Origin of the sequence: Acidaminococcus fermentans, assembly GCF_009696675.1 — a bacterium.
Classification (GTDB): Bacteria; Bacillota; Negativicutes; order Acidaminococcales; family Acidaminococcaceae; genus Acidaminococcus.
In genome coordinates this window covers 57,672-114,542 of sequence record NZ_VULN01000005.1, presented here as the reverse complement: position 1 = coordinate 114,542, position 56,871 = coordinate 57,672, and the positions used below count along the sequence as shown (strand labels likewise).

57 protein-coding genes and 10 tRNA genes (2 of these 67 running past the window's edge) are annotated in these 56,871 nt (G+C 55.1%); 65 read left to right on the top strand and 2 right to left on the bottom strand.

All coding sequences use genetic code 11. From position 1 onward, the window contains the following. From FX155_RS04905 to FX155_RS04815, 19 genes are all read left to right on the top strand, one after another. Positions 1-116, top strand: the end of a protein-coding gene (locus FX155_RS04905) for a polysaccharide deacetylase family protein (protein ID WP_154487925.1). 715 nt of this gene lie to the left of the window's left edge; 116 of the gene's 831 nt are visible here — the last part of the coding sequence; its start codon lies beyond the left edge, outside the window; the stop codon is at positions 114-116. A gap of 29 nt (positions 117-145) precedes the next feature. Next, positions 146-985 (top strand): substrate-binding periplasmic protein, encoded by an 840-nt coding sequence (locus FX155_RS04900; RefSeq protein ID WP_154487924.1) that lies wholly within the window; start codon positions 146-148, stop codon positions 983-985. Between the two features lie 48 nt (positions 986-1,033). After that, on the top strand, positions 1,034-1,690 hold the full coding sequence (locus FX155_RS04895; RefSeq protein WP_154487923.1) for an amino acid ABC transporter permease: 657 nt from the start codon (positions 1,034-1,036) through the stop codon (positions 1,688-1,690). A gap of 4 nt (positions 1,691-1,694) precedes the next feature. After that, positions 1,695-2,420, top strand: coding sequence for an amino acid ABC transporter ATP-binding protein (locus FX155_RS04890; protein WP_326831111.1), 726 nt, complete (start codon positions 1,695-1,697; stop codon positions 2,418-2,420). Between the two features lie 7 nt (positions 2,421-2,427). Further along, positions 2,428-3,093 (top strand): aspartate/glutamate racemase family protein, encoded by a 666-nt coding sequence (locus tag FX155_RS04885; protein ID WP_022488387.1) that lies wholly within the window; start codon positions 2,428-2,430, stop codon positions 3,091-3,093. A gap of 252 nt (positions 3,094-3,345) precedes the next feature. Then, positions 3,346-3,597: a type II toxin-antitoxin system HicA family toxin gene (locus tag FX155_RS04880; protein ID WP_154487922.1), complete on the top strand. Its 252-nt coding sequence runs from the start codon at positions 3,346-3,348 to the stop codon at positions 3,595-3,597. Then, the gene (locus FX155_RS04875; protein WP_154487921.1) at positions 3,584-3,931 is read left to right on the top strand and encodes a toxin-antitoxin system HicB family antitoxin; all 348 of its coding nucleotides are present in this window, start codon (positions 3,584-3,586) and stop codon (positions 3,929-3,931) included. The genes FX155_RS04880 and FX155_RS04875 overlap by 14 nt, the downstream gene beginning before the upstream one ends. 1,141 nt (positions 3,932-5,072) lie before the next feature. After that, positions 5,073-5,339, top strand: a complete 267-nt coding sequence (rpsO, locus tag FX155_RS04870) for a 30S ribosomal protein S15 (RefSeq protein ID WP_012938052.1) — start codon at positions 5,073-5,075, stop codon at positions 5,337-5,339. Positions 5,340-5,642: 303 nt separating this feature from the next. After that, positions 5,643-5,719, top strand: a tRNA-Asp gene (locus tag FX155_RS04865). A 4-nt stretch (positions 5,720-5,723) separates the two neighbouring features. Further along, positions 5,724-5,799: transfer RNA gene (locus FX155_RS04860), tRNA-Phe, on the top strand. A gap of 8 nt (positions 5,800-5,807) precedes the next feature. Further along, positions 5,808-5,882, top strand: a tRNA-Gly gene (locus FX155_RS04855). A gap of 9 nt (positions 5,883-5,891) precedes the next feature. Next, positions 5,892-5,965 (top strand) — tRNA-Cys (locus FX155_RS04850). 13 nt (positions 5,966-5,978) lie between these two features. Beyond that, a tRNA-Leu gene (locus tag FX155_RS04845) sits at positions 5,979-6,067 on the top strand. A 187-nt stretch (positions 6,068-6,254) separates the two neighbouring features. Continuing rightward, on the top strand, positions 6,255-7,523 hold the full coding sequence (uraA, locus tag FX155_RS04840; RefSeq protein ID WP_154487920.1) for a uracil permease: 1,269 nt from the start codon (positions 6,255-6,257) through the stop codon (positions 7,521-7,523). A 78-nt stretch (positions 7,524-7,601) separates the two neighbouring features. After that, on the top strand, positions 7,602-9,146 hold the full coding sequence (guaA, locus tag FX155_RS04835; RefSeq protein WP_154487919.1) for a glutamine-hydrolyzing GMP synthase: 1,545 nt from the start codon (positions 7,602-7,604) through the stop codon (positions 9,144-9,146). 447 nt (positions 9,147-9,593) lie between these two features. Next, complete coding sequence (locus FX155_RS04830) at positions 9,594-10,628, top strand: threonine aldolase family protein (RefSeq protein ID WP_154487918.1); 1,035 nt, start codon at positions 9,594-9,596, stop codon at positions 10,626-10,628. Between the two features lie 355 nt (positions 10,629-10,983). Continuing rightward, a complete protein-coding gene (locus FX155_RS04825; RefSeq protein WP_022487074.1) occupies positions 10,984-11,307 on the top strand; it encodes an ArsR/SmtB family transcription factor in 324 nt (107 codons plus the stop codon). After that, entirely contained in the window at positions 11,304-11,888 is a 585-nt protein-coding gene (locus FX155_RS04820; protein ID WP_154487917.1) for a chromate transporter, read from the top strand. The genes FX155_RS04825 and FX155_RS04820 overlap by 4 nt, the downstream gene beginning before the upstream one ends. Then, a complete protein-coding gene (locus FX155_RS04815) occupies positions 11,885-12,448 on the top strand; it encodes a chromate transporter (protein ID WP_022487076.1) in 564 nt (187 codons plus the stop codon). The genes FX155_RS04820 and FX155_RS04815 overlap by 4 nt, the downstream gene beginning before the upstream one ends. A 47-nt stretch (positions 12,449-12,495) precedes the next feature. Here the strand turns inward: FX155_RS04815 and FX155_RS04810 are convergent, their stop codons facing one another. Next, the gene (locus FX155_RS04810; RefSeq protein WP_195839611.1) at positions 12,496-12,693 is read right to left on the bottom strand and encodes a hypothetical protein; all 198 of its coding nucleotides are present in this window, start codon (positions 12,691-12,693) and stop codon (positions 12,496-12,498) included. Between the two features lie 173 nt (positions 12,694-12,866). Here FX155_RS04810 and FX155_RS04805 point away from each other — a divergent pair, with 173 nt between their 5' ends. The 15 genes from FX155_RS04805 (at position 12,867) to FX155_RS04735 (ending at position 28,785) form a co-directional block, all read left to right on the top strand. Then, on the top strand, positions 12,867-13,817 hold the full coding sequence (locus FX155_RS04805) for a DUF542 domain-containing protein (RefSeq protein WP_154487916.1): 951 nt from the start codon (positions 12,867-12,869) through the stop codon (positions 13,815-13,817). 336 nt (positions 13,818-14,153) lie between these two features. Beyond that, complete coding sequence (locus FX155_RS04800) at positions 14,154-16,667, top strand: excinuclease ABC subunit UvrA (protein WP_154487915.1); 2,514 nt, start codon at positions 14,154-14,156, stop codon at positions 16,665-16,667. 196 nt (positions 16,668-16,863) lie between these two features. Continuing rightward, positions 16,864-17,256 (top strand): PAS domain S-box protein, encoded by a 393-nt coding sequence (locus FX155_RS04795; RefSeq protein WP_154487914.1) that lies wholly within the window; start codon positions 16,864-16,866, stop codon positions 17,254-17,256. 5 nt (positions 17,257-17,261) lie between these two features. After that, the gene (locus FX155_RS04790) at positions 17,262-19,706 is read left to right on the top strand and encodes an EAL domain-containing protein (RefSeq protein ID WP_154487913.1); all 2,445 of its coding nucleotides are present in this window, start codon (positions 17,262-17,264) and stop codon (positions 19,704-19,706) included. 225 nt (positions 19,707-19,931) lie between these two features. Then, positions 19,932-22,376, top strand: coding sequence for an EAL domain-containing protein (locus tag FX155_RS04785; protein WP_195839610.1), 2,445 nt, complete (start codon positions 19,932-19,934; stop codon positions 22,374-22,376). A 141-nt stretch (positions 22,377-22,517) separates the two neighbouring features. Next, positions 22,518-22,955 (top strand): Rrf2 family transcriptional regulator, encoded by a 438-nt coding sequence (locus FX155_RS04780; protein WP_154487911.1) that lies wholly within the window; start codon positions 22,518-22,520, stop codon positions 22,953-22,955. Between the two features lie 63 nt (positions 22,956-23,018). Next, positions 23,019-23,093: transfer RNA gene (locus FX155_RS04775), tRNA-Arg, on the top strand. Between the two features lie 159 nt (positions 23,094-23,252). Next, positions 23,253-23,675 (top strand): acyl-CoA thioesterase, encoded by a 423-nt coding sequence (locus FX155_RS04770; protein ID WP_022487082.1) that lies wholly within the window; start codon positions 23,253-23,255, stop codon positions 23,673-23,675. Next, entirely contained in the window at positions 23,672-24,211 is a 540-nt protein-coding gene (locus tag FX155_RS04765; protein ID WP_022487083.1) for a hypothetical protein, read from the top strand. Before FX155_RS04770 ends, FX155_RS04765 begins: the two co-directional genes overlap by 4 nt. Beyond that, entirely contained in the window at positions 24,204-24,848 is a 645-nt protein-coding gene (locus FX155_RS04760) for a coenzyme F420-0:L-glutamate ligase (RefSeq protein WP_022487084.1), read from the top strand. Before FX155_RS04765 ends, FX155_RS04760 begins: the two co-directional genes overlap by 8 nt. A gap of 369 nt (positions 24,849-25,217) precedes the next feature. Continuing rightward, entirely contained in the window at positions 25,218-25,811 is a 594-nt protein-coding gene (gene rdgB, locus FX155_RS04755) for an RdgB/HAM1 family non-canonical purine NTP pyrophosphatase (RefSeq protein ID WP_154487910.1), read from the top strand. Beyond that, on the top strand, positions 25,790-26,290 hold the full coding sequence (locus FX155_RS04750; protein ID WP_229778433.1) for a metallophosphoesterase: 501 nt from the start codon (positions 25,790-25,792) through the stop codon (positions 26,288-26,290). The genes rdgB and FX155_RS04750 overlap by 22 nt, the downstream gene beginning before the upstream one ends. A gap of 17 nt (positions 26,291-26,307) precedes the next feature. Continuing rightward, positions 26,308-27,558 carry an NAD(P)-dependent malic enzyme gene (locus FX155_RS04745; RefSeq protein ID WP_154487909.1) on the top strand — a complete coding sequence of 417 codons (1,251 nt, stop codon included), beginning with the start codon at positions 26,308-26,310 and terminating at the stop codon, positions 27,556-27,558. A gap of 61 nt (positions 27,559-27,619) precedes the next feature. Beyond that, complete coding sequence (locus tag FX155_RS04740) at positions 27,620-28,441, top strand: MetQ/NlpA family ABC transporter substrate-binding protein (RefSeq protein WP_154487950.1); 822 nt, start codon at positions 27,620-27,622, stop codon at positions 28,439-28,441. Positions 28,442-28,515: 74 nt separating this feature from the next. Next, positions 28,516-28,785: a helix-turn-helix transcriptional regulator gene (locus FX155_RS04735; protein WP_022487089.1), complete on the top strand. Its 270-nt coding sequence runs from the start codon at positions 28,516-28,518 to the stop codon at positions 28,783-28,785. A gap of 262 nt (positions 28,786-29,047) precedes the next feature. Here FX155_RS04735 and FX155_RS04730 read toward each other — a convergent pair whose 3' ends face one another. Then, positions 29,048-29,908, bottom strand: a complete 861-nt coding sequence (locus tag FX155_RS04730) for a LysR family transcriptional regulator (protein WP_154487908.1) — start codon at positions 29,906-29,908, stop codon at positions 29,048-29,050. Positions 29,909-30,073: 165 nt separating this feature from the next. Here FX155_RS04730 and FX155_RS04725 point away from each other — a divergent pair, with 165 nt between their 5' ends. The 31 genes from FX155_RS04725 to rimP all read left to right on the top strand — a co-directional run. Next, positions 30,074-30,232, top strand: a complete 159-nt coding sequence (locus FX155_RS04725) for a hypothetical protein (protein ID WP_154487907.1) — start codon at positions 30,074-30,076, stop codon at positions 30,230-30,232. Between the two features lie 124 nt (positions 30,233-30,356). Further along, positions 30,357-31,769 (top strand): anion permease, encoded by a 1,413-nt coding sequence (locus FX155_RS04720; RefSeq protein WP_326831110.1) that lies wholly within the window; start codon positions 30,357-30,359, stop codon positions 31,767-31,769. A 75-nt stretch (positions 31,770-31,844) separates the two neighbouring features. Further along, on the top strand, positions 31,845-33,305 hold the full coding sequence (locus tag FX155_RS04715; RefSeq protein WP_154487906.1) for a nicotinate phosphoribosyltransferase: 1,461 nt from the start codon (positions 31,845-31,847) through the stop codon (positions 33,303-33,305). A 20-nt stretch (positions 33,306-33,325) separates the two neighbouring features. Continuing rightward, positions 33,326-34,459 carry a radical SAM family heme chaperone HemW gene (hemW, locus tag FX155_RS04710; protein WP_154487905.1) on the top strand — a complete coding sequence of 378 codons (1,134 nt, stop codon included), beginning with the start codon at positions 33,326-33,328 and terminating at the stop codon, positions 34,457-34,459. Between the two features lie 109 nt (positions 34,460-34,568). Beyond that, complete coding sequence (gene hrcA / locus FX155_RS04705; protein WP_012938084.1) at positions 34,569-35,609, top strand: heat-inducible transcriptional repressor HrcA; 1,041 nt, start codon at positions 34,569-34,571, stop codon at positions 35,607-35,609. A 10-nt stretch (positions 35,610-35,619) separates the two neighbouring features. Next, on the top strand, positions 35,620-36,237 hold the full coding sequence (gene grpE, locus FX155_RS04700; protein ID WP_154487904.1) for a nucleotide exchange factor GrpE: 618 nt from the start codon (positions 35,620-35,622) through the stop codon (positions 36,235-36,237). Positions 36,238-36,289: 52 nt separating this feature from the next. Next, a complete protein-coding gene (gene dnaK / locus FX155_RS04695) occupies positions 36,290-38,155 on the top strand; it encodes a molecular chaperone DnaK (RefSeq protein ID WP_154487903.1) in 1,866 nt (621 codons plus the stop codon). A 22-nt stretch (positions 38,156-38,177) separates the two neighbouring features. After that, on the top strand, positions 38,178-39,350 hold the full coding sequence (dnaJ, locus tag FX155_RS04690) for a molecular chaperone DnaJ (protein ID WP_154487902.1): 1,173 nt from the start codon (positions 38,178-38,180) through the stop codon (positions 39,348-39,350). Between the two features lie 106 nt (positions 39,351-39,456). Further along, on the top strand, positions 39,457-39,966 hold the full coding sequence (locus tag FX155_RS04685; protein WP_154487901.1) for a hypothetical protein: 510 nt from the start codon (positions 39,457-39,459) through the stop codon (positions 39,964-39,966). Positions 39,967-40,454: 488 nt separating this feature from the next. Next, positions 40,455-41,396, top strand: a complete 942-nt coding sequence (prmA, locus tag FX155_RS04680) for a 50S ribosomal protein L11 methyltransferase (RefSeq protein ID WP_154487900.1) — start codon at positions 40,455-40,457, stop codon at positions 41,394-41,396. A gap of 1 nt (position 41,397) precedes the next feature. Continuing rightward, positions 41,398-42,132: a 16S rRNA (uracil(1498)-N(3))-methyltransferase gene (locus FX155_RS04675; protein ID WP_326831109.1), complete on the top strand. Its 735-nt coding sequence runs from the start codon at positions 41,398-41,400 to the stop codon at positions 42,130-42,132. A gap of 12 nt (positions 42,133-42,144) precedes the next feature. Further along, the gene (gene mtaB, locus FX155_RS04670; RefSeq protein WP_154487899.1) at positions 42,145-43,458 is read left to right on the top strand and encodes a tRNA (N(6)-L-threonylcarbamoyladenosine(37)-C(2))-methylthiotransferase MtaB; all 1,314 of its coding nucleotides are present in this window, start codon (positions 42,145-42,147) and stop codon (positions 43,456-43,458) included. A gap of 28 nt (positions 43,459-43,486) precedes the next feature. Continuing rightward, positions 43,487-43,822: a histidine triad nucleotide-binding protein gene (locus FX155_RS04665; protein ID WP_022487445.1), complete on the top strand. Its 336-nt coding sequence runs from the start codon at positions 43,487-43,489 to the stop codon at positions 43,820-43,822. A gap of 107 nt (positions 43,823-43,929) precedes the next feature. Beyond that, a complete protein-coding gene (gene rpsU, locus FX155_RS04660; RefSeq protein WP_012938095.1) occupies positions 43,930-44,106 on the top strand; it encodes a 30S ribosomal protein S21 in 177 nt (58 codons plus the stop codon). Between the two features lie 36 nt (positions 44,107-44,142). Further along, on the top strand, positions 44,143-44,592 hold the full coding sequence (locus FX155_RS04655; RefSeq protein WP_022487444.1) for a GatB/YqeY domain-containing protein: 450 nt from the start codon (positions 44,143-44,145) through the stop codon (positions 44,590-44,592). Positions 44,593-44,679: 87 nt separating this feature from the next. After that, on the top strand, positions 44,680-45,864 hold the full coding sequence (locus FX155_RS04650; protein WP_154487898.1) for a pyridoxal phosphate-dependent aminotransferase: 1,185 nt from the start codon (positions 44,680-44,682) through the stop codon (positions 45,862-45,864). 156 nt (positions 45,865-46,020) lie between these two features. Next, on the top strand, positions 46,021-46,890 hold the full coding sequence (locus FX155_RS04645) for a M48 family metalloprotease (RefSeq protein ID WP_022487442.1): 870 nt from the start codon (positions 46,021-46,023) through the stop codon (positions 46,888-46,890). 475 nt (positions 46,891-47,365) lie between these two features. Beyond that, positions 47,366-47,845, top strand: a complete 480-nt coding sequence (locus FX155_RS04640; protein WP_154487897.1) for a CarD family transcriptional regulator — start codon at positions 47,366-47,368, stop codon at positions 47,843-47,845. 198 nt (positions 47,846-48,043) lie between these two features. After that, positions 48,044-49,153 (top strand): PIN/TRAM domain-containing protein, encoded by a 1,110-nt coding sequence (locus FX155_RS04635; RefSeq protein WP_154487896.1) that lies wholly within the window; start codon positions 48,044-48,046, stop codon positions 49,151-49,153. A 16-nt stretch (positions 49,154-49,169) separates the two neighbouring features. After that, positions 49,170-50,357 carry a 2-C-methyl-D-erythritol 4-phosphate cytidylyltransferase gene (gene ispD, locus FX155_RS11685; protein WP_022487006.1) on the top strand — a complete coding sequence of 396 codons (1,188 nt, stop codon included), beginning with the start codon at positions 49,170-49,172 and terminating at the stop codon, positions 50,355-50,357. A gap of 23 nt (positions 50,358-50,380) precedes the next feature. Then, complete coding sequence (gltX, locus tag FX155_RS04625) at positions 50,381-51,853, top strand: glutamate--tRNA ligase (protein ID WP_022487007.1); 1,473 nt, start codon at positions 50,381-50,383, stop codon at positions 51,851-51,853. 15 nt (positions 51,854-51,868) lie between these two features. Then, a complete protein-coding gene (gene cysS / locus FX155_RS04620; protein WP_022487008.1) occupies positions 51,869-53,314 on the top strand; it encodes a cysteine--tRNA ligase in 1,446 nt (481 codons plus the stop codon). Further along, complete coding sequence (locus FX155_RS04615; protein ID WP_288174371.1) at positions 53,311-53,790, top strand: Mini-ribonuclease 3; 480 nt, start codon at positions 53,311-53,313, stop codon at positions 53,788-53,790. Before cysS ends, FX155_RS04615 begins: the two co-directional genes overlap by 4 nt. Next, entirely contained in the window at positions 53,790-54,497 is a 708-nt protein-coding gene (gene thyX, locus FX155_RS04610) for an FAD-dependent thymidylate synthase (protein ID WP_195839612.1), read from the top strand. Before FX155_RS04615 ends, thyX begins: the two co-directional genes overlap by 1 nt. A 6-nt stretch (positions 54,498-54,503) precedes the next feature. Further along, entirely contained in the window at positions 54,504-55,187 is a 684-nt protein-coding gene (locus FX155_RS04605) for a hypothetical protein (RefSeq protein WP_022487011.1), read from the top strand. Between the two features lie 84 nt (positions 55,188-55,271). Next, positions 55,272-55,348 (top strand) — tRNA-Asp (locus FX155_RS04600). Positions 55,349-55,350: 2 nt separating this feature from the next. Next, a tRNA-Phe gene (locus FX155_RS04595) sits at positions 55,351-55,426 on the top strand. A 9-nt stretch (positions 55,427-55,435) separates the two neighbouring features. After that, a tRNA-Gly gene (locus tag FX155_RS04590) sits at positions 55,436-55,510 on the top strand. Positions 55,511-55,519: 9 nt separating this feature from the next. Then, positions 55,520-55,593: transfer RNA gene (locus FX155_RS04585), tRNA-Cys, on the top strand. 60 nt (positions 55,594-55,653) lie between these two features. Further along, on the top strand, positions 55,654-56,166 hold the full coding sequence (locus FX155_RS04580) for a phosphatase PAP2 family protein (protein WP_154487894.1): 513 nt from the start codon (positions 55,654-55,656) through the stop codon (positions 56,164-56,166). A 366-nt stretch (positions 56,167-56,532) separates the two neighbouring features. Continuing rightward, positions 56,533-56,871 carry the 5' portion of a ribosome maturation factor RimP gene (rimP, locus tag FX155_RS04575; protein WP_022487820.1) on the top strand. Its footprint extends 123 nt past the window's final position, so 339 of the gene's 462 nt are visible here — the first part of the coding sequence; it begins with the start codon at positions 56,533-56,535; the stop codon falls past the right edge of the window.

The window sequence follows — 56,871 nt, the reverse complement described above, 5'->3', positions numbered from 1 at the left end:
GTAATCTGCGTGAATTTGTCCGGTATGCCAAAGATCATGGTGCGTGGATTGCCACGGATGAACAGGTGGCCCGCTATCTGTTGGTACAAAATGGCTTTCCAGAATATAAAAGATAAAGGGACAAGTTGTCCAGAGAGGGGATACAATGATGAAAAGTAAAATGATGAAAATGATTGCAATGGGGCTGATGGTGCTGTCTGCTTCTGTTCTTCTGGCCGGATGCGGGGGAGAGCAGAAAAAGGCAGCTGATACGGCCAAAGACAGTGCTCCCAATGGTGTGCTGAAAGTAGCCACCAACTGTACATTCCCGCCTTTTCAATCTATTGATGAAAAAACAGGAAAATTTGTAGGAATCGATATTGATCTTGCTGAATACATTGGTAAGAAAATGGGCAAGAAAGTGGAGTTTCAGGATATGAAATTTGCTTCCTTGGTTCCGACTCTGCAAAGCGGGCGTGCTGATATGGTTGTGGCAGGCCTTTCTCCTACTGATGAACGGAGCAAAGTGGTCAGCTTCTCCAAGGCCTATTATTATCCACCCAAAGCTATTATCGCCAAGAAAGGAACAAATTTTTCTTCGCTGGAAATGCTGAAAGGGAAAAAGGCCGGTACGACTATGGGTACTACCTATGCAAGAGATTTGAAGGCTGTCCCTGGGATTGATGTAGTGGAACTTGATTCTTCTCTGTTGGTAGTACAGGATGTATTGAATGGACGTCTGGATGCTGGACTGGTGGATGGTACTCATGCCATTATTTTCTGCAAAGAACATCCGGAACTGGAAATGCATATGCTGGCATTGTCCACTGATAAGGATGAAATCTTCTGCATTGCTTTGCCAAAGGATTCCAAAAATGTGGACAAAGTCAATGAAATCCTGGATGAAATGATGAAAAATGGTGAATTCCACAAGATTCTGGTAAAGAATCTGGGTGAAGAACAAACGAAAAACTATGAAAAAATGGTGAAGGATGCCGGCCTCTAAGAGCCGGCTTTCTTCTCTAAACCTGGACTAAGAAAGAGACGGTTCATCATGTTTAAATTTTATGTGCTGGAGCCCTATTTTCCCTTATTGACGTCGGCTGTTTGGATTACGCTGAAATTCACATTCTTTTCCACGTTCCTGGGATTCATTGGCGGTTTCATCTTGGCCTTATTCACGATTTCAAAAAACAGGATACTGTCGCCCTTCGCTAAATTCTATATTTCTGTATTTCGCGGTACGCCGTTGCTGGTCCAGCTCATGCTGATTTATTTTGCTACTCCTCAATTGACCGGCTACACGATTTCTGCTTTGGAGGCTGGTGTGCTGTCCTTTGGAATGAATTCCGCCGCTTATATTTCAGAAGCTCTTCGTGGGGGAATCCTTTCTGTTGACAAGGGCCAGTGGGAAGCTGCGTTTTCTTTAGGTGTACCCAAACATCGTTTTATTCTAGATGTCATTCTGCCACAGGCTATTAAAAACACCTTTCCTGCACTGGTTAATGAAAGCATTGCCTTACTGAAAGACTCCAGTCTTGTGTCTGTTATTGGTGTAGCGGATACCCTGCGTTGGGCTGATCTTGTGCAGGCAAAGACTTTTCGTGCCTTTGAAGCGTTTATCATTGCTGCGGTTGTTTATTACGTACTGGTAATGGGAATAACCTTCATTGGAGGATATGTAGAAAAGAAGGTGCGTATCAGTGACTGACAACATTATCCAAGTAGAACATGTGGCCAAACATTTTGGCAGTCTGGAAGTCCTGAAGGACATCAGCCTGGAGGTGGAGCGGGGACAGGTGGTGACCATCATCGGTCCTTCCGGCAGTGGGAAATCCACCCTGCTCCGGTGTCTGAACCTGCTGGAAAAACCTGATGGGGGAAAGATCATCTTCGAAGGTCAGGACATTCTGGCACCGGGGATAAAGATTGCGGACATCCGGAAAAAAGAAGTGATGGTGTTCCAGCATTTCAACCTGTTCAAAAACATGACCGTACTCCGGAACGTGACCTATGCCCCCATGGTGGTCAATGGGAAAAGCCGGGAAGAAGCAGAAAAAGATGGCCGGGAACTCTTGGCCAAAGTTGGGCTGGCTGACAAGGCAGGAGAATATCCCAGCCGGCTTTCCGGGGGCCAGCAGCAGCGGGTGGCCATTGCCCGGGCTATGGCCATGCATCCTGATGTGCTGCTTCTGGATGAACCCACGTCCGCCCTGGATCCGGAAATGGTAAAGGAAGTGCTGGATGTAATCCGGGAACTGGCCCAAAGCGGCATTACCATGGTGCTGGTGACCCACGAAATGGGCTTTGCCCGGGATGTATCCGACATGATCTATTTCATGGATGGGGGCTATCTGGTGGAAAGCGCCCCGCCGGCGGAATTCTTCGCTCATCCCAAATCGGAACGGGCCCAGAAATTCCTGTCCAAGATCCTGTCCTGAGGTGCCTATGAAAATCCGTATCATCAATCCGGATTATGGGGTGGGGGAAGAGGCCATGGCCCAGCGCTGCAGCATCCTCCAGCAGTTTGTGGGGCCCGATGTGGAACTGTCCATGGTCTGTCTCACCCAAACAAAAGTGGAAATCAACAGTGCGGCGGATGTGGTCCTGGCCGGTCCGGAAATCCTGGAACTGGCCAAACAGGCGGAACAGGATGGGTGTGACGCTGTGGTGCTGTACTGCTTTTCTGATCCGGCGGCTGAAGCCTGCCGGGAACGGCTCCGAATCCCAGTGGTGGGCGGAGCCCAGGCTTCGGTGCTCCAGGCGCCCCTGGTGGCCAGGCAGTCGGGAGTCATCCTCAGTGATCCCGCCCGGATCGGGGAAAAAGAACTGTTCCTGCCTACCTTGGGCATCGGTCCTGGACGGATCAAAGCCATCGGAGCCATCCATTTCCAGGGAAAATCCATCTGGGACAATCGGGAAGAAGCCTTTGCCCAGTTGGTGGAAGAGGGAAAAAGGCTGATCAGGGAACAAGGAGTTCAGTGTCTGATCCTGGGCTGCCTGTCCTTTTTGGGATTGGCCAGGCCCCTTAGTGAAAAACTGGGGGTCCCGGTGATCGACCCGGCCATTGCCGCCGTATGCACCGCAGAAAGCCTGGTGCGGCAGGGAATATAAGAAAAAGTCAAATGTGGCCTGAGGGCCTTGAGACGGCAGACGTCAGATTTGTTCGGTATGGAAAGCAGGGATCCTCTGCTGACTGCCAATAGGCTGACGTCTTTTTTAGCTTCACCATGAAAAGTTGAAATATTCTACAAATATAGTAAAATACATACTATGTAATATCAGGGAAGACGTTGAACAGTACACAACAGGAAACAAGATATTGACACCATATATGGTACCAATTATACTAAAGGCAGGAACGATATGTCTAAATGGGAAAAATTGCTGAAAAAAATATTCACTTTATCAAAAGACATGAGGTTTGATGAACTAAGAAAAATATTGGAGAGTTATGGGTACGTAATGAGTGCGCCCAGAGGCGGAAGCAGCCATTATACTTTCAGGAAACCTGGAAAAAACCCCATTACTGTCCCCAAACATGAACCCATCAAAAAAGTATATGTCGAGATGGTCCGCCAGGTGGTGGAGGAGGAAGCTGGAAATGAAAACGATTGAATATTATATGGCACTTCCTTATCGGCTGGAAATCGTTCCGGATCCGGATGAGGGGGGATATGTGGCCCGTTATCCGGATTTGCCGGGATGCATAACGGTCGGTGATTCCATGGAAGAGGCTGCCAAAAATGCTAAAGATGCGAAGAAGGAGTGGCTGGCCGCAGCCTTGGAAAGCGGAGTGGAGATTGCTGAACCGGTATCTGCCAATGGATATTCCGGACAGTTTAAGCTGCGGATCCCCAAAAGCCTGCACCGCCGTCTGGCCGAACACGCCAAAGAAGAAGGAGTCAGCATGAATCAGTACTGCGTGTATCTGCTGTCGCAAGGGTCCTGATGGCCCTTCCTTTTCCCTTAGTGTAAAATAGTTCTCGGTGAAATGAATAATCCCTTATAAACTTGCAAAAAGGAAGACCTTCATCCTATAGTATTAGTTACCACACCACTACAGATTACAGATAGGAGAGAAGGTCTTCCATGGATTTCATTGTATCAGAAATTCACCAACTTAATAAAGGGGTTTTCTAACGGGCAGCAGAGTTGGCCGCAGCACTGAACTGGTAATAAGGACGGTCCCAAAGTCTGCCCTGTGAGGGGCGTTCAGCGGCGTTGGCGGTCGCTTATGCCGTAGCTGGGGACCGTGCGGAGCACGGTGGTGGGGTCATCGGCGATAGCCGATATTTTGCAGGACCGGCCGAAAACAAGGGAGTGTCTGGCAGAAGTAGAAATATGATGACCGCAGTATCCGTTGCTGTCTCTCAGGTAGATAGTTTCCATACCACCGTCAAGGTATTCGGTCCTTTCAGAACCTCATGCCCCCACCACCGGGCAAGCCCGGTCCCCCGCCCCTGCAGGGCGGACTTGGCCTCCGGCTATGCTGGTACTCTTTGCGGGTATACGTCGATACCCCGGGAGCCGGGAGAGCAGGCCCAGGAGGAGTCGGCGGGACAACATCGGGTTTTGTCGCTCCTGGGGTGGAGCACGCGGGCGATGGGGTCCGGCTTCCTGGTCCGTAGCCGCAGCCTTTGACCGTCAGGGCAAGGCGATAGGCTGTGAGCCTCCCGCCAGGGACGAACGGGTCTGCCCTCCCGGCGAAGAGCCCTCGCGGGTGTATGGGTATAGAAGTTTTTGCCCTCTGGGCGGCCGGGACGGGTTTGCCTTCGGCAACCCCCTACATCGTTGGGGTCAGAGATTCGTACATCTGGCGAGTCGCCGGTTGTGCGGCCTCTACGGGCCCATGCTCTTCACTCTTCACTCTGCACTTTCGGACATGGATGAATAACTATACTGTGATGAAGATTTTACCGAGAACTTCTTGACACACACGGCCCTTCCTTTTCCCTTGCACCAAACTGTAAAGTATGTTATAATGCCAACGTGCTGAAAGAGCACAATTCTTTGAACCTTGGCGCTGCTGCGCGACACTCCGACGCCAGCTGCAGCCACGGGCTTTTCTATGACTAAGGAGGAAAAGAACAATGTTAACGCCTGCAAGAAAGAAAGAACTCATCGAAACCTACCGCATCAACGAACAGGACACCGGGTCTCCTGAAGTACAGATCGCCATCCTGACCGAACGGATCAGCTATCTGACCGAACACCTGAAAGCCAACAAGAAGGACCATCATTCCCGTCGCGGCCTGCTGAAAATGGTTGGTCAGCGCCGTGGCCTGCTGAACTACCTGATGAAGAAAAACATCGAACGGTACAGAAGCATTGTAGAAAGACTGGGCCTGCGGAAATAATTCCAAAAGCGATGAAAAGACTGCTCCAGAAATGGGGCAGTCTTTTTTTGCATGCAATTGGTATCCCTAGTCTCAGCAAACAGCCTGATACCGTCGCTGTTTGTCCATGGGAGGATGCGTTCTCTATGGTTTTATCTGAATCGAAGGAATCCGCTGCCCGGGTTCCTTCCGACCGCCGTTGACTGATGACCGGCGACGGCAATGCGAAGTTTATTTCCCATTGCCTTAAATTATCCTTGACATTTTCCTTACTATACAGTATACTAATCAAGTCGGCAGCACCTGAGGGTGTTTCCTGACAACGGCCCAGTAGTTCAGTTGGTTAGAATGCCGCCCTGTCACGGCGGAGATCGTCGGTTCGAGTCCGTCCTGGGTCGCCAATTTGCCTCGGTAGCTCAGTTGGTAGAGCAAAGGACTGAAAATCCTTGTGTCCGCAGTTCGATTCTGCGCTGAGGCACCATTCTTTATGCGGAAGTAGCTCAGTGGTAGAGCATCACCTTGCCAAGGTGGGGGTCGCGAGTTCGAATCTCGTTTTCCGCTCCATTTTCATATGGCGACGTAGCCAAGCGGTAAGGCAGAGGTCTGCAAAACCTTTATCCCCAGTTCGATTCTGGGCGTCGCCTCCAATTTAACTTTTTCGCCGAGGTGGCGGAACTGGCAGACGCAAGGGACTTAAAATCCCTCGGAGAGTGATCTCCGTACCGGTTCGATTCCGGTCCCCGGCACCATTGAAATTTGAAGGACTGTTGCATAAGCAACAGTCCTTTTTTCAGCTTCCGGAGATTCCGGGAAAACCGTATGAACCCTGGAGGGCCGCAGGCCGGGCGGCCCCCGGAATGTACCAACATTCCTTCCTTCTTCCCTGCCGGATATGGTAAAATAAAAGAAATGAAAAGAAAAAAGGAGTCATGATCCATGGAAGAACGACGAATCATCCACGTGGAAGAAAAGCTTCCGGTCCTGGAAACCATCCCTCTGAGCCTGCAGCATCTGTTTGCCATGTTCGGTTCCACCGTACTGGTGCCTTTTCTCCTGCACGTGGACCCTGCCACCGCCCTGTTTATGAACGGGGTGGGCACCCTGCTGTATCTGACTATCTGCAAATGGAAGCTCCCGGCCTATCTGGGCTCCAGCTTCGCCTTCATTTCCCCTGTGCTGGCGGTGTGCGCTACCCCGGGGATGACCTATGGAGACGCCCAGGGAGGCTTCATTGCCTTCGGCCTCTGCTTCATCCTGATCGGCCTTATGGTAAAGAAAATCGGCACGGATTGGATCGATGTGCTGTTTCCGCCCGCGGCCATGGGGTCCATTGTGGCCATCATCGGTCTGGAACTGGCGCCCCTGGCTCTCAACATGAGCGGCTTCGTGGATCCGGTCCAGGGGATGACCAACGGTCAGGCCATGACCATTTCCATGTTCACCCTGATTGTGACCATCCTGGCCACCGTCCTGGGCCGGGGATTCATCGCCATCATCCCCATCCTTATCGGGGTGGTGTCCGGCTACGTCCTCAGCTGGTTCATGGGTGTGGTGAACTTCTCTGCGGTGGAAACCGCCGCCTGGTTCTCTTTCCCCACCTTCTACCAGCCCCGGTTCAATGTGTCCGCCATCATGATGATCCTGCCCGCCCTGTTTGTGGTGCTGGCGGAACATCTGGGGCATCTGTTCGTCACCAGCGACATTGTAGGACGTGACCTGATCAAGGATCCCGGGCTCCACCGGTCCCTTATGGCGGATGGTCTTTCCAACGTGCTCTCCGGGCTCCTGGGGTCCACTCCCAATACTACCTACGGGGAAAACATGGGGGTCATGGCCATTACCGGGGTGTACAGCACCTGGGTCATCGGCGGCGCAGCCATTTTCGCCATCCTGTTTTCCTTCATCGGGAAGATCGCTGCGGTGATCCACGGAATCCCCACCCCGGTGATGGGGGGCGTCTGCATCTTATTGTTCGGTTTTATTGCAGCGTCCGGCCTCCGGATGATGGTGGAACGGAAAGTGGACTTTACCCAGCCCAAGAACCTGATCCTCACAGCCGTGACCATGATCAGCGGTCTTTCCGGGGCAGCGGTCCACATCGGGCCCGTCCAGCTGAAAGGCATGGGCCTGGCAACGGTGGTAGCCATCCTGACCAGCCTGGCCTTTCTGATTTTCGAAAAATTGGGCCTGTCCAACGAAAAATAATCGGATTTGGAATTGAAAGAAACGGCGATTTATAGTATACTGTTTTAAATATTACAAACTACCAAAGGGAGGCAGAGTATGGATAATTTACAGCATGAGGTTGTCCTGGTTGTTGACTTCGGCGCACAGTACAGCCAGCTGATTGCCAGACGAGTTCGTGAATGCGGTGTGTACTGCGAAATCATTCCTTACAATTATACCCTGGACAAGATCAAAGCCAAGAATCCCAAGGCCATCATCCTGTCCGGCGGTCCCAACAGTGTCTATGCGGAAAATACCCCCAGCGTGGATGAGGGCATCTTCGAAATGGGCATCCCTGTCCTGGGTATCTGCTACGGGGATCAGTTTATGACCAAGGCTCTGGGCGGCAAAGTGGCCCATGCCGGCAGCGGGGAATACGGCAAGACCGCTGTATCCCTGGACAACGAAACCCGTCTCTTCTCCGGTCTGGAAAAGAACAATGTATGCTGGATGAGCCATCAGGACTATGCGGAAAAAGCACCAGAAGGCTTTACGGTCATTGCTCAGACGGAAGAATGTCCCATCGCTGCCATGCAGAATGAGGAAAAGAAACTGTACGGCGTCCAGTTCCATCCGGAAGTGATGCACACTCCCTTTGGCAAGCAGATGTTCTCCAATTTCCTGTTCAATATCTGCAATCTGTCCGGGGATTGGACCATGTCTTCCTTTGCACAGAACAAGATCCGGGAAATCCGGGAAAAGGTAGGGGACAAGAACGTACTCTGCGCCATGAGCGGCGGGGTGGATTCCTCCGTGGCCGCCGTCCTGGTCCACAAGGCTGTGGGCAAACAGCTCACCTGCGTGTTCGTGGATCACGGTCTCCTGCGGAAGGATGAAGGAGACCAGGTGGAACAGGTCTTTAAACGGGATTTTGATATGAACCTGATCCGGGTCAACGCCCAGGACCGTTTCCTCAGCAAACTGAAAGGTGTCAGCGACCCTGAAAAGAAACGGAAGATCATCGGGGAAGAATTCATCCGGGTCTTCGAAGAAGAATCCAAAAAGATCGGTCACGTGGACTTCCTGGTCCAGGGGACCATTTATCCTGACGTGGTGGAATCCGGAGGTACCGGCACCTCTGCCACCATCAAGAGCCACCACAATGTAGGCGGCCTGCCCAAAGACATGAAACTGGGCCTCATCGAACCCCTCCGGGAACTGTTCAAGGATGAAGTCCGTGCCGTAGGCGAAGAACTGGGCATTCCCTCTGAACTGGTATGGCGCCAGCCCTTCCCGGGTCCTGGCCTGGCCATCCGTGTCCTGGGCGAAGTCACCGAAGAAAAGCTCCACATCGTCCGGGAAGCCGATGCTATTTTCCGGGAAGAAATCGCCAAAGCCGGTCTGGACCGGTCCATCTGGCAGTATTTCGCCTGTCTCCCCAACATTCGCAGTGTCGGTGTCATGGGTGACTTCCGGACCTACAGCAACACCATCGCTCTTCGTGCCGTCAACAGCACCGATGGCATGACCTCTGACTGGTCCCACATTCCCTACCACGTGCTGGACATCGTTTCCAGAAGAATCGTAAACGAAGTCCCCGGGGTAAACCGTGTGGTCTACGATATTACCAGCAAGCCGCCGGCGACCATCGAATGGGAGTAAGCGGCTAACGCATAACATCGGGGCACAATAAGGGCCCATCTGCTTTGTCAGCGGGAGATTTGGATTGCGGCATGTACGCCTATGTACTATGCCACAATCCAAATCTCTCGCTTTCGCGCATCTGGACCCTTCTTGTGTCCCGGCCGAGATTCGCGGGATATGCACCCATCTGCTTTGTCGTATTCGCGCATCTGACCTACTCTGGTCTCAGGGAAAAAATCGAGGGAGAAAAAAGACGTCAGACACGGCCGGAGGCCTACAGATTTCGGATGTCAGCTTGTTGGCTATGGACAGGCTGGAAACTTGCATCTGCATCGGACAAAGCTGACGTCTGCCTTCTGAGAGGCCCGTGAGGGCCGGTTCTGACGTCTTTTAAGGGATTTAGGACAAAGGGCTGGATTTATGATAGAATCAAGGGGTAAATCATCTTTTCAGGGAGGACTTATCATGATCCGATTCAACAATGACTACAACCACGGGGCCCATCTCAACATCCTGGAAGCCCTGGTCCGTACCAACGATACCCAGTTCAGCGGTTATGGTACCGATGAATGGTGTGACAAGGCAGAAAAAATGATCCTGGACTTGTGCCAGTGTCCCCAGGGCAAAGTGTATTTCTTCCCAGGAGCCACCCAGGTGAACCTGGTGACCATCGCGGCCTTTCTGAGCTCATGTGACAGTGTGGTCTGCGCTTCCACCGGTCACATCAATGGCCATGAATGTGCTTCTATCGAAAATACCGGCCACAAGATCCTGGCTTTGCCCCAGAAAGACGGGAAAATCACCGCCGCCCAGATTGAACAGGAAGTCCGGTCCTATTATGATGCCGGTGAACCGGAATGGCTCACTCGGCCTTCAATGGTCTATATTTCTTTCACCACTGAATACGGCACCCTGTATTCCAAAGCGGAACTTACCGCCATTTCAGAAGTCTGCCGGAAATATGGGATGGCTCTCTTTGTAGACGGAGCCCGGCTGGCCTATGGATTGGCTGCTCCGGACAATGACCTGACCCTGCCGGATTTGGCCCAGCTTACGGACGCTTTTTACTTGGGCGGCACCAAATGCGGCGCCTTCTTTGGGGAAGCGCTGGTCCTTACTCATCCGGAAGCTGTCCGCCGGTTCAAGGCCCATATGAAACAGAGCGGAGCCGTCCTGGCCAAAGGCTGGCTTCTGGGCCTTCAGTTCTATACTCTGCTCCGGGATGGCCTGTATTTCAAACTGGCTGCCCGGGCGGATGCCTTTGCCCTTCGGATCAGGGAAGCCTTCCGGCAGAAGGGGATTCCTGAATACGTGGTCAGTCCCACCAACCAGCAGTTTGTGGTCCTCACTCCGGAACAGGCGGAAAAATTGGCCCAAAAATATGTCTTTGAAAAAGAAGGGAACCTGGAAGACGGCCGGTTGGTAGTCCGCTTCTGCACCTCCTGGAGTACGGAGGAGGGGGAGGTGGAGGCGCTTGTCGCCGACATCGCCGACGCATAACCCAGGCGCACGAGATGAGCCCATCTGCTTTGTCAGGGGAGATTTTGGAGCCGGGCATATACTTCCATGTATTATGCCCAACTCCAAAATCTCCCCTTTCGCGCATCTGGACCCATCTCGTGCGCCTGGCCGGAATCCATGGGACATGCACCCATCTACTTTGTCAGCAACGGATTTTGACTGTGGCATGTACGTCTTTGTACTATGCCCCAGCCAAAATCCGCTGCTTTCGCGTATCTGGGCACATCTCCTGTACCTTACGGCCTTTCAGAGGGATTAAAAACTAATTCAGTATTTACTAAATTAAAATAATCTGTTATATTTAAGTAAATACTAAATCAAAGAAGGCGGAATTATGGAACTTGACCGTATATTGAAGGCACTGGGAGAACCCATGCGGCTGAAGATCTATCAGGCACTTTTGGAAAGGAAGCACTGCGTCCGGTCTCTTTCCAAAAAGTTCGGGATCTCGGAATCGGCCATTTCACAGCATTTGAAGATCATGAGGGAAGCAGGTTTGGTCTATGGAGAAAAGTACGGCTATCATATGCACTATCTGCCGGACCAAGAAGCCATTGACTTCCTGGCGGAGCAGGTGGAACAGATGCGGAGGGATTCTCTGCAGGTGGACCGTGAGCAAAAAGCCTGCCAATGTGAATATCGGGGGAAAAAAGCATGAACCAGAATCAGCTCAGGGATTTGTTTTTGACTTTTGCCCAAATCGGACTGTTTACCTTTGGGGGCGGGTATGCCATGATTTCCATGATCGAGCACAGCTGTGTGGAAGAAAAGAACTGGATCACCCATGAGGAACTGATGGATATTACCGTAATTGCAGAATCTACGCCCGGTCCCATCGCCATCAACTGTGCCACCTTTATCGGATATAAGCAGGCCGGATTGGCGGGAGCTTTTGCAGCTACTTTTGGCATCGTCGTCCCTCCTTTTCTGGTCATTTTGGCCGCTTCGCTGTTCCTGTATGATTTCTTTACGTGGAAACTGCTGGCTGCCGCATTCCAGGGAATCAAAATCGCTGTGGGGCTTTTGATTTTGGAGGCAGCCATGATGATGCTGAGAAAAGGCGCCAGGACGTGGCTGTCACGGGGCATCCTCCTGGGTTCCTGTTTGGCCATGCTCTGCAGCGATATCTTTAGTCTACCGATTTCTTCCATCCGGCTGATGCTCCTGGCAGCAGGAATCAGTCTGGCAGTTTCCAGGCTGCAGGCGCCATCCCATCAAGAAGGTGGTGGCGGAAAATGATCTATCTGGATTTATTTGCAGGATTTTTGAAAGTCGGATGTTTTGCCTTCGGAGGTGCATATGGTGCGATCCCTCTGATCCGGGACGTCGTCCTGTCCTACGGCTGGCTGAATGACGACATGCTGACCTATATGATTGCCGTCAGTGAAAGTACCCCGGGACCGATTATGGTCAATCTGGCGACTTATGTAGGAAGCAGCCAGGGAGGCTTTCTGGGAGCCATCACCGCGACAGCCGCCGTTGTCCTGCCTTCGTTCCTGATCATCATTCTGGTTACGGCAATACTCCATCACCTGCTGGACAACCGATATATCCAGAGTCTTTTGCGAGGGATGAAACCCTGCGTGACGGGTATCGTGCTGGCGACTGGCCTCTATATGACCTTCCAGCATTGCCTCGGCCAAGGGAAGCAGCCCCAACAGGCGTTCCAGGCACTTTTTGTGATTCTTGGCCTGATTTTGGGAAAAAGGGGTTACCAGCGGGCTATGAAAAAGAAGCTTTCACCCGTTGGGCTGATCTTGGCTTCCGCTGTTCTGGGCGTAATAGTCTATGGAGGGTAGAAAGGAAGCAAGACGCTGTCGGAACCGGACAGATCCCTTCCAGCTATTCATCTGATCGACGGATCCATTTTCTTTCCCTTCCACTTTCCTCGCCGATATTCCCAGCCAGAAAGCAGGAAATTGGCCAGCCAGCCCAGGGAGACGACGTACCAGACGAAGGGGAGGCCGAAGCGGGGGGCCAGGGCCATGGCTAGGCTGACCCGGAGTCCTAAGTTGACCAAGTTGGCGATGGTGAACATCTGCATATCGCCGGCCCCTCGGAGGACCCCATCCACAGACATCTTCATGCTGATGAAGCAGAAGAAAAAGCACATGAATAAGTTACTCTATGCAGTTGTCATGGCAACGGAATTATTTCTACTAATCTACTATACTTAGACCATCAAACAAACACCAAACAAATTGGGAGGAATGTTCCATGATTACTGTGAAGAATACTTTGGCTGACGTTGTACGGGATTATCCCCAGACCATTCCCTTTTTCAATGAACTCCACCTGGATTACTGCTGCGGCGGGGGGATCCCTCTGGAAGAAGCTGTGAAGAATACGGATCTGGATGCGGAAAAGGTGGTGGCAGACCTGAATGAATTCATTGCCGCCCACAGCGCTAAAACCGGCAGCCAGCAGGAATCCCTGGAACGGTTCAAGAACCTTTCCATCCCTGACATGCTCCAGGACCTGGAAGCCACTCACCATGTGGATGAACGGAAATACATGGCAGAAATCGAAACGGATCTGAACAAGATCCTTCTTGTCCATTTCGTCCACCACGGGGAACTGCTTACCCGGCTCCATCATCTCTACGGCACCCTGAAAACCGAACTGGAAGAACATTTTGCCCGGGAAGAACGGCTGGTGTTCCCGCTGATGCGGTCCTATCCCCAGCCCAACCTGGAAGTCCTTACCCTGATCCAGAACCTGGAAAAGGACCATTCTGCCGCCGGGGACATCATCAAGGAAATCGAATCTCTCACCGATCATTTCACTGCTCCTGCTGATGCCTGTGCCACCTTCAAACGGACTTACCAGTTGCTGGAAGAATTCATCAATGACGTGTTTGTCCACATCTTCAAGGAAAACTCCATTGTCTTCCCGGAATATGCGGAAAAAGCGCCCAGCCAGGAAGAACTGGACCGTCAGGTGGAAGTGACCCTGGAACAGGAAGCCGGCAGCAACAGCAACACCTGCGGGTACTGTGAAAGCGAAAATGGGGAAGAAAAGAGCCCGGTGCTCTTTGAATGCGGCAACTGCGGTGCCCTGTACTGCAATGACTGCGGAGAAACCGGCTGCCCCAGCTGCGGTGCTTCCTTCAGCCACGCCCATCCTTTGGAATACTCGGGGAGCAGTTGGAATCCGAACCAGGACTAGGCAATAAAAGGGCTAACGCATAACCCCGGGGCACAATGAGGGCCCATCTGCTTTGTCAGCGGGAGATTTGGATCGCGGCATGTACGCCTATGTACTATGCCACAATCCACATCTCCCGCTTTCGTGCATCTGGGCCCTTCTTGTGCCCCGGCCAAAATTCGTAGGATATGCACCCATCTGCTTTCGCGTATCTGGGTACATCTCCTGCGCCTGGAGAGAGCTGCAGGAACGGGCGGCTCTGGCGGCATTGTGCCAGAGGCCCTGTCTCAACGTTTTTTTTTAATAATCTGTATTATGATAGATGCAAAGGCTTTCAAGCAAAGGAGATAATGCTGCATGAGCACAAAACATATCCCTTCCATCCCTGACCATATAGAGGTCCGGGGGGCCAGGGTCCATAATCTGAAAAATATCGACGTGGACATCCCTCTCCACAAAATCGTGGGAATTGCCGGGGTGTCCGGGTCCGGGAAATCCTCCCTGGCCCTGGGGGTCCTGTATGCGGAAGGATCCCGGCGGTATTTGGAATCCCTTTCCACCTACACCCGGCGCCGGATGACCCAGGCGGAACGGGCGGACGTAGAGGAGATACGGTATGTACCAGCTGCCCTCGCCCTCCATCAGCGCCCGGGTGTCCCCGGCATCCGCAGTACTTTTGGGACCCTTTCTGAACTGTTGAACAGCCTGCGTCTCATGTTTTCCCGGCTGGGGAGCCACCGCTGTCCCAATGGCCATTACTGCCCGCCCTCTTTCGCTGTGGCGGCCATGCAGGAAATCACCTGTCCGGTATGCGGTGAGAAATTCTATGGTCCCGGAGCGGAGGAACTGGCCTTTAACAGTACAGGCGCCTGTCCTGCCTGCGGCGGAACAGGGATTGTCCAAAATGTAAACGAGGCGGCCCTGGTACCGGATGATTCCAAAACCATCGATGAAGGCGCAGTGGTGGTTTGGGGAACCCTTATGTGGTCACTGATGAAAGACATTGTTCGGACCATGGGGGTCCGGACAAATGTCCCTTTTCGTGATCTGACCCCGGAGGAGAAAGAAATCGTCTATCACGGCGAACTGAAGAAACATCATATCCATTATGTCAATCCCAATACTCTGGAGCCGGCAGAGATGGATTTCACCTACTACAGTGCAGTCAATTCTGTGAAAAATTCCCTGGCCAAGGTCAAAGACGAAAAGGGGATGAAACGGCTGGAAAAATATCTGGAAGAAGATATCTGTCCGGACTGCCATGGCACCAGACTGTCAGAAGCCGCCCGTGCGCCGCGGCTCAGAGGAATCGGGCTGGATCAGGCAGCTGCCATGACCCTTTCGGAACTGATTCCCTGGGTCCAGGGGGTTCCGGCATCTTTGCCCGAAAAAATGCGCCCCATGGCTGAAAGCATCTGTGAGTCCTTCCTGGATGTTTCCAAGCGGCTGATGGACCTGGGTCTGGGATACCTTTCCCTTGACAGGGCGGGGTCCACGCTGTCCACAGGAGAACGGCAGCGGGTGCAGCTGGCCAGGGCAGTACGGAACCGTACCACAGGTGTACTCTATGTCCTTGATGAACCGTCTATCGGTCTCCATCCTTTTAACCTCAAGGGCCTTACAGGGGTCATGGACGACCTGCTGGCAGACGGAAACTCCATCGTAATTGTTGACCATGACACCCAGGTCCTGAAACACGCTGACTGGCTGATCGAGATGGGAAAAGGTGCGGGAGCAGAGGGCGGTACGGTGATTTCCCAGGGAAAGGTCGCCGATGTGGCAAAAAATCCGGAATCGGTCATAGGTCCTTTTCTTTCCGATCAATATACATCAAGAATCCGTCCAGTGACAGAAAAGGATTCTTTGTTCGCCAAAGGGACCATCCATCTGGAAACAGGAAAAATCCACACAGTACATCCTTTGCAGGTGAAGATCCCTATGGGACGGCTCACTGTTGTAACCGGTGTCTCAGGCTCCGGCAAAACCACTCTGATCCTGGAGAGCCTGATACCGGCGCTCCAGGCAAAAATCAACGGACAGAAACTGCCAGGACATATTGAAAGTATTGAGGCAGAAGGAATCACGCAGGTCAAGCTGATCGATGCGGCACCGATCGGGATCAACGTGCGTTCTACGGTGGCAACTTATGCCAATGTCCACGACGGGCTGAGAAAACTATATGCCAGGACAGCAGAGGCGAAGGAACAGTCCTGCAAAGCCGGTGATTTCTCCTATAATACAGGAAAACTCCGCTGCCCCACCTGTGATGGCACAGGGGAAATCTCGCTGGACGTCCAATTCCTGCCGGATGTAAAGATTCCCTGTCCGGACTGCAGAGGATCCCGCTACAGCCAGCAAGCTTTTCACATCCGCCGCAAAGCCCGGGACGGAAACCTCTACAGCCTGCCAGAACTCATGAATATGAGCGTGGATCAGGTGCTGCAGGCACTGGGGGGATTGAAGCTCCTCCAGCAGAGGCTTCAGGTCCTCCACGACCTGGGTCTGGGGTATCTGACACTGGGAGAAGAAACACCGGGACTTTCCGGTGGGGAAGCCCAGCGGCTGAAGCTTGCCAGTGAAATGGGAAAAGGACAGAGTGATTCCGTGTTCATTTTCGATGAACCGACCATCGGCCTTCATCCCCAGGATGTAAGGACGCTTTTACATGTTTTCCAGACCCTGATCGACCATGGGGCCACGGTAGTGGTCATCGAACATGACCTTGATGTGATCAGGAATGCTGATTACATTATCGACATGGGGCCGGGCGGCGGCTGCCAGGGCGGCAGGATCGTGGCTGCCGGGACTCCGGAAGAGGTGGAGCGGTGTAAGGAGAGCCGAACCGGATTCTTTTTGCGGTCTGACGCCTGAATTCTGAAAAGGGGTGTGAAAAAATTCGCACGCCCAACCGCGGGGTGCGAGTCTCGGTGCTGATTTCTTTTCTCTGTTCGATTGTGGACTTTTATGTAAAATTCCCTTATAATATGGATAAAAGTCATCTGTTTTGTCAAATTACGGAAACAGTATGAACAATCAGGAGACAGCGGGTGATTCCATGGATATTCAAATGACAGAATTGCTTCAGAAGATGGTGGATGAAGCTCCTTTTGGCATGTATGTGCTGGATACGGAACGGAAAATCCTTTTCTGGAGTGGGGGTGCCGAGCGCATTACCGGATACAGCCGGGAGGAAATGGTGGGCCGTCACTGTTATGAAGGAGAACTGGACCACATCGACCAGGAGGGGACTCATCTGTGCCATGATTTCTGCCCCATGCTGGCCACCATCTATGATGGGCAGTCACGGCAGCAGCCCGTGTTCCTGAAAGACCGGACCGGCCGGCGGATTCCGGTGATGGTTCATACAGAGCCCCTGTTCAAAGGAGACGAAACCCTGGGCGCCATTGAATACTTCTGGGTTCTCCCGGAAGGCGAATATCCTGTGCCGGAAGAACGGTGATATCCATGACAACAGAACAGACTCTGGATCTTCTCCTCCAGCAGATGCCGGACCATCTGCCGGGAGGAGTTCTGATTTACCGGGACAACAAGCGGGAAGAAATCCTCTATGCCAATCCCTGGCTTCTGTCCATGTTTGGCTGTTCTTCTTTTGATGACTTCCTGGAACTGACAGGGGGGTCTTTTGTTACCCTGGTCCATCCGGAAGACAGGGAACAGGTGGAACGGGACATCCGGCAGCAGATTGCCGGCAGCCGGAGCAAGCTGGATTTCGTCAATTACCGGGTGATCCGGAAGGATGGATCCGTCCGTCGGGTGGAGGAGTTTGGCCATCGGGTGTTCATTCCCGGAGTGGGGGCGGTTTTTTACGTCTTTTTCCTGGACAACGATACCAAATACAAAATCTACGATACGGACTCTCTTACCGGGCTTCCCGGAAAGACCCGGTTCATAAGGCATGCCTCCATGGTACTGGCTTTGGCCGCCCATGATCCCAAGGCCCCGAAAATGGCCCTGGTCTACGTGAATATCCACAACTTCAACCAGTACAACCTGCGCAACGGCAGCGAAAAGGGCAATCAGTTCCTGGTCAGGATGACCGAAGTGCTCCGGGAGAACTTTCCCAACAAGTTGATTTCCCGGTTCATGGACGACCATTTCGTGGTGCTTACCACCCTGCCTTCCCTGGAAAAACAGATTTCTGTGATTTCCAGCCAGATCCACGGTTTGTACGATTCCAGCTGGCTGGATGTGAAATTCGGCATCTATCCTGTGGAAGACGATACCATCCCGGTGGAAAGCGCCTGCGGCATGGCCCAGATGGCCTGTGACAGCATCAAGGACATCCCGGACCGCCATGTATGCTTCTATACCAAAACCATGGGAGAAGCCCGGGATCTGCGGAATTATGTAATCGACCATTTCCGGGAAGCTTTGGAAAAACATTGGATCCAGGTGTATTTCCAGCCGGTGGTCCGGACCATTTCCGGGACCCTTGCCAGTGTGGAAGCCCTGTCCCGGTGGATGGATCCGGAAAAAGGGATGATATCTCCCGGGATTTTCATCCCCATCCTGGAAGAAAGCCGGCAGATCCGGAAACTGGACCTGTACGTACTGGAAGAAATCTGCCGTTTGTACCGGTTTCAGCAGGAACAGGGAAAAGTCGTGATCCCGGCTTCCTTCAATCTTTCCCGGATGGATTTCTTCCAGGGATCCATTTTCGAAGATGTGGAAGAGATCCGGAAACGGTATCAGGTGCCCCGGAACATGCTCTACGTGGAAATCACTGAGAGCGTCTTCGTCCATGAAGGAGACGTGCTCCATCAGGAAATCCAGCGGTTCCGGCAGGCTGGATACGAAGTGTGGATGGATGATTTCGGCAGCGGCTATTCTTCTTTGAATACCCTGAAAAACTACAGCTTCGATGAAATCAAGATCGACATGGCCTTTTTGTCCCAGTTTACGGAAAAATCCCAGAACATCATCAAGGCCATTATCCGGATGGCGAAAAAAATCGGCATCCACACCCTGATGGAAGGGGTGGAGACCCGGGAACAGGCGGAATTTGCCCGGTCCATTGGCTGCGAACTGATCCAGGGATATTATTACGGACGGCCCATGTCCTTTGAAGAACTGAAGCAGATGTACCGGGAGAAACGCTGGCAGGTGGAAACTCCTGAACTGCGTCAGTACTACGGGAAACTGGGGTCCATCGACTTTCTTACAGACAGGCCCATGGCGGTGGCGGAGGTGGCCGGGAATCGGTTCCGGTATCTTTTTGCCAATGAAGAATACCGGAATACCATCCAGGCTGCGGGCATGGAAAGCCTCCGGCAAACGGAAGTGTTCGTCAATGCCCTGGCAGGCCCCATCAGCAAAAACATCCACAGTTTCCTGCACGATGTGATCCATACCAGCAGCGAAAAGACGCTGACCTATACGGTGAACGGCCGGTATATGCGGCTGGAGGCCAGTTATCTGGCTTCTCATGACAAGCATCACCTGCTACTTCTGTACCTGACCAATTTCACCATCCAGGAAGATCAGAATGCCAGCGACAGCCTGGACTGGGTCAACCGGAACCTGCTGTACCTGTACCAGAATGTATCCCTGGTGGATATGGAAAACGATACGGCCGTTCCTCTGGTCATGAATTCTCCCTACCGGAAATATTTTTACCAGAAACGGACAGGTATCCAGGATATAGTCCAGCAGTATACACGGACCATGATCCATCCGGAAGATCAGGAGCGGTTCCTGACTTTCAATGAATTGGATTCCATGATGGGACGAATCCGGAAAAGCCCGGAAGGGATGATTTCCGGCGGTTTCCGGACCCTTGGCAACGATGGGGAGTACCACTGGGACATCCATTCCATTTTTCCGGCCATCCGGAAGGGGAAGGTGTATCTGTTGTATACGGCGAGACATTTTCCCAAGGCCAACGCATAACCCGTTATCTTGCCGTCCAACTGAGAGAAATCCATAGGGGGTGTTGCACAGAATGTGCAGCGCCCTTTTTTATCGTTCATCAATGGACAATCATATAAAAAACAATTATAATAAAAAAGTATGACTGTTATTTTTGTCAATTTTACATAATAAATTGAAAAATCCGGAAGACAAAAAGTGAAACTTGGACGGGAAGTTGACAGGACCGGAAGAAGGGTGATGCCTATGATACAGGAAGAGAATTTGGATTTGATCCTCCAGCAGATTCCTGACCATCTGCCTGGAGGTGTTTTGATTTACCGGGACAATAAGCGGGAAGAAATTCTCTATGCCAATCCCGAAATGATTTCCATGCTGGGATGTTCCTCTTTTGACGAATTCCTGGAACTGACAGAAGGATCCTTTGCCACCCTGGTCCATCCTGAGGACAGGGAACGTGTGGAACGGGACATCCGGCAGCAGATTGCCGGCAGCCGGAGCAAGTTGGATTTCGTCAATTATCGGGTGTACCGGAAAGACGGTTCCATCCAAAGAGTGGAGGAATTCGGCCATCGGGTATTCATTCCCGGGGTGGGAGCGGTCTTTTATGTGTTTTTCCTGGACAATGACACCAGATACAAAATCTATGATATGGATTCTCTCACCGGACTGCCGGGAAAGAACCGGTTCATGAAGCGGGCTTCCCGGCTCATGGAGCTGGCCAGGCTGGATCCCCGGGCCCAGAAACTGGCTCTGGTGTATGTGAATGTCCACAATTTCAACCGGTACAATATGCGCAACGGAAGCGAAAAAGGCAACCGGTTCCTGGTCCAGATGGCGGATGTGCTTCGGGAAAGCTTCCCCAACAAACTGATTTCCCGGTTCATGGATGATCATTTTGTGGTGCTCACCAGTCTTCCTTCTCTGAAAAAACAGATTCCTGTGATTTCCAGCCGGGTCCGCCGATTCCATGATTCCCACCGGATGGACGTGAAATTCGGCGTTTATCCGGTGGAAGACCGCAGTGTTTCAGTGGAAAGCGCCTGTGGCATGGCCCAGCTGGCCTGCGACAGCATCAAGGAGATCCCGGACCGGCATGTGTGTTTTTACACCAAAGCCATGGGAGAAGAACGAAATCTGCGGAATTATGTGATTGACCATTTCCAGGAGGCTCTGGAAAAACGCTGGATCCAGGTATATTTCCAGCCGGTGGCCCGGACCATTTCCGGGACCATTGCCAGCGTGGAAGCCCTGTCCCGGTGGATGGATCCGGAAAAAGGGATGATATCTCCCGGGGTGTTCATTCCTCTCCTGGAAGAAAGCCGGCAGATCCGGAAACTGGACCTGTACGTACTGGAAGAAATCTGCCGCCTGTACCGGCTCCAGCTGGAAGCGGGGAGAACCGTGATCCCGGCTTCCTTCAACCTGTCCCGGATGGATTTCTTTCAGGGATCCATTTTTGAAGATGTGGAAGAAATCCGGAAGCGGTATCAGGTACCCCGGAATATGCTCTATGTGGAAATCACTGAGAGCGTCTTCGTCCATGAAGGAGACGTGCTCCATCAGGAAATCCAGCGGTTCCGGCAGGCCGGATACGAAGTATGGATGGATGATTTCGGCAGCGGGTATTCTTCTCTGAATACCTTGAAAAATTATCGCTTTGATGAAATCAAAATCGACATGGCCTTTTTGTCCCAGTTTACGGAAAAATCCCAGAACATCATCAAGGCCATTATCCGGATGGCCAAAGAAATCGGCATCCACACCCTGATGGAAGGGGTGGAGACCCGGGAGCACGCGGAATTTGCCCGGTCCATCGGCTGCGAACTGCTCCAGGGATATTATTATGGAAGACCCATGTCTTTTGGAGAATTGAGCCAGGCCTATCAGGAAAACCACTGGCAGGTGGAAACTCCTGAACTCCGCCGGTATTATGGAGCCCTGGGGCCTGTGGATTTCCAGACGGACAAGCCCATGGCCGTGGCGGAAGTGGGCCGGAACCGTTTCCGCTATCTGTTTGCCAATGAGGAATATGGGACCACCATCCAATCCGCCGGTATGGACAGCCTGCGGCAGAGTGCCGTGCTCGTCAATGCCCAGGCGGGGCCCATCAGCAAGAACATCCAGAACTTCCTGACGGATGTGGTCAGCAGCCGTACCGGAAAAGATCTGACCTATACGGTGAACGGGCAGTACATGCAGCTGAAGGCCAACCACCTGGCTTCCCATGATCAGCATCACCTGGTCCTGCTCCATCTTACCAATTTCACCATCCAAAAAGAAAAAGGCCTTGCCGGCGACCTGGACTGGGTCATCCGGAATATGATGTATTTGTATCGGCATGTTTTCCTGGTGGATACGAAAGATGATATGGTCATCCCTCTGGTGATGAATTCACCGTTCCGGAAGTATTTGTTCCAAAAACGGTCCGGTGTCCGGGAACTGGTCCAGGAGTACGTGGAGACCATGATCCATCCTTCAGACCGGGACCGATTCCTGGCCTTCAACGATTCTTACTCTTTGATGGAACGGATCCGGAAAAGCCCGGAAGGGATGATTTCCGGCGGTTTCCGGACCCTTGGCAACGACGGGGAGTACCACTGGGACATCCATTCCATTTTTCCGGCCATCCGGAAGGGGAAGGTGTATCTGTTGTATACGGCGAGACATTTTCCCAAGGCTGACGCATAGTCCCTGGGCACAGGAGGCTAACGCATAACCCAGGCGGGGGATATGCACCTTTTGCTTTGTCTGCAGCGGATTTTGCCTGTGGCATGTACGTCCCCGGCTTGCTATAATAGGGACAGACCCATAGGAAAGGAACGGACCCATATGCAGGTATCGACCAAATTTACCATTGCCATCCATATCCTGGCAGCGGCGTCCTATTTTGGAAAGGATTACAAAATCACCAGCGAGTTCCTGGCCGGCAGCATCGGCTGCAACCCGGTGATCGTCCGGAACCTTATGAAGCAGCTGAAGGAAGCCGGGCTGATCTCTGTCCGCCGGGGGCCCGGGGGTGTGGAGGTGACCCGTCCTCTGGACCAGATCACCTTCTGGGATGTGTATGACGCAGTGGAAACCAGCAAAGACCAGCTGTTCAATTTCCACGACAGTCCCAACCCCCGGTGCCCGGTGGGCCGGAACATCCACAAAGCCCTGGATGGGAAACTCCAGGACATCCAGAAACAGTTCGAACAGGACCTCCGCCGGCACAATCTGGCGGAAGTGGTAGGGGACCTGGCCAGTGCCATTCAAAAAGAATCATAAAAAAATAAAAAAAGCCTTGCATCTTTCCGGACTCTCTGCTATAATAACATTCGTTCGGTAAACACGCCCGTAGCTCAGTGGATAGAGCAACGGCCTCCGGAGCCGTGTGCGGTGGTTCGATTCCACTCGGGCGTACCATTAAAATCTACCTCATAGTTCGCGTCAGCGGGGTATGAGGTTTTTTGTTGCCCGGTTGTTTTTTCAGAAAGCTGGAAAAGACAAAACGTGGTATAATGAGAAAGCTGTCAATCCATGGCTGGTTTGTGAACAGCCGTGAGGGAGAAAAGAGGTTATGCCGTGGTTAGTATTACAGATCGAGTGCGTTTTTCAGAAACGGATCTGATGGCGGTGGTCCATCACACCAATTATCTCCGCTGGTTCGAAATGGGCCGTGTGGCCTGGTTCCGACAGGCGGGCATCGACCTGAACGGACTCCATGAGGCCGGTTTTATGGTCCCCATTGTGGAAGTCCAGTGTAAATACCGGCAGTCAGCCCGGTTTGACGATGTGTATGAGATCCAGACTACTCTCAAAGCCTGCAGCCGGGTAATGATCCAGTTCAGCTACCGGATCCTCCGGAAAGCGGACGGGGTCCTGCTGGCGGAAGGCACCTCCAAGAATGCCTTTGTGAACCTGGAGGGGAAGGTAACAAGGCTGACACCTGATTACTATGAAAAACTGCAGCAGCTGGCTGCACAAGAAAGGGAGATCCAACCATGATCAATGTGATTTTGCTGATTCTGGGGCTGTGCGTACTGGGCCTTCTGGTAATGATCGTATACGCTGCCCTGAAACCCACGGATGACACCCGTGTGGTAATGGAGGAAAAGACGCCGCTGAAGCTGGAAAGCCTGGACCACGACAAGGCCGTCCTGTCCTTTGAAGTGCCTCTGCGGAACAAGAGCGCTGAAAGCGCCGCCATCACTGACTGCTTCGTACGGCCGTACCTGCCCCAGGAACAGTTCCCTGATGCCTGGTGCGAAGGCAATGTGGAAAAAAGCGACCGGCGCCGCAGCGACCATTATTTTGAAGCCCTGGTGCTGAAGGAATGGTCTGAATGGAAACTGATCGTCACCCTGACTCTCCGGGCCCGGAACGGCAAGGACATGCGGGAAATCATCACCCGGATGGTGGATATGGATGGAGCCATTTTCGTGTGCGGCGTGGGCCGGAAAGCCCATTACGTACGGAAATTCTTCTTCACCGTATTTGCCGATGAACTGAAAAAACTGGCAGGGGGTGCCTACAATGGCTGAGAAATACGAAATCATTCCAATTCCTACCCGGATCCTCACTGTCCATGACAACATTGTGGATGCTGTCCGGGAATTCGGCGGGGACAAGATCGGTCCCCGGGACGTGGTCTGTGTGGCCGAAAGTGTGGTGGCCATTACCCAGAACCGGGCCATCCGTCCGGAAACCCTGAAGATTTCCTTTGCGGCCAAGGTGCTGAGCCAGCTGTTCCCGGGCGTCGGGAGCATCGGCAACTGGTCCGCCATGCAGAGCCTGCTCAATGAATCCGGCACCCTGAAGGTGCTGTTCGCTGTGGTGGTGGGCTTCTTCGCCAAATGCCTGGGCAAGAACGGGGTGTTCTACCAGCTGGGCGGGGAACAGGCCCGGCTCATCGACGACATCACCGGCACCATGCCTCCCTATGACAAGCACATTGTCCTGGGGCCCAAGAACCCGGTGCGGGTGTCTGAAAGCATCAAGGAAGGTCTGGGGTGCTTCGGCGCCGCCGTGGCTGATGTCAACGACCTGAAACGGTCCTGCTGCCTGGGCTGCACCAAAGGGGTGGATCCCCGTCTGGTGGAAAAAATCCTGATCAACAATCCCTTCGGCAATGACAGCCAGAAGACGCCGATTTGTGTGATCAAGAACTACATCGATTAAGCAGCATTGCTGCTTAATCGATGTAGTCAGGAGTCGGGAGTCGGAAGTCTGGAGCCCAATGATAAATTTGCGGGCAAATTTTTAAATGTGTAAACCGGAACCGTAGGGGCTGCACGCCGGGCAGCCCGCTGAATCATCGATAGTCCGTGCATAGAGCGGGCCGCCGGGCCTGCGGCCCCTACGGTTTTATACAATCAAAAGAAACTGGCCTTCAAGCCAGGTTCTGTCCTGAGGCTTCCGACTTCAGACTCCCGACTTAAAAAGCTGTTGCGCAGGCAACAGCTTTTTTTATCAAATAGAACTTTTTTCCTCTGGATTTATCCTCCCGCAACAGGTACAATAACAGTTATAGAAAAGGTAGGTGAAACGATGTTGGAAGTTGTAATCGCAACCCATAATCTGGGCAAAGTAGAGGAATTCAAGTCGTTGATGGACGAACTCGGCATCACCTTTACCTGCCTCAGCGATTATGCCCCTGTGCCCGAACCGGAAGAAACCGGACGGACTTTTGCGGCCAATGCCCGGCTGAAAGCCCGGTACTATGCCAAGGCCCTGGGCAAGGTCTGCCTGGCCGATGATTCCGGCCTGGAAGTCCTAAGCCTGAAGGGGGCTCCCGGTGTCCGTTCCGCCCGTTATGCCGGCGAAGACGCCACCGATGAAGAAAACAATGAACTGCTCCTGGCCAATATGAAAATGCAGGTCCGGCGGAACTGCCGGTTCTTCTGCGCCCTGGCCATGGCCAACCCGGAAGGGAAGATCATGGTGGAAAGCGCCGGGATCTGTGACGGGATCCTGCTCCACGAACCTCACGGGACCAACGGCTTCGGCTATGATCCCCTGTTCTGGTCCACGGAGCTCCACAAGCCTCTGGGAGAGGCCACCATGGAAGAAAAGAATGGCATCAGCCATCGGGCCAAGGCCATTCGGAAGCTGGTAAACCAATGGAAAAAAATGAACCGATGAGGATCGGCGTAGTCAGCGATACCCACGGAGACTTCCAGGCCCTGGAACAGGTACTGGACCAGGCCGGGGAAGTGGACCTGTGGCTCCATGCCGGTGACTACAGCCAGGATGCTCCCTATATCGAGAAAATCACCGGCATTCCGGTGTATGCGGTGTGCGGCAACTGCGACAGTTATGAAGACCGGGCCCCGGCGGAACTGGTGACCCGGCAGCTGGGGTTCACCCTGGCCATGACCCATGGCCACCGGTATGTCCGGTACAATGACTGGAGCCGTCTGCTGTACTGGGGAGAAGAAAAGAAGGCGGATGTGGTGATCTTCGGCCATATCCATGTACCGGTGAACCGGGAAGAAGACGGGATCCTGCTGATCAACCCCGGCAGCCCCAGCCGTCCCCGGAACGGAGTGCCCAGTTTCGGCATTCTGACCCTGGAAAAGGGGAAAAAACCGGTATTTGAAGTGCAGGAAGTAAAAGAATAGGGAAAGGAGCCAACCAAATGGCAAATACGGAAGAATTGAACAAAGAGGCATTGGAACTCCATGCAAAAAATCATGGGAAACTGGAGGTTCGCTGCAAGGTGCCTCTGGAAAACGGCCACGATCTGTCCCTGGCCTATACCCCCGGGGTGGCTGAACCCTGCCGGAAAATCAAGGAAAACCCGGATCTGTCCTTTGAATACACATGCCGGGGCAATATGGTGGCCGTAATCAGCGACGGTACCCGGGTCCTGGGCCTGGGGGATATCGGTCCCGAAGCGGCCATGCCCGTTATGGAAGGGAAGGCCGTCCTTTACAAGAAATTCGGGGATGTGGATTCCGTGCCCATTTGCATCGACACCAAAGATCCGGAAGAATTCGTGAACATCGTGGAAAAACTCCAGCCGTCTTTTGGGGGCATCAACCTGGAAGACATCTCTTCCCCCAAATGCTATGCCATCGAAGCGGAACTGATCAAACGGTGCAAGATCCCTGTGTTCCACGATGACCAGCACGGTACCGCCATTATCGCCTGCGCCGCCATACTGGGGGCTCTCCGGTTCGTGAAAAAGGACATCGACAAGGTGAAAGTGGTGGTCAACGGCTGCGGTGCTGCCGGTTCCGCCATCGGCAAACTGCTGGTACGCCTGGGTGTGAAGAACCTGACCATGATCGACGTCCATGGAGCCGTGTATGAAGGCCGTCCGGGAGAAATGGACATGGCCACTGCCTACCTGGCCAGTGTGACCAACAAGGATCACTACAAAGGGGATCTGAAAGGGGCCGTAAAGGGCGCCGATGTTCTGCTGGGAGTGTCCGCACCCCGGCTGTTCACCAAAGAAATCATCCAGAGCATGAATGACAATGGGGTAGTCTTTGCCTTGGCCAACCCGGTGCCTGAAACCACCTACGAAGAAGCCAAGGCTGCCGGCGCTGCCGTAGCCGGTACCGGCCGCAGCGATGCTCCCAACCAGGTGAACAACGTATGTGTGTTCCCGGGAATCTTCCGGGGTGCCCTGGCCGTCCGTGCCTCCGCCATTACGGAAGAAATGAAAGTGGCTGCCGTCAAAGCCATCACTGGGCTGATCGCTGACGATGAACTGCGGGAAGACTATGTGGTTCCCGGTGCCTTCGACCGGCGGATCGTCCCGGCCATTGCTGCCGCCGTGGCCAAGACCGCCATGGAACAGGGCATCGCCCGGGTAAAGCGGGATCCCGAAGACATCCGGAAAGAAGCCGCGGAACGGGTGGAACGGAACTGGAATGCATGATTTTTCCCCGGAACGGAAAAATCGGCTGACAGCTGATAAAGCAAAAAAGGAGGAAAAAATGATGAAAAAACTGGCACTGGTATTGGCCGGGCTGCTGGCCCTGGCCGGCATCGCCGGGGGCTGCGGAAGCTCCACCGGCAGCAAACCCGCAGGGGGAGACAAAAAAGTAGTCCTGAAGGTGGGAGCTTCTCCGGTTCCCCATGCAGAGATCCTGGAACAGGTGAAACCCCTGCTGGCCAAAGAAGGGGTGGACCTGCAGGTGGTGGAATTCACCGATTACGTGAAGCCCAACCTGAGCCTTAGCGACAAGGAAATCGACGCCAACTTCTTCCAGCATCTGCCGTACCTGGAAAAATTCTGCAAAGACCGGAACCTGTCCCTGGTTTCCGTGTGCAAAGTCCACATCGAACCCATGGGCGTGTACTCCAAGAAGATCAAAGACATCAAATCCGTGCCTGACGGCGCCAAAATCGCCATCCCCAACGATCCCACCAACGGGGGCCGTGCCCTGGCCATCCTGGAAAAGGCCGGCCTGCTGAAACTGAAGGACGGGGTAGGGGTCATGGCTACCGCCAATGACATTGTGGACAACCCCAAGAACCTCCAGATCACCGAAGCCGAAGCCGCCATGCTGCCCCGGACCCTGGATGATGTGGATCTGGCGGTGATCAACTCCAACTTCGCCATGGAAGCCAAACTGAATCCCACCAAGGATGCCCTGTTCATCGAAGCCAAGGATTCTCCTTATGCCAACATCGTGGCCGTACGGAAAGGCGACGAAAACCGGCCGGAAATCCAGAAGCTGATGAAAGCCCTGAACAGCCCGGAAGTGAAGAAATTCATCGAAGAAAAATACAAAGGCGCCATTATCCCGGCGTTCTGATGACAAAAGAGGTGTTGCACCAGCAACACCTCTTTTGCTATACTGGAAGAAAAACTTCGGAGGCCTTATCCATCATGTCCAACACCATTGTTTATGAAGACGGCACAGCATTCCATCCCGGTTCCTATCTGGAAGACCTTCTGGATGACTGGCAGATGACCCCGGCCCAGTTCGCCCACAAACTGGGGAAACCCCTGGAAACCGTGGACCAGCTCCTGGCCGGAGAAATCCCGGTGGACCTGGAACTGGCCAGCAAACTGGAAGAAGCCACAGAAATCAGCGCTGCCGCCTGGCTGAATCTCCAGTTCATGTTCGACGAAAAAGTGGAAGCGCACAAGAAGTAAAGGAGGGGCTGTTGCATAAGCAACAGCCCCTTTGGCCGCGAGTCTCGAGTCGTGAGTCGCGGGCCACTGGATAGAACTTGTCCTTCGACCAGGTTCTTCTTATTGTGTATAACCGTAGGGGGCGCAGGCCCGGCGCCCCGCAAAATGCGCAGATCATCGATGATTTGGCGGGCTGCCCGGCGTGCAGCCCCTATGGTACCGATTTACACGTTCAAAAATTTGCCTGCAAATTTTTCATTTGGCTCGCGACCGGGGTGTGAATTTATTCACACTCCCTCACAAACTCTCCGATCCCCGGATGGGTCCGGGTATCCTGGAGCCATACCAGATTGATGCTGGCTGCCGGCACCCCTTCCAGGGGGACGGCGGCCAGTTCTTTTTCTGTCCGGGCGAATTCTTCCGGCAGGAAGCCGGCGGCGGCTCCGGACCGGATGTAGGACAGGATGGTGAATACCTGGCTGGTCTGGTGGAGAACCTGGGGTTCTGTCTGGGCCTGGGCGAACAGCCGGCGGATGTACCGGGTCTGGCCGAAGGTGTCCGGGAACAGTACCAGGGGCACCCCGGCCAGGTCCTGGAAGGAGAGGATTTTCTTCCGGGCCAGGGGATGGGTCCGGGCCACAAACAGTTCCAGCCGGCTTTTTTTGATGACCTTGCAGTGATAGGGGGCCAGGGGCAGATGGTTGGTGACACACAGGATCAGGTCCAGTTCCTGCCGGTCCAGGAGCCCGTACAGCACGCTGGCGGTGTCCTCTACAGTGCGGATCTGATAATGAGGATGCCGGGCCAGGAACTGCTGGTGGAGCTGGGGGAAAATGGTGTTCCCGCACATGGGCACCACCCCGATCCGCAGGATCTGCCGGCCGGTTTTCAGGGAAGTCCCCAGTTTTTCCAGCTCCTCGCTTTCTTTCAGCCAGCGCTGGCAGCCTTCCCACAGCTTCCGGCCCTCCGGGGTGAGCGAAATGGTGCTGTGCTGCCGTTCAAACAGGGCTACGCCGCAGTCCTGTTCCAGTTCCTTGATGGCCTTGGAAACTGCCGGCTGGGAAATATGGAGCTTTTCCGCCGCCCGGGAAAAGGTGCCCCACCGGCACACGGCGGCAAAGGTGGGAATATAGGACAAACGCATGGGAATTCTCCTTATCCATAACTGATGGTTGGGTGAACCAACGAATTGGTATTTCACAAAGTTATCTTAAAAGAGTATAACAGAAGCATCAGGAAAAGGAAAGGGAACGTGGTATAATGGAACTGTCGCTAACGGAATTTTTTGACTTATTTTGGGAGATCCATTATGAACCATACCATAGATTCTGCTGCTTTGTGGGACACCCTCCAGGGAGCTTTGCTCATGCCGGACTTCTGCCGGGCCCTGGGGCTGACCGCCGACCAGATGGAACGGCAGCTCCGGTCCTGGGGGCTCCAGGAGGCCTGTCCGCTTCTTTCCGGGTAGAGAGTTTCCCTCTTTTTAAAACAATTTAAATGATGTACAATAAGAAGCTGTAACCGGCTGTTGCGGAACGGCTTCTTTTTGTCTATCTGGCAACGGCCCCTATCCAAGAAAGAAGGCTGACATTGTGACCCTGTCCAAAAAATGGCAACAACTGATTTTCTGCGGGTTCCTGGGCGCCCTGTCCTTCCTGGTGCCTCCTCCGGGAGACCTGGCCCCGGCCGGCTGGCATGTGTTCGGCGTCTTTGCCGCCACTATTGTGGGGCTGATCCTGAAACCTCTGCCCATGGGCGTCATGGCTCTTTTGGGCATGGTGAGCCTTTGTCTCACCCGGACCCTTACCCTGAAAGAAGCTCTCAGTGGATTCAGCATTCCCACCATCTGGCTGGTGGTGGTGGCCTTCTTCATTTCCCGGGGCATCGTGAAAACCGGGCTGGGGGAACGGATCGCCTATCTGTTTGTGGAACGGTTCGGCAAAAAGCCCCTGTTCCTGGCCTATTCCCTGGTGGCCAGCGACCTGGTGATCGCCCCGGCCATGCCCAGCAACACCGCCCGGGCCGGAGGCATCCTGGCTCCCATTGTCCAGTCCCTGAACGTGACCTTTGGTTCCGACCCCAAAGAGGGGACCCAGAACAAGCTGGGGAACTTCCTGGTGCCGGTGGTGTTCCAGTGCGACGTGGTGATTTCCGCCGTGTTCCTTACCTCCATGGCCGCCAACCCCATGGCCGTCAGCTTTGCCAGCGACCTGTTGGGGGTGAACATGACCTGGGGCGGCTGGCTGGCGGCTTCCTGTGTGCCGGCGGTGCTTTCCCTGGTGCTGTTCCCGCTGGTGATCTATAAAATGAACCCGCCGGAACTGAAGGAGACCCCGGAGGCTCCGGCTCTGGCCCGGCAGAAACTGGACGCCATGGGTCCCCTGAAACGGGAAGAAAAAGCCATGGCCGTGATCTTTCTTCTGCTCATCGGTCTCTGGGCCGGGGGCCGGTACATCGGTCTCAGTGAAACCCTCACCGCACTGTTGGGCCTGTGCCTGCTGCTTTTGACCGATGTGCTCACCTGGGATGACATCAAAAGTGAAAAAGCCGCCTGGGATACTCTGGTCTGGTTCGCCATCCTGGTGATGATGGCCGGATTTTTGAACACTAAAGGGATGATTCCCTGGTTCAGCCGGGAAATGGGCGCCCTGGTGGCCGGGGACAACGGGCTGGTGGCCATGGCCATCCTGGCCGTGGTGTACTTTTATTCCCATTACCTGTTCGCCAGCAGCACCGCTCATGTAAGCGCCATGTATGCCGCCTTCCTCAGCGTCATGGCCAGTGCCGGAGCTCCCCCCACCATGGCTGCCTATGTGCTGGCCTGGTTCAGCAGCCTGTTCGGATGTCTTACCCATTACGGCTCCGGCCCGGCTCCCATCTTTTTTGGCGCCGGATATGTGACCCAGAACCGGTGGTGGCAGATTGGCTTCGTCCTGAGCATGCTGTCCATCCTGATCTGGGGTGGCATCGGCTGTCTGTGGGGGAAGGTCCTGGGAATGTGGTAAAAATTTAATTTTCCGAAAACGGCCAAACTGTGGTACAATGGGTAACAAATACTGTACCTGGAAAGGCGGAGACCCATGAAACAATTTGATGCAAGAAATCTGTCCATGATGTTTGACCTCTATGAAATGACCATGGCCAACGGGTATTTTGAAGACAAGAAACGGGACAAGGACGACTATGTGTCCTTTGATGTATTTTATCGGAACAATCCGGACGGAGGCGGTTTCGCCATTTTTGCCGGTCTGGAACAGGTGCTGGATTACCTGGAGAACATGCATTTTTCCACCGAAGACATTTCCTATCTCCGAAGCCTCCATGTATTCAGCGAACCCTTTCTCCAGTGGCTGGAAACCTACCAGTTCCGGGGAAATGTATATGCCATGCCCGAAGGCAGTGTGATTTATCCTGATGAACCCCTGCTGACGGTGTACGCTCCTCTGGTGGATGCCCAGCTGGTGGAAACCGCTATCCTGTGCGAGATCAACCACCAGTCCCTGATCGCCACCAAGGCCCAGCGGATCGTGAAAGCCGCCCAGGGCCGGGGAGTGTCCGACTTTGGCGCCCGCCGGGCCCACAACATGGACGCCGCCGTATACGGGGCCCGGGCCGCCTATATCGGCGGAGCTGACAGCACGGCCACCGTCCTGGCCGGCCAGATGTTCAACATCCCGGTAAGCGGCACCATGGCCCACAGCTGGGTCATGTACTATGACGACGAATACACCGCTTTCAAGCGGTTCGCGGAAATCTACCCGGACAACGCCATCCTGCTGGTGGATACCTACGATGTACTGGATTCCGGGGTGCCCAACGCCATCCGGGTGGCCAAGGAAGTACTGGAACCCATGGGCAAACGGCTGAAAGGGATCCGGATCGACTCCGGGGACCTGGCCTACCTGTCCAAAAAGGCCCGGAAGATGCTGGACGATGCCGGGCTCACCGATGCCATCATCGTCATGAGCAACTCCCTGGATGAATACACCATCAGCTCCATCCTGGAACAGGGCGGCTGCGTGGATTCCTTCGGGGTGGGGGAACGGCTGATCACCGCCAAGAGCGACCCGGTCTTCGGGGCCGTGTACAAGCTGGTGGCTGTACACAAGGACAAAGCCATCATCCCCAAGATCAAGATCTCCGAAACCTTTGAAAAGATCACCAACCCGGGCCGGAAACGGGCCTGGAGAGTGTATGACAAAACCGGCCATGCCATTGCGGATCTCCTGACCCTCCATGACGAAGATCCCCGGGAAAGAGCCGAATTCTCCTTTGTGGATACCCAGCGGCCCTGGAAGAAGATGAGCTTCAAAGACTGTACCTTCCGGGAACTCCAGGAACTGGTGCTGGAAAAAGGCAAGTGCCTCCACCCGTCCCCGTCCCTGGAAGAAATCCGCCGGTACGTGCGGAAGCAGCTGGACCACGAAATCTGGCCCGAAGAACAGCGTTTCAGCAATCCCCACATGCATTTCCTGGACATGAGCCCCCGGTACTACGCCATGAAGATGGCCTTGCTGGAAGATGTGAAGAAGGGGAAATAAGACGGTCAAAGGAGAACACCATGTCCCATCCCTGGGAATCGTACCAGGCGGTTTATGTGCACATCCCTTTTTGCGTCCATAAATGTGCCTACTGTGATTTTGCTTCGTATCAGATTTACAACGACCATATCATGAACGACTGCGCCCGGCGTCTGGTAGAGGAAATCTCCGCCTGTACGCCGGCTTTGCCGGTTTCGCCCAGGGCTACGGTGTATTTCGGCGGGGGCACCCCCAGTGTGCTGCCTCTGGATGATCTGGCTGCCATTGTTTCCGCCCTGAAGGAACGGGGCTTCTGGCAGCAGCCGGCGGAAGCCACCCTGGAGGCCAATCCGGGGACGGTGGACCTGGAACGGCTCCGGTTTTACCGGTTTTTGGGGTTCGACCGGCTGAGCCTGGGAATCCAGTCCTTCCAGCAGTCTGAACTGGCGTCCATGGGCCGGATCCATACGGCGGAGCAGGCGGAAGAAGCCATTGCCCTGGCCCGGCAGGCCGGGTTCCGGCGGATCAGCGGCGATTTGATCTACGGCTACCCTGGCCAGACAGTGGAATCTGTCCGGGATTCCCTGGAACGGCTGCTGCAAACCGGGGTGGACCATGTGTCCGTCTACGGTCTTACGGTGGAAGAGGGGACCCTTCTGGCCAAACAGATCCGGGAAGGGCAGCTGGCCCTGCCTTCGGAAGAGGAAACCGGCGCCATGTACGACCTGCTCATGGAAGAACTGCCCAAAGCCGGGTACCAAAGGTACGAAATCTCCAATTTTGCCCGGCCCGGTCAGGAATCCCGGCACAACCAGGTGTACTGGCACTACGATCCCTATCTGGCCTTCGGCCCTGCTGCCTGCGGGTTCGACGGAAAGAAACGGGAGACCAATCCCCGGAATCTGATGGCCTATCTCCGGGGAGAAGCCCCGGAACAGGAAGAACTGACTCCCACGGAACGGCGGGAAGAGCTGGTGTTCATGAACCTGCGCACCGCCAAGGGACTGTCCCTGGAAGAATTCCGGCTGCGGACGGGAGAAGATTTCTTCCATATATATAAAGAAGGGTTCGCCCATTGCCAGAACCGGGGCTGGATCACCCGGGAAGGGGACCGAATCCGCCTTACGGAACAGGGGATGCGGTACGGAAATCTGGCCTTTGAAGAATTTTTGTAAAAAGGCAAATATTTTTAGGGAAAGTATTGACAATTTGACTAAAGAGGTGTATCTTTACACTTAGATGTTAGCACTCCAATTATTAGAGTGCTAACAATCCAGAAGAGAGATGATTACAGTGCTGAGTGACCGCAAGAAAAAAATTCTTCAACTGATCATTGAAGACTATATCGAAACGGCGGAGCCTGTAGGATCTCGCAGCATCGCCAGGAAGTACAATCTGGGGATCAGCCCGGCAACCATCCGGAACGAAATGTCCGACCTGGAACTGCTGGGTTATCTGGAGCAGCCCCATACTTCGGCGGGCCGTGTCCCGTCAGCGGCTGCCTATCGGTACTATGTGGATTCCATTGCCAAACCCGATGCCCTGGCGCCCAACGATGTGGCGCTGATCAACAGCTGGTTCCGGGAACGGGTCCACAGCATCGACGATATCTTCCAGTCCACCGCCAAGATCCTGTCACGGATGAGCAAGAACGTGTCCGTGGTGCTGGCCAACAAGGACAGCGAAAGCGTATTTTCCTATCTCCGCTTCCTGCCCCTGAACGAGCACCAGGCCATCCTGTGCATCGTGGCCAACGACGGGCGGATGGACAACAGTGTGATCCAGATCCCGGCGGGCATGAGCCGCCTGGAAATGGACACCCTGGCCCAGAGAGTCACCAACAAGCTCCATGGGATGAAGCTGAACGATATCACAGACCAGATCCTGAAAGACGTCCGGGATGCCCTGGCTGGGGACAAAGCCCTGTATGCTTCTCTGATCCAGGTGGTCAGACAGATGCGGAGCGGCCAGTCGGAGAACAAGATGTACCTGGGCGGCACCAAACAGCTGCTCAGCCAGCCGGAATTCAAGGATCCGGAACGGATCCGGGAGCTGCTGAGCGTGCTGGAGGAAGAGCAGATGCTGAAAGACATGCTGATGGCCGACAAGGACTCCGGTCTCAAGGTGACCATCGGCAGCGAGAACAAATTTTCCGGCATCCAGGACTGCAGCATGATTCAGGCCACCTACCGTCTCAACGGACAGGTGGTGGGGACCCTGGCGGTCCTGGGACCGACCCGTATGGAATACCGGAAGGTGATTTCCGTCATGGATTACCTTCACAACTACCTGCGGGTGGTCATGAATAAAATGGATGAAAAGTAGGGGAGGACCAATGGAAAAGGACCAGCAGAAGAACCCGGAAACCGTGAAGGCAGAGGGTGCGGAAGCGGCCCAGGCCCAGACTGCGGCGGAAGAAACCGCAGAACAGACCAAGGCAGCGGAAGCAGCCCAGGCTGACACCAAAGACGAAAAAGCAGCAGAACCCGATCCCAGGGACGAAAAAATCGCCCAGCAGGAACAGCAGATCGCTGACCTGCAGAACCGGCTCCTGCGGCTCCAGGCAGATTTTGACAACTTCCGGAAACGGAACAACGAAGAACGGGAACGTCTGGGCCGGTATGTAACCGGACAGGTGGCCCGGGAATTTTTGAAGGTGCTGGACAATTTCGAACGGGCGGAAGCCAGTCTGGAAACCAGCAAAGACGGAGCGGCCATCCAAAAAGGCATGGAAATGATCCACAAGCAGTTTGAAAAGGCGCTCCAGACCCTGCACATCGAAGAGATCCCGGCGGAAGGCAAGCCTTTCGATCCTCAGATCCATGAAGCCGTGATGCAGGGCAGCAACCCGGATCTGCCGGATGAAAGCATCGATCTGGTCCTGGAAAAGGGCTACAAGATCGGTGACGACGTCATCCGCCATTCCAAGGTACGGGTTGTCCGCAACGATTGAAAACAACGTTTTGAACGATTGATAATTCCAGAGTGTACAGGAGGAATTCATTATGTCTAAGATTATTGGTATTGACTTAGGGACCACCAACTCCGTAGTCGCTGTGATGGAAGGCGGCGAACCTACGGTTATTACCACCCAGGAAGGCGGCCGGCTGACTCCTTCCGTGGTTGGCTTTACGAAAAACGGGGAAAGACTGGTAGGCCAGCTGGCCAAACGCCAGGCTGTATCCAACCCGGAACGGACCATCAGCTCCATCAAACGGCACATGGGCACCAAATACACGGTGACCATTGACGGCAAGGATTATACGCCGGAACAGATTTCCGCCATGATCCTGGAAAAGATGAAGGGCGATGCAGAACGGTATCTGGGTGAAAAAGTCACCGAAGCCGTCATCACCGTACCGGCTTACTTCAACGACAGCCAGCGTCAGGCCACCAAGGATGCAGGCCGGATCGCCGGGCTGGATGTAAAACGGATCATCAACGAACCCACGGCTGCAGCTCTGGCTTACGGCATCGATAAATCCGACGACCACACCATCCTGGTTTACGACCTGGGCGGCGGCACCTTCGATGTGTCCATCCTGGAACTGGGCGACGGGGTGTTCGAAGTGAAATCCACCAACGGGGATACCCATCTGGGCGGCGATGACTTCGATAAACGGATCATGGACTGGATGTGCGATGAATTCAAGAAACAGAACGGCATCGACCTGACCGGGGACAAGATGGCCATGCAGCGGATCCGTGAAGCTGCTGAAAAAGCCAAGATCGAACTGTCCAACATGCTGACCACCAACATCAACCTGCCGTTCATTTCCGCAGGCCCCAACGGCCCTGTGCATATGGACCTGGATCTGACCCGGGCCAAATTCGATGAAATGACCAGCGACCTGGTTGACCGGACCATCGTGTGCGTTAACAAGGCCCTCAGCGATGCCAACATGACCCCGAAAGACATCAACAAGGTCCTGCTGGTAGGCGGTTCTTCCCGTATCCCTGCGGTGCAGGAAGCCATTAAACGGACCATGGGCCAGGAACCGGCTCACGGGGTGAACCCGGATGAATGTGTGGCCATGGGTGCCGCCATCCAGGCCGGCGTGCTGGCTGGGGATGTGAAAGATGTCCTGCTGCTGGATGTAACGCCTCTGTCCCTGGGTATCGAAACCATGGGCGGTGTGATGACCAAGATCATTGACCGGAACACCACCATTCCTACTTCCAAGAAACAGATCTTCTCCACGGCTACCGACAACCAGCCCTCTGTGGATATCCACGTACTCCAGGGCGAACGGGAAATGGCTGCGGACAACAAAACCCTGGGCCGTTTTGAACTGTCCGGCATTCCGGCAGCTCCCCGGGGAGTGCCTCAGATCGAAGTGGCCTTCGATATCGATGCCAACGGTATCGTAAACGTAAGCGCCAAGGATCTGGGTACCGGCAAGGAACAGAAGATCACCATTACTTCTTCCGGCAGCCTGAGCAAGGAAGAAGTGGACAAGATGGTGAAGGAAGCCCAGGCCAACGAAGCCGCCGACAAGAAGCGGAAGGAAGCCGTAGAAGCCAAGAACCAGGCAGATACCCTGATCTACCAGGCTGAAAAGACCGTGAAGGACATGAACGGCAAAGGCCATGACGACCTGATCAAGAAGGTCCAGGACGCCATCGCCACCCTGAAAGAAACCATGAAAGGCGACGATACCGACAAGATCAAAGCCGATACCGAAGCCCTGCAGAAACCTCTGTATGAACTGAGCGCTGAACTGTACAAGCAGAACCAGGGCGCTGCCCAGGGTGCTGCCGGTGCCAATGCCAACACCAACGCCGGTGCAGGCGCCAACGGAGGGACCGAAAGCAAGAAAGCCGACGACGATGTAGTGGATGCGGAAGTCGTTGACGACGACAAGAAATAAGCTTTCCTAGAGGGAGATACGGATGGCAGAGAAGAGAGACTACTATGAAGTGCTGGGCGTTTCCAAAAACGCCACAGCCGATGAGCTGAAAAAGGCCTACCACAAACTGGCCCGGAAGTATCACCCCGACCTGAACAAAGACAATCCGGAAGCAGCGGACAAATTCAAAGAGGCCAACGAAGCCTACAGTGTCCTCAGCGACCCCCAGAAGAGAGCGGCCTATGACCAGTACGGCCATGCTGCTTTCCAGAACGGAGGAGGACCCGGCGCTGGTGCCGGCAACCCCTTCGGCGGCGGGTTCCAGGGCTTTGGGGGTTTCGGCGGCGGAGAAGGCATGGACGACATCTTCAACATGTTCTTTGGAGGTGCCGGACGGGGCGGTTCCAGCCGGCGGGCCGACAATGGTCCCCGGCAGGGGTCCGACCTGCGGATGGACCTGCAGATCACCTTTGAAGAGGCCGCTTTTGGCACGGAGAAGAAAATCCGCCTGAACCGGGAAGAGGAATGTGAAACCTGTCACGGTTCCGGGGCGGCTCCCGGCAGCACGCCGGAAACCTGTCCGGACTGCCATGGTACAGGGGAGATCCGGGTTACCCAGAATTCTCTCTTTGGCCAGGTGGTCAACGTCCGGACCTGTCCCAAATGTCATGGTACCGGGAAGATTGTCACCAATCCCTGCAAGGACTGCCATGGCACAGGCCGGGTGAAAAAGAAACGGATGCTGACGGTGAAGATCCCTGCCGGCGTGGACAATGGGTCCCGTCTGCGGGTGGCCGGCGAAGGGGAAGCCGGGCTCCGGGGCGGACGTCCCGGGGACCTGTACGTATACCTGTACGTGAAACCCCACAAGTTCTTTGAACGGGACGGCACCACCGTAACCTGCGAAGTGCCCATCAACATCGTCCAGGCTACCCTGGGGGCGGAGATCGAGGTGCCCACCCTGTACGGCCAGGTGAAGGTGAAGATCCCGGAAGGGACCCAGCCCAACAAGATCCTGCGTCTCAAAGGGAAAGGGATCGTATCCCTGCGGTCGGGTCAGAAGGGCGACCAGATGGTCCGGATCAAAGTGGTGATCCCCACCGGGCTCAGCGAGGCCCAGAAAGAGGCCCTGCGGAAGTTCGGCGATGCCAGCGGAAGCACCATCAATCCGGAAGAAAAAAGTTTCCTGAACAAAATCAAAGATCTGTTCAAGTAAAGATGAAAATGGCTGCTGTACGTGTATTGACACGTGCAGCAGCCATTTTTTCATATATGGACTCTTCTCTGGAATGATAAACCAAATAAAAAACTTAATAAAGACTATGGATATACAAAATATCACGCCGGACAGACCCACCCCCATTCCGGAAGGGAAGGGGACGGTGGACGAACCTTCCATCCGGGAATTCAGAGGGGCGGATGACCATGACAATGGCGGCCGGACCTGGTACCGGGAAAAGAAGTCCATCCCCTTCTTTAAAGTGCTGGACGGCAAGGTGACCAACTACGGTACTTTTGACGTGGAAAGCATGCCGGAGAAGGTGGAAATCACTCCCAGCGGCATGCGTCTGCCGGAACCGGATCAGGAAAAGACCCAGCACCGGGAATATACCACCACCCTGATCCTGCCGGGTGGGGAAGGGACCTACCGGCTGGTGTATAACGGAGTCTCCTTCAACATCCACGCTGTGGATGCAGCGGCTCGCCAGCTGCTGGAAGCGGGGGATCCGAAGAAAAACGAAGAACTGTCCGAAGCGGCCCTCCACACCGGGTTCCAGAAAATGGGCCTGGGGCTGGAAGACTTGAAGGCGGTGTATGTGAGATTCAATTGATGGGCACAAAAAAGGACTGCTGCGGCAGTCCTTTTTTGTGCCTGTCAGCGGCCGAAGGAAAAAAATTGCAGGCAAATTTTTTTGAAGGAAGACGCAGCCGGAGGCTGCTAACCCACCACCATTGCGCAAGCGCAACGGTCCCCCGCCCTTGCAAAGGGCGGATATACGCTCGGGCTGACGCCCATTGCTTTTTACATCAGAACAGAAAATTTCTGTACGGGTTCTATGTTTCAAAACAAGGGGTCTTGCGCCCCGCGTTTTTATCCGCCCTTTGCAAGGGCGGGGGTATCCATGCGCAGCATGGGTGGTGGGTTAGCAGCCCCATGGGCTGCGTTTCCCTTCAGAGAAACCTGCTGCAGCGGGTTCCTTCCATAACGATGAATGATGAACAATACTCTGGGCCCGTGATCACTTACCCACTTACCCACTTTTTCTCCCCCTCACAATATGGTATAATAATACGATATCTGTACAAAGGAGCGTTACATATGGAATCTTGGCTGCAAGTTAGCATAAAAGTTACCCATGAGGCTGTGGAGGCTGTGGCGGATCTGCTCCGGGAGGTGGGGGCCCGGAACGGGGTGGAAATCGAAGACCCTCTGCTGCTGAACCAGCTGCGGGAAAGTGCCACCTGGGAACTGTGCGACATCCCCCATCAGGAAAATACGGAAGTGGTCACTGTTTCCGCCTACTACCCGGAAAACGACCAGCTCCAGCAGAAACTGGACGCCATTGAACAGGGACTCCAGGCCATCGAAGGCCGGATCGGGAAGTTCCGGTTCGGGCCCACTCTGTTCCGGCAGATCAGCGAAAAGGACTGGGCCAACACCTGGAAGCAGTATTTCCACACCACCAAAGTGGGGAAGAAGATCGTGATCAAACCGTCCTGGGAAACCTACGAACCCCAGGGGGACGAGAAGGTCATCGCCCTGGATCCGGGAATGGCCTTCGGCACCGGCACCCACGCCACCACCAGCATGTGCATCCAGCGGCTGGAAGACCTGGTGACTCCGGACTGTGAAGTCTTCGATGTGGGCACCGGCAGCGGCATCCTGGCCATGGCGGCGGCTTTGTTGGGAGCCAAGACCATCCACGCGGTGGACATCGACGAAAAGGCCGTGGAAGTGGCCAAAGAGAACATTGCCCAGAACGGGCTCAGCAGCCGGATCACCGTGAACCAGGGGAACCTGCTGGACGGCACCCCGGGCCAGGCGGATCTGATCATTGCCAACATCATTGCGGACATCATCATCCTGGTACTGCCGGAAGTGGCGGTGAAGCTGCGGCAGAACGGCCGGTTCCTGGCCAGCGGCATCATCGAGGAACGGCTGCCGGATGTGGAAAAAGCGGCCAGGGAAAACGGCTTCACCTTCCTGGATGTGAAACGGAAGGCGGGCTGGTGTGCCGTGACCATGGGAAAGGAAGGCTGACGTGTACCGGTTCTTTGTACCCCGGGATTTCGGGGAAACCATGTTCATCGACGGCCAGGACGCCCATCACATCACCCATGTGCTGCGGATGAAGCTGGGGGAACAGCTCCAGATCGTAAGCCTGGACCAGGTGGCGGCGGTGATGAAGATCACCGGCTTCGGGGAAAACCGGGTGGACCTGGCTCTGGTGGAAACCCTGGAAAAAAGCCACGAACCTTCGGTGAAAGTGACCCTGATCCAGGGGCTGCCCAAACAGGACAAACTGGAATGGGTGATCCAGAAGGCCATTGAACTGGGGGTCACGGAGATCCGCCCGGCCATCATGGACCATTCGGTGGTGAAGGTGGACCCGGCCAAGGCGGACAAAAAGCAGGAACGGTGGCAGAAAATCGCCGAAGCGGCGGCCAAGCAGAGCAAACGGGACATCATTCCCCAGGTGGCCCTGCCGGCCAGGTTCCGGGACATTGTGACCCAATGTCCGGCGGAACTGAAGATCGTGGCCTATGAAGTGGAAGACACCCGGGGCATCCGGGAGGTACTGGCGGCCCATAAGGAAGCAGCCTCCATCGCCTTCCTGATCGGTCCGGAAGGGGGCATCTCCAAGGACGAATTCGCTCTGACTCAGGAACTGGGCTGGCATTCGGTAAGCCTGGGGCCCCGGATCATGCGGACGGAAACGGCGGCTCTGGCCACCCTTACAGCCATTATGTACGAAACAGGGAATTTGGGAGGATAAGGAAAACACAGCATGAAGAAAATCGCTTTTTATACACTGGGATGCAAGGTGAACCAGTCGGATACCGCATCCATGGAGAAACTGTTCCGGGATGCGGGCTATGAGATCGTGGATTTCGAGGAGCCGGCGGACATCTGTCTCATCAACACCTGCGTGGTGACCAACATGGGCCAGAGCAAGAGCCGGAAGATCATCCACCGGGCGGCCCGGCGGGATCCCAAGCCTCTGATTGTGGTCACCGGCTGCTATCCCCAGACTTCTCCTGACGAAGTGGTCCACATCGACGGGGTGGACCTGATCATCGGGAACCAGGATCGGAGCAAGGTGGTGGAACTGGTCCGGGAACGGCTGGGAGAAAGCCCGGAAGAAGCGCCCATCAACGCGGTCCACGATCTGCCGGTGGGACGGGAATTCGAAGAACTGGATGCGGCAGTGGATGCCAGCCGGAACCGGGCCTTCCTGAAGATCCAGGAAGGATGCGACCAGTACTGCGCCTACTGCATCATCCCCTACGCCCGGGGCCATCTCCGCTCCCGGTCCCTGGAAAACATCCGGGAAGAAGTGGCCAAGCTGACGGCGGAACAGTACAAGGAAATCGTCCTGATCGGCATCCATCTGGGCTGCTACGGGAAGGAAATCCCCGGGGGACCCCATCTGTCCGACGCGGTGAAGGCGGCTCTTTCTGCACAGCCCCAGGTGCCCCGGCTGCGGCTGGGGAGCCTGGAAAGCGTGGAAGTGGAAGACGCCCTGCTGGAACTGATGGCCCAAGAGCCCCGGCTGTGCGCCCATCTCCATCTGCCCCTCCAGGCAGGCTGCGACAGCACCCTGAAACGGATGCACCGGCCCTATGACACGGCCAAATTCGCCCAGCTGCTGGAGAAGATCCGGAGCCTGGTGCCCAATGTGGCCATTACCACCGACGTGATCGTGGGCTTCCCCGGCGAAACGGAAGAGGATTTCCAGGCCTCCCTGGACTTTATCCGCCAGTGCCGGTTCAGCAAGATCCATATTTTCCCCTATTCCCAGCGGAAGGGGACCCCGGCGGCGGTGATGCCGGACCAGATCTCCAACCAGGAAAAACAGGACCGGGTCCACCGGCTGGAAGAAGTGGACCGGGAAGGGAACCTGGCTTACCGGCAGGAACAGATCGGCCGGGAAAGCACCGTGCTCTGGGAGCGCCGGAACAAAAAGAACGGCCTGTGGGAAGGGCTCACTCCCGGGTATGTACGGGTGTATGCGGACAGCCCGGAAAACATGAAGGGAAAAATTTCTCCCGTTCGTCTGGAAAAGCTCTTTGAGGACGGGCTGAAGGGTGATATAATATAAGATATTCCATGAACAGGGGGGTGAGACTGTGACTGACTGCGTATTCTGCAAAATCGTTTCCGGGGAGATCCCCAGCAAACGGGTTTACGAAGATGACCAGGTGATCGTAATCAACGATCTGAATCCCGGGGCGCCGGTCCATGTGCTGGTGATTCCCAAGGAACATACGGAGAATATCCTCACCGCATCCCCTGAGATCCTGGTCCATGTGAAGAAGGTACTGCCTGAGATTGTTAAGAAACTGGGCATTGCCGAAAAAGGCTTCCGGATTGTGGTGAACACCGGCGTGGAAGGGGGACAGACTGTCCCACACCTCCATTTCCACATTCTGGGCGGCAAGGAACTGGGATGGCCTCCCTGCTGAGAAAAGGCAGATTTTCTGTTGACAGAGACTGCATTTTTACGGTATAATGGCTAGGTGTTAATGTTAAATTACACTTCCCGAAAGAGATCGTGGAGGGAGGGATATAGATGACTGAGATCAGAGTTGGCAAAACCGAATCTTTGGACAGCGCTCTGCGCCGTTTCAAACGGGCTACGCAGAAAGCGGGCGTCCTGTCCGAAGTAAGAAAACGCGAACACTATGAAAAACCCAGCGTAAGACGGAAAAAGAAGTCTGAAGCTGCTAGAAAACGCAAATCCAGATAATCTTCATTGACTTGATTTGATTTGGGGGCGTGGAAGATGTCTTTACGAGAGATTCTGCAAACCGATATGAAACAGGCCATGAAAGACCGGGAAAACGGCAAGCTTCGGCTGGCCGTTTTGCGTATGGTATGGGCTGCCATTCGGAACAAGGAAATTGACGAAAAGACAGAACTGAAGGATGACGCTGTACTGGCTGTCATCATGAAGGAAGTCAAACAGAGAGAAGATACCATCAAAGAGGTCAAGGACGCCAACCGTCCTGATGTGGTGGAGAAAAATCAGCAGGAAATCGAAGTGCTGAAGAAGTATCTGCCCCAGCAGCTGAGCGATGACGAACTGAAGGCCATTGTGGCGGAAGCCATTGAAAAGACCGGAGCCAAATCCATGAAGGATATGGGCAAGGTCATGGGCACCGTCATGGCACGGACCAAAGGCCAGGCAACCGGCCAGCGGGTGAATGCCATGGTAAAGGCTTTGTTGGGCTGAGAAGAGGAGAGGGACTGTTGCTTGCGCAACGGTCCCTTTTTTTATGTTATAATAGTACCAACTCTACAGAGAAACACAGGTGATCTTATGGTAAACGAGAAAATGTATGAACTGGGTTCGAAAAAATCCACCATTCGGACCATTTTTGAATACGGCCAGAAACGGGCCAAAGAAGTGGGAGCGGAGAACATCTGCGACTTCAGCCTGGGGAACCCCAATGTGCCGGCCCCTGACTACATCAAGGAAGCTGTCATCGACATCATGAACGAACTGCCGCCCCAGGCCATTCACAGCTACACCGTGGCCCCCGGGAAACCGGAAGTCCGGGAAACCCTGGCCCAGGACATCAACCGCCGGTTCGGCACCCATTTCACCGGGGCCAACCTGTTCATGGTAGGGGGCGCTGCTGCGGCCATTACCATCTGCTTCAAGGCCCTGGCGGAAGAAGGGGATGAATTCATCGCTTTTGCCCCGTTCTTCCCGGAATACCGGTGCTTTGTGGAATCCACCGGGGCCAGCCTGAAAGTGGTACCCGCCCGGACGGAAGACTTCCAAATCGACTTCGCCGCCGTTGAAAAACTGGTGACGCCCCACACCAAAGGGGTCATCGTCAACTCTCCCAACAACCCCAGCGGTGTGGTGTATTCGGAAGAGACCATCAGGAACCTGGCAGCAGTGCTGGAAAAGAAGGAGAAGGAATACGGCCATCCCATTTTCATCATCGCCGACGAACCCTACCGGGAAATCGTCTACGGGGATATCCAGGTGCCTTACATCCCTCTGTACTACAAGAACACCCTGGTGTGCTATTCCTACAGCAAATCCTTCTCCCTGCCCGGGGAACGGATCGGCTATATTGTGGTGCCCGGTGAAGTGGCGGATTTTGCCAAAATGTTCGGAGCCATTGCCGGGGCAGCCCGGGTGGAATGCCATGTGAACGCCCCTTCCCTGTGGCAGCTGGTGGTGGCCCGGTGCGCCGGGAAGCCGTCCAATATCGCTCCCTATGAACGGAACGGACAGCTGCTGTATCAGGGCCTGAAGGAAGCCGGATTCACCGTGCTGAAGCCCCAGGGGGCCTTCTACCTGTTCCCCAAATGCCTGGAAGAGGACGATTATGCCTTCTGCGAACGGGCCAAAAAGTACGACCTGCTCCTGGTGCCGGGTACGGATTTCGGCTGCCCGGGGTATTTCCGGGCCAGCTACTGCATCAGCTATGACACCATCAAAAAGTCCCTGCCCTTGTTCAAGAAGCTGGCGGAGGAATATAAATAAAATCGTTTACGCATAACGGACCGGTTTAAGGCGGGTTTCCCGGCGTGGAACCCCTACGGAGCCGATGAACGCAGTCAGGAGCCTGACGGCTTCCACGAACCCGTAGGGGCCGCATGCCGGGCGGCTCGCTTCTGTATGTGAAGAGGAGGGAGCACGGTGAGCGCCCTTTTGATGATCGTTTCTTTCTTTGTGAACTACCTGCTCCTGTCTTTGTGGAGCCCGTTTTTCCTGCTTCTGGCGGCTTTCTTCCTGCCGCCGGAGACCCTCCGGACCCTGGATGCCAGCCCCGGCTGGCAGCAGTGGCTGATGACGGTACTGATTCTGGTGCCGGGGCTTTTGATGCAGCTGCCCTTTTTTCAGCGGGTGATGATTTTCACCAGCGGGTGGAAATCTGCCCAGGGCCCTTACCGGCAGGTGCTGGAACAGGCTCTGGAGCCGGTGATCCGCCGGGGCGGACTGGAAGGGGAGACCTTCCATCTGTACGTGAATCCGGAAAAATCCTTCAACGCCTGTGCCCTGGGTGACAACAACATCATCGTCAATGAGCCCATGTTCCAGTATTTCACCGTGGAGGAGCTGTCCGGGATCCTGGCCCACGAAATGGGCCACCTGCAGAAGGGACACACCTGGAAACTGCTGCTGCTCTGGGGCATGTCCACGGCCAACCGGGCCTGTTTCCGGATTTACAGCCTGTTCCTGGCTCTTTTGACGGTGCTCCAGTTCATCCCTGTGCTGGGGTTCATCCTGGTGTTCTTCTGCATCGTGATGAACTTCATCCTCCGGCTGGGGAACTGGCTGCTGGGGTGGCCTCTCACCCTGTTCAACCGGTACTGTTCCCGGCAGGATGAATATGCCGCCGACGCCTACGCCTGTCAGCTGGGCCTGGGGCCGGAACTGTACAGCGGCCTGGCCAAGCTGGACACCATGTACCACAATCCCCAACTGGGATTCTTTGGCAGGATGCTCTCTGATCACCCGGCCACCGATGACCGGTTGGAGCGGATCCGGGAGGAGAGCGGGATGTGAGAGGCAGAAGGGGAAATTTTGCAGGCAAAATTTTTTGAAGGAAAACGCAGCCTTCGGCTGCTAACCCACCACCAGCCGGGCGGCTGGTCCCCCGCCCTTGAAAAGGGCGGATATATGATTGTACGCCGGGCTGATGCGCTGGTGCATAAGCAATCGGCCGAAGCTCCGGGCGGCTATCCGCCCTTTGCAAGGGCGGGGGTATCCATGCGCAGCATGGGTGGTGGGTTAGCAGCGTCAGCTGCGTCCTCCTTAATGGCCAGATGGGGCGCATCTGGCTTCCTTCGGCCATTGACAATTGACCATTGACAATTGACAGCAGGTGCCGTGAAAACGGCACCTGCTTTTTCACAAAAAACCGTTGACATCACCATAAGATAAGTGTTATAATCTAGAAATTTGACTTCTTGCAACATCCGTGCTACAATAAATACAGTTGTTGGTATTGTATCTACTCTGTACGTAAGGAGGTAGCAGAATGTTTGCAGTGGGCGATAAAGTGCTGTACCCCATGCATGGGGCGGCTGTGATAAAGAATGTGGAGCAGAAACAGATTGACGGTCATCCGGTCAACTATTTTGTGCTGAAGATGCTGCTCAGCGATATGAAGGTGCTGATCCCGGAAGTCAATGTGGATAAAATCGGGCTCCGTCCCATTGTGAACAAGGCCATCCTTCCCAAGGTGGAAGACGTGCTGAAGGCCCGGCCGGAAAACAAGATGAAGCGGATCACCTGGAACCGCCGGTACAACATGTACGTGGATAAAATGAAGACCGGGGACATCTTCGAAGTGGCGGACGTGGTCCGGACCCTGGCAGTACAGGAAACGGAAAAGAAGCTGTCCGCCGGGGAACGCAGGCTCCTGACCACCGCCAAGCAGATCCTCCTCAGTGAGTTCATGCTGGTGGAAAGCGTGGATGAAGAAAAAAGTGAAAAATGGCTGGATCAGTTTGTGTGATTTTCTGGCTTGGAAATTTGCCTGCAAATTTCATCATGAGGCCATTGACCATTAACAATTGACCATTGACGGGAGGTGTGAAATAATTTTTCACACCTCCTTTTTTACACTTTATTCCAATTTCTGTTGCAATCTCTTTTCTTTATTTTCGTATTATTGTACAATAAACTTTGAAATGTTGCGCAAGGAGGTGAAACTATGGTTGAGAAAATCATCAAATTTGTCGTTATCCTGGTCTTTGCTGCCCTGGGGGTTTTCCTGATGGAAATCGCCACGCCTCTTCTCAGTGAATTCGTTTCTTCGGATTACCTGAAACTGGGGTTTCTGGGGGTGACGCCTCTGAACCTGATTCTGGGGGTGGTCGGGGCCCTGATCTTTGGGTACATCGGCAAGGCTGCCGCCACGCCCCTGATCCATTCCACCCTCCATTATTCGGAGATCCTGGCATCCTATCTGGCGGATCTGCCCACCGGGGACATTTTTGTCCTGTCCATCGGGGTGATCACCGGACTGGTGGTAGCCACCCTTTTGGGGACGGCCTTTTCCCGTCTGCCCATTGTGGGGCCGTACATCTCCCTGATCTTCAGCATCATGGGGGCCATCATCGGGGCCAAGGTGGCGTTGAACAAACGTGAGGATATCCTTTTATTCTTTAACCGAGTCTGGTTTGCCCGGAACAAGGACAATGCCCGGAAAGCCAGTGCCCGTAATGCTTCCCGCACTTATAAACTGTTGGATACCAGCGTTCTGATCGACGGCCGCATCCTGGATGTGATCCGGCTGGGGTTCCTGGAAGGGATCATCGTGATCCCCAAATTCGTCCTGGAAGAGCTCCAGAAGATCGCCGATTCCGGGGATACCCTGAAACGGAACCGGGGCCGGAGAGGGCTGGACATTGTCCGGGCCATCCAGGGGGACAAAAACGCGGTGGTGGAAATCGCCGACAAGGATTATGACGACATTACAGAAGTGGATACCAAGCTGGTCCGTCTGGCCAAAGAGCGGGGCGGCATGGTGGCCACCAATGACTTCAACCTGAGCAAGGTGGCGGAGATCCAGGGGGTCCGGGTGCTGAACATCAACGACCTGGCCAATGCCCTGAAGCAGTCCGTACTGCCGGGAGAAGAGCTCCAGATCTATCTGGCCAAGGAAGGCAAGGAACCGGGCCAGGCCATCGGCTACCTGGATGACGGTACCATGGTGGTGGTGGAAGGGGGCAAGCGCTGCGTGAACTTCACCGTGCCGGTGACGGTCACCTCCGTGCTCCAGACTTCTGCCGGACGGATGATCTTTGCCAAACTGAAATAAGATAAGGAATGATGGGATGGAAAAGGAATTGGTTTGCATCATTGCCGCCGCAGGTATGGGAAAACGGCTGGGTTTGGGGTATAATAAAAATTATGCCTCTGTCCGGGGAATCCCCATCCTGGTCCGGAACCTGCATCAGCTGAGCCAGGTGCCCGGCCTGACCCTGGCCCTGGTCACTGTGGCCAAAGGGGAAGAAACGGGAGCCCGGCAGCTGCTCCAGGAGTGGCAGGACCGGCAGTTCCCCGGCCTTGCCTGGCAGGTGGTCACCGGCGGGAAAGAGCGGCAGGATTCTGTGGCCCATGCCCTGGCGGCTCTGCCTGAGGATGCCTCCTGGGTGGCGGTCCACGACGGGGCCCGTCCCTTTGCCGGGCCGGAACTGTTCCAGCGGGTGTGGGACAAAGCCCGGGAAACCGGGGCGGCCATTGCTGCAGTGCCCTGCAAGGATACCATCAAAGTGGATGACTGCGCCGGTTCTGTGGACCACACCCTGGACCGGAGCCGTCTCTGGGCGGTCCAGACTCCTCAGATCTTCCGGCCGGAGCTGCTCCGGGAAGGATTCGCCCTGGCCCGGGAACGCCGGCTGGATGTGACCGACGATGCCAGCCTGGTGGAAGCCCTGGGCGGTCAGGTGGCCCTCATCATGGGGGACTATGACAACCGGAAGATCACTACGCCGGAAGACCTGGCCTGGGCTCAGGATCTGGCAGAACGCAGGGAGGGAAAGCCTATGGAATTCCGGATCGGATCCGGGTATGACGTGCACCGGCTGGTGGAAGGCCGGCCTCTGATCCTCTGCGGGGTCACTGTGCCCTGGGATAAAGGACTGGACGGCCATTCTGACGCGGATGTGGCTCTCCATGCCCTGATGGACGCCCTGCTGGGGGCGGCGGGCCTGGGAGACATCGGCCGGCTGTTCCCGGATACGGACGACGCCTATCTGGGGGCGGACAGCCGGAAACTGCTGGCGGCGGTGCTGGAGAAGCTCCGGGCAGCCGGCTGGCAGGTGAACAACGTGGATGTGACCATCATCGCCCAGCGTCCCAAGCTGGCTCCCTATGAGCCGGCCATGCTGGAGAATCTCATCGCGGACCTGGGGCTGCCCCGGGACGCGGTGAACGTAAAGGCCACCACCACGGAAAAACTGGGCTTTACAGGCCGTGGAGAAGGCATTGCTGCCGAAGCCGTGGCCAGTCTTACAAGATAAAAAACCTTTGGGAGGAAGATACAATGGAAAAGAAACTGAAAGTACGTTTTGCACCCAGCCCTACCGGGCCGTTCCACATCGGAGGCGCCCGGTCTGCGCTGTTCAACTGGCTGCTGGCCCGGAAGGAAAACGGGGTCATGCTGCTGCGGATCGAAGACACCGACCAGGACCGGTCCAAACCGGAATGGGAAGCCAACATCAAAGCGGCCCTGAAATGGCTGGGCATCGACTGGGATGAAGGGGTGGATGTGGGAGGCCCCAACGGCCCCTACCGGCAGATGGAACGGCTGGACATCTACAAGAAATACACCGACAAGCTGCTGGCAGAAGGCAAGGCCTATTACTGCTACTGCACTCCGGAAGAACTGGAAGCGGAACGGGAAGCCCTGACCGCCCAGGGGAAGACGCCCCGGTACATGGGGAAATGCCGGAACCTGACTCCGGAGCAGCGGGCCGCCTACGAAGCGGAAGGCCGGAAACCCACCATCCGGTTCCGGGTGCCGGAAGACCAGGATATTGTGGTCCACGATGAAGTCCGTGGGGACGTGCATTTCGATTCCAACGGCATCGGGGACTTTGTCATCGTGAAAAGCGACGGGATCCCCACCTACAACTACGCCGTGGTCATCGACGACGCCCTGATGGGGGTCAACTGTGTGATCCGGGCGGAAGAACATCTGTCCAACACGCCCCGGCAGCTGCTGCTGTACGATGCCCTGGGATTCGAAAAACCCACCTTCGGTCATATTTCCCTGATCCTGGGACCGGACCACAAGAAGATGAGCAAACGGCACGGGGCCACTTCCGTGGACCAGTACCGGCAGATGGGCTACCTGCCTGACGCCATTGTGAACTTCCTGGCTCTCCTGGGCTGGGCGCCCAATTCTGACCAGGAAATCTTCTCCCGGGAAGAACTGATCCAGCAGTTCTCTCTGGACCATGTGGCCAAGAACCCGGCGGTATTCGACATCAAGAAACTGAACTGGCTGAACGCCCATTACATGCGCCAGCTGTCCGACGAAGACTATGTGGCTTTTGCCGTACCCTTCATGAAGGAAGCCGGGTACATGACCGGGGAAGAAACCGGGGACAAGCTGGAATGGCTGAAGAAAGTCATCCTGACCGCCCGGGACCAGGCGGAATTCGGGAAGGAAATCCCGGAAAAAGTGGCCCTGTACTTCACTGACGAATTCGACTTCGAAACTCCGGAAGCGGAAGCCGTGCTGAAGGAAGAAACAGTGCCCCAGGTGATGAGCCTGTTCCTGGACAAACTGGCAGCTGCGGAAAACCTGGACCATGCCGGCACCAAGGCCCTGTTCAAAGCCGTCCAGAAGGAAACCAAGCTGGGGGGCAAGAAAGTGTTCATGCCTGTGCGGGTGGCTCTCACCGGCAACCAGCACGGACCGGAACTGGCGGAAATGATTCCCCTCCTGGGCAAAGACCGTGCGGCCGCCCGGATCCGGGGCAGCCTGGCCAAAGCCGGCGTGAACCTGTAAGGAAAGGAGCTTTCTATGAGCATCCGTGTATATAATGACATGACCCGGCAGAAAGAGGAGTTCGTGCCTCTCCATCCCGGGAAGGTGGGGATCTATGTGTGCGGGGTCACTCCCTACAACCATCCCCATATCGGCAATGCCCGGCCCTTTGTGGTGTGGGACACCATCCGCCGGTTTTTGGACCATGAAGGGTACGATGTGACCTATGTCCAGAACTTCACCGACGTGGATGACAAGATCATCCGGGCCGCCAATGAAGAAGGGGTCACCTGGGACGTGATCGCCAACCGGTACATCAAAGCCTATTTCGAAGTGATGGACAAGCTCCATGTGAAGCGGGCCCATATCTATCCCCGGGTTTCCGAACACATCCCTGACATCATCCACACGGTCCAGCAGCTGATCGACCATGGCTACGGCTATGTGGTGGACGGGGACGTGTACTACCGGGTGGAAAAGTTCGCCCATTACGGGGAACTGTCCGGCCGGAAGCTGGAAGACATGATGGCCGGCGCCCGGGTGGACGTGGACGAACGGAAAGAGAACCCCATGGATTTCGCCCTGTGGAAATCCGCCAAACCGGGAGAACCCTCCTGGGACAGCCCCTGGGGCAAAGGCCGGCCGGGCTGGCACATTGAATGCTCCACCATGAGCACCAAGTACCTGGGCAACACCCTGGACTTCCATGGGGGCGGCAGCGACCTGATCTTCCCTCACCACGAAAATGAAATTGCCCAGAGCGAAGGAGCCACCGGGGTCCATCCCTTCGTCCGGTACTGGGTCCACAACGGATTCATCACCATCAATGAAGAAAAGATGTCCAAATCCCTGGGCAACTTCAAGACCGTGTATGATCTGCTGAAAGAATACGAACCGGAAACCATCCGGTATTTCATCCTGAACACCCACTACCGGAGTCCTCTGGACTTCAGCCAGGAACGGCTGGCGGAAGCGGGACGGAGCCTGGAACGGCTGCGCACGGCCCAGAACAACCTGCGGGAGATCCAGCAGGTGATCACCGTGGGGCCGGACGCGGAAAGCCTGGCTCTCCGGGACAAAGTGGCGGAACTGCGCCAGGGGTTCTTCGACGCCATGAGCGACGATTTCAACACCTCTCTGGCCATCAGCTATCTGTTCGCCCTGGCCAAGGAGATCAACGTGTACCACAACGCCATCCTCAGCGGCGCCAAGAAGCCTGACGGCAAACTGGTGGAACAGATGGACAAGGCCTGGAAGGAAATGACCGGGGTCATCGGGATCCTGGAAAGTGAACCGGCCGCCAACAGCGAAGGGGGCGCGGTGAGCAACGAGGAAGCGGAAATCGCCGCCAAGATCGAAGAACGGCAGGCTGCCCGGAAAGCCCGGGATTTTGCCAAGGCCGATGCCATCCGTGACGAACTGGCCGCCAAGGGGATCATCCTGGAAGACACGCCCCAGGGCGTACGGTGGAAGAGAAAGTGAGATACGAACAGTATCAGCGGCTCCTGGACCATGTGCTGCATACCTGCGGAACCCCGCAGACCCTGCCGGAACCCCGGCTGATCCACCCGGTGGAACTGGCCTATATCGGGGATGCGGTGTTTTCCCTGTATGTGCGGATGCGGCTTTTGCCCGTGAGCAGCCATGTGCAGGTGCTCCACGACCTGGCCAGCCGGATGGTATCCGCGGTGATGCAGGCCAAAGCCATGGATGACATGGAAGAAGCCGGGATCCTGACGGAAGAGGAAGCCCAGATCGCCCGGCGGGGCCGGAACACCAAAAGCACGGTGCCCAAAAGTGCCAGTGTCCGGGAATACCGCCAGGGCACGGCTTTCGAAGCCCTGATGGGCTACCTGCACCTGACGGACCGGAAGGACCGGCTCCAGGAACTGATGGACCGGTCCTTTGAGCTGATCCGCCGGGCCATGGAGGACGAAAGGAAACAGAAAAAGAAATGATGCATGTAAAACTGCTCCGCTATACTCCCGAACCGGACCGGACCGTGGCCATGAGCGCCCGGCTCTGCTATTCTCCCATCGGGGCAGCGGAACTGGAAACCAAGATGACCGACCAGGAAGTGGCCAGCCTGGTGCGCCGGCTGGGCCAGATGGGGCACACCTCCACCTTTGAGCATGTAAGCTTCACCTTTGCCATCGAAGGGGTGTCCCGGGTGCTGACCCACCAGCTGGTGCGCCACCGGATCGCTTCCTACAGCCAGCAGAGCCAGCGGTATGTGAAGGAACACGATTTCGAGACCATCCTGCCGCCTACCCTGGCAGCCCGGCCGGAATGCAAGAAGGAATTTGAGGACCTGTGCAGCCGGATCCAGGACCTGTACAACAAATGGACGGAGGCAGGGGTGCCGGCGGAAGATGCCCGGTACATCCTGCCCAACGCGGCGGAAACCAAGATCGTGGTCACCATGAACGCCCGGAGCCTGCTCCATTTCTTCCAGCTCCGGTGCTGCGCCAGGGCCCAGTGGGAGATCCGGGCCCTGGCCTGGGAAATGCTCCGGCAGGTGAAGGAAGTGGCTCCCATCCTCTTTGAGAAGGCCGGCCCCACCTGCGACAGCGACCGGGTCTGCCACGAAGGGAAAATGAGCTGCGGCCGGCTGGAAAAACTCCTGGCCCAGGACGCCGCCAGAGCTGCTGAAAAGAAGGCGTAACCGGCCATGGGGTACAAACCGATTGAAGAGATCCAGCAGGAGACCCGTCAGTGGGATTTCATCAAAGGGCTGCCGGACCAGGTGGGGAAGTTCACCAAGAAACTGGTGGACACCATCGACGGCCAGGTGCTCACCATCTGCCGGTATGAAGCTCCGGAACTCCGAGCCAAGCTGGATATCATCTACACTTCCGAGACCTTCGACTATATCGTGGTCCACACCATGGGGATGAATTCCTACCGGGACATCCGGTTCATCTACAAGGACAAGGATGTGTTCGCCAAAAACGTCCAGGCCTACCTGCCCGGGATCCTCCACAGCATGGAAGACCCCACCAGCGTGAACCTGGGAGAGCAGGTGGCGGAACACGGGATCCTGACCTGGGACTACGGGAACCATCTGCCGAAAAAGATCGGCCCCTTTGAACTGTACATCAAACCCGCCAACGCCATCGAGCACATCAACGGGTCCATCATCATGATCGACTATTCCAACTTCGACCGGATGGACCAGCTGATCATCATGTACAACCGGCTGCGGGACCAGTTCTTCGGGGAAGTGAAGATCAACTCCGTATTCCACGCCTCCATGGATTTCGACAGCAAAAATCTCAAGGAGCTGGAAGGCAAACTGAAAGAACACCTGGAAGAAACCCTGAAAAAGGTGGACCAGGCAGATCATACCATTTGACCGGAGAAGGAGAAAAAAGTCCTTGACTTTTTTCTCCTTCTCTCGTATACTATACAAGTCGGCGCTTGAAGAAGACGCCGCAACGGCCCAGTAGTTCAGTTGGTTAGAATGCCGCCCTGTCACGGCGGAGATCGTCGGTTCGAGTCCGTCCTGGGTCGCCAATGCCTCGGTAGCTCAGTTGGTAGAGCAAAGGACTGAAAATCCTTGTGTCCGCAGTTCGATTCTGCGCTGAGGCACCATTTCTTCAAGCGGAAGTAGCTCAGTGGTAGAGCATCACCTTGCCAAGGTGGGGGTCGCGAGTTCGAATCTCGTTTTCCGCTCCAATTTTTTATGGCGACGTAGCCAAGCGGTAAGGCAGAGGTCTGCAAAACCTTTATCCCCAGTTCGATTCTGGGCGTCGCCTCCAAATGAAGTAAAAGGAGCTGTTGCATGCGCAACAGCTCCTTTTTTACAGAAAGGAATCCCCATGCACTTCGAACGCCATTATGACCGTACCTATGCCCGGCTGACCCGGCCTTTCCGGGGCCGGCCCTGGGCTGTCCGGGGGCTTTTTCTTCTGAACGGGGCTCTGGTGGTGCTGATGTACATCGCCTATCCTCTGCTCCTGTGGCAGCTCTATACCCAGGGGGGAATGGCCAGCCCCGGCCTCCGGAAGGCCTTCTGGATCCCGGCCATTTCTTTCCTGCTCCTTACCCTGGTCCGCAGCAGGATCAACCGGCCCCGGCCCTATGAGGCCTGGCCCATTACCCCCCTGATCCCCCGGAACAAACAGGGGGAATCCTTCCCCAGCCGCCATGTGTTTTCCTCCACCATCATCGCCATGACGTATCTGTACTTTCACCCGCCGGTGGGGGCAGCTTTCCTCCTGGTGAGCCTTATCAGTGCCCTGGTGCGGGTGCTGGCCGGAGTGCACTATCCCACTGATGTGGGGGCGGGGATGATGGTGGGGGTTATAGCTGGATTGGCTTTGTGGGGCTGACGCATAACCCCTGGGCGCCATAGCGGGCCATCTGCTTTGTCAGGCGGAATTTGGAAGCCGGGCATGTACCACTTTGTACTATGCCCAACTTCCAAATTCCGCCTTTCGCGCATCTGACCCACTCTGACGCCCAGGGAAAAGGTCGAAAGGTGGGGTGTTTTCGCGCATCTGGGGCCTTCTTGTGTGCAGGGAAGGGGGTTGCCCGGAGGGCCGCCGACCGTTGACACATACCCGGTTTCATCGGGCTTGTTGCCATTTTCCCCGTGGGGTGCTATAATAAATAAGAAAACTGAGGCAGACCTTAGAGAGTGGGTATTTGATACCCGCTCTTTCGTTTACTAGGAAGAAAAAAGCAGAGGTGCCTGAATGGACAAAAAGAAAATCACCGAACGGGTTACGGAACTGGTCTCTCCTATTGTGGAGGCGGCCGGTCTGGAACTGGTGGATGTGGAGTACGTGCGGGAACGGGACTGGTTCCTGCGGGTCTTCATCGACAAAGAGGGCGGCATCGACATCGATGACTGCTCGGCGGTCAGCAATGCTCTGGCCAAGAAGCTGGACGAGGAGGACTTCATCAAGGAGAAGTACTACCTGGAAGTCTCTTCTCCGGGGATCGACCGGCCCCTGAAAAAGGACAAGGACCTGGAAGCCCACTATGGCAAGAAAGTGGACCTGGCCTTCTTTGCTCCTTATGAAGGGAAGAAG

What these genes read in the sequence shown, in the direction of transcription:
- FX155_RS04825 (WP_022487074.1), top strand. Translation starts at nt 10,984, where the DNA reads ATGGAACTTGACCGTATATTGAAGGCACTGGGAGAACCCATGCGGCTG.
- FX155_RS04685 (WP_154487901.1), top strand. Translation starts at nt 39,457, where the DNA reads ATGGATATACAAAATATCACGCCGGACAGACCCACCCCCATTCCGGAA.
- FX155_RS04790 (WP_154487913.1), top strand. Translation starts at nt 17,262, where the DNA reads ATGACAACAGAACAGACTCTGGATCTTCTCCTCCAGCAGATGCCGGAC.
- FX155_RS04760 (WP_022487084.1), top strand. Translation starts at nt 24,204, where the DNA reads ATGGCTGAGAAATACGAAATCATTCCAATTCCTACCCGGATCCTCACT.
- guaA (WP_154487919.1), top strand. Translation starts at nt 7,602, where the DNA reads ATGGATAATTTACAGCATGAGGTTGTCCTGGTTGTTGACTTCGGCGCA.
- uraA (WP_154487920.1), top strand. Translation starts at nt 6,255, where the DNA reads ATGGAAGAACGACGAATCATCCACGTGGAAGAAAAGCTTCCGGTCCTG.
- FX155_RS04740 (WP_154487950.1), top strand. Translation starts at nt 27,620, where the DNA reads ATGAAAAAACTGGCACTGGTATTGGCCGGGCTGCTGGCCCTGGCCGGC.
- FX155_RS04765 (WP_022487083.1), top strand. Translation starts at nt 23,672, where the DNA reads ATGATCAATGTGATTTTGCTGATTCTGGGGCTGTGCGTACTGGGCCTT.
- FX155_RS04580 (WP_154487894.1), top strand. Translation starts at nt 55,654, where the DNA reads ATGCACTTCGAACGCCATTATGACCGTACCTATGCCCGGCTGACCCGG.
- grpE (WP_154487904.1), top strand. Translation starts at nt 35,620, where the DNA reads ATGGAAAAGGACCAGCAGAAGAACCCGGAAACCGTGAAGGCAGAGGGT.
- FX155_RS04875 (WP_154487921.1), top strand. Translation starts at nt 3,584, where the DNA reads ATGAAAACGATTGAATATTATATGGCACTTCCTTATCGGCTGGAAATC.
- FX155_RS04785 (WP_195839610.1), top strand. Translation starts at nt 19,932, where the DNA reads ATGATACAGGAAGAGAATTTGGATTTGATCCTCCAGCAGATTCCTGAC.
- FX155_RS04795 (WP_154487914.1), top strand. Translation starts at nt 16,864, where the DNA reads ATGACAGAATTGCTTCAGAAGATGGTGGATGAAGCTCCTTTTGGCATG.
- thyX (WP_195839612.1), top strand. Translation starts at nt 53,790, where the DNA reads ATGCATGTAAAACTGCTCCGCTATACTCCCGAACCGGACCGGACCGTG.
- FX155_RS04895 (WP_154487923.1), top strand. Translation starts at nt 1,034, where the DNA reads ATGTTTAAATTTTATGTGCTGGAGCCCTATTTTCCCTTATTGACGTCG.
- rpsU (WP_012938095.1), top strand. Translation starts at nt 43,930, where the DNA reads ATGACTGAGATCAGAGTTGGCAAAACCGAATCTTTGGACAGCGCTCTG.
- FX155_RS04605 (WP_022487011.1), top strand. Translation starts at nt 54,504, where the DNA reads ATGGGGTACAAACCGATTGAAGAGATCCAGCAGGAGACCCGTCAGTGG.
- FX155_RS04880 (WP_154487922.1), top strand. Translation starts at nt 3,346, where the DNA reads ATGTCTAAATGGGAAAAATTGCTGAAAAAAATATTCACTTTATCAAAA.
- gltX (WP_022487007.1), top strand. Translation starts at nt 50,381, where the DNA reads ATGGAAAAGAAACTGAAAGTACGTTTTGCACCCAGCCCTACCGGGCCG.
- rdgB (WP_154487910.1), top strand. Translation starts at nt 25,218, where the DNA reads ATGTTGGAAGTTGTAATCGCAACCCATAATCTGGGCAAAGTAGAGGAA.
- FX155_RS04900 (WP_154487924.1), top strand. Translation starts at nt 146, where the DNA reads ATGATGAAAAGTAAAATGATGAAAATGATTGCAATGGGGCTGATGGTG.
- FX155_RS04885 (WP_022488387.1), top strand. Translation starts at nt 2,428, where the DNA reads ATGAAAATCCGTATCATCAATCCGGATTATGGGGTGGGGGAAGAGGCC.
- FX155_RS04800 (WP_154487915.1), top strand. Translation starts at nt 14,154, where the DNA reads ATGAGCACAAAACATATCCCTTCCATCCCTGACCATATAGAGGTCCGG.
- FX155_RS04640 (WP_154487897.1), top strand. Translation starts at nt 47,366, where the DNA reads ATGTTTGCAGTGGGCGATAAAGTGCTGTACCCCATGCATGGGGCGGCT.
- FX155_RS04655 (WP_022487444.1), top strand. Translation starts at nt 44,143, where the DNA reads ATGTCTTTACGAGAGATTCTGCAAACCGATATGAAACAGGCCATGAAA.
- mtaB (WP_154487899.1), top strand. Translation starts at nt 42,145, where the DNA reads ATGAAGAAAATCGCTTTTTATACACTGGGATGCAAGGTGAACCAGTCG.
- FX155_RS04780 (WP_154487911.1), top strand. Translation starts at nt 22,518, where the DNA reads ATGCAGGTATCGACCAAATTTACCATTGCCATCCATATCCTGGCAGCG.
- dnaK (WP_154487903.1), top strand. Translation starts at nt 36,290, where the DNA reads ATGTCTAAGATTATTGGTATTGACTTAGGGACCACCAACTCCGTAGTC.
- FX155_RS04830 (WP_154487918.1), top strand. Translation starts at nt 9,594, where the DNA reads ATGATCCGATTCAACAATGACTACAACCACGGGGCCCATCTCAACATC.
- prmA (WP_154487900.1), top strand. Translation starts at nt 40,455, where the DNA reads ATGGAATCTTGGCTGCAAGTTAGCATAAAAGTTACCCATGAGGCTGTG.
- FX155_RS04810 (WP_195839611.1), bottom strand. Translation starts at nt 12,693, where the DNA reads ATGCAGATGTTCACCATCGCCAACTTGGTCAACTTAGGACTCCGGGTC.
- FX155_RS04650 (WP_154487898.1), top strand. Translation starts at nt 44,680, where the DNA reads ATGGTAAACGAGAAAATGTATGAACTGGGTTCGAAAAAATCCACCATT.
- FX155_RS04635 (WP_154487896.1), top strand. Translation starts at nt 48,044, where the DNA reads ATGGTTGAGAAAATCATCAAATTTGTCGTTATCCTGGTCTTTGCTGCC.
- FX155_RS04815 (WP_022487076.1), top strand. Translation starts at nt 11,885, where the DNA reads ATGATCTATCTGGATTTATTTGCAGGATTTTTGAAAGTCGGATGTTTT.
- FX155_RS04715 (WP_154487906.1), top strand. Translation starts at nt 31,845, where the DNA reads ATGAAACAATTTGATGCAAGAAATCTGTCCATGATGTTTGACCTCTAT.
- rpsO (WP_012938052.1), top strand. Translation starts at nt 5,073, where the DNA reads ATGTTAACGCCTGCAAGAAAGAAAGAACTCATCGAAACCTACCGCATC.
- dnaJ (WP_154487902.1), top strand. Translation starts at nt 38,178, where the DNA reads ATGGCAGAGAAGAGAGACTACTATGAAGTGCTGGGCGTTTCCAAAAAC.
- cysS (WP_022487008.1), top strand. Translation starts at nt 51,869, where the DNA reads ATGAGCATCCGTGTATATAATGACATGACCCGGCAGAAAGAGGAGTTC.
- hrcA (WP_012938084.1), top strand. Translation starts at nt 34,569, where the DNA reads ATGATTACAGTGCTGAGTGACCGCAAGAAAAAAATTCTTCAACTGATC.
- FX155_RS04805 (WP_154487916.1), top strand. Translation starts at nt 12,867, where the DNA reads ATGATTACTGTGAAGAATACTTTGGCTGACGTTGTACGGGATTATCCC.
- FX155_RS04745 (WP_154487909.1), top strand. Translation starts at nt 26,308, where the DNA reads ATGGCAAATACGGAAGAATTGAACAAAGAGGCATTGGAACTCCATGCA.
- FX155_RS04820 (WP_154487917.1), top strand. Translation starts at nt 11,304, where the DNA reads ATGAACCAGAATCAGCTCAGGGATTTGTTTTTGACTTTTGCCCAAATC.
- FX155_RS04730 (WP_154487908.1), bottom strand. Translation starts at nt 29,908, where the DNA reads ATGCGTTTGTCCTATATTCCCACCTTTGCCGCCGTGTGCCGGTGGGGC.
- ispD (WP_022487006.1), top strand. Translation starts at nt 49,170, where the DNA reads ATGGAAAAGGAATTGGTTTGCATCATTGCCGCCGCAGGTATGGGAAAA.
- FX155_RS04735 (WP_022487089.1), top strand. Translation starts at nt 28,516, where the DNA reads ATGTCCAACACCATTGTTTATGAAGACGGCACAGCATTCCATCCCGGT.
- FX155_RS04750 (WP_229778433.1), top strand. Translation starts at nt 25,790, where the DNA reads ATGGAAAAAAATGAACCGATGAGGATCGGCGTAGTCAGCGATACCCAC.
- FX155_RS04725 (WP_154487907.1), top strand. Translation starts at nt 30,074, where the DNA reads ATGAACCATACCATAGATTCTGCTGCTTTGTGGGACACCCTCCAGGGA.
- hemW (WP_154487905.1), top strand. Translation starts at nt 33,326, where the DNA reads ATGTCCCATCCCTGGGAATCGTACCAGGCGGTTTATGTGCACATCCCT.